Origin of the sequence: Dactylosporangium siamense, assembly GCF_016862795.1 — a bacterium.
Lineage (GTDB): Bacteria > Actinomycetota > Actinomycetes > Mycobacteriales > Micromonosporaceae > Dactylosporangium > Dactylosporangium siamense.
Genome location: NZ_BONQ01000024.1, coordinates 115,344 through 172,722, shown reverse-complemented (window position 1 = coordinate 172,722; position 57,379 = coordinate 115,344). Strand labels below are relative to the sequence as shown.

Annotated in this window: 48 protein-coding genes (2 of these 48 only partly in view); 21 read left to right on the top strand and 27 right to left on the bottom strand. The window is 72.2% G+C overall.

Features of this window, described 5'->3' with window-relative positions:
* The 4 genes in view from Dsi01nite_RS07735 to Dsi01nite_RS07720 are tightly spaced (at most 44 nt apart) and all read right to left on the bottom strand, a layout consistent with a single transcriptional unit that may run on beyond the window.
* Window positions 1-528, bottom strand: the 5' portion of a protein-coding gene (locus Dsi01nite_RS07735) for an ABC transporter permease (RefSeq protein ID WP_373318742.1). Its footprint begins 276 nt before the window's first position; the window shows 528 of its 804 coding nt (coding positions 1-528); its start codon is at window positions 526-528; its stop codon lies off the left edge, out of view.
* A gap of 2 nt (window positions 529-530) precedes the next feature.
* Window positions 531-1,385, bottom strand: coding sequence for an ABC transporter permease (locus Dsi01nite_RS07730; protein ID WP_373318738.1), 855 nt, complete (start codon window positions 1,383-1,385; stop codon window positions 531-533).
* A gap of 44 nt (window positions 1,386-1,429) precedes the next feature.
* Window positions 1,430-2,578: an ABC transporter ATP-binding protein gene (locus Dsi01nite_RS07725; RefSeq protein ID WP_203845332.1), complete on the bottom strand. Its 1,149-nt coding sequence runs from the start codon at window positions 2,576-2,578 to the stop codon at window positions 1,430-1,432.
* 3 nt (window positions 2,579-2,581) lie between these two features.
* Window positions 2,582-3,817, bottom strand: a complete 1,236-nt coding sequence (locus tag Dsi01nite_RS07720) for a polyamine ABC transporter substrate-binding protein (protein WP_239135756.1) — start codon at window positions 3,815-3,817, stop codon at window positions 2,582-2,584.
* A gap of 230 nt (window positions 3,818-4,047) precedes the next feature.
* Between Dsi01nite_RS07720 and Dsi01nite_RS07715 the strand changes: the two genes are divergently transcribed.
* Genes Dsi01nite_RS07715 through Dsi01nite_RS07700 form a run of 4 tightly spaced genes read left to right on the top strand, consistent with a single transcriptional unit; the run spans window position 4,048 to window position 7,860 of the window.
* Window positions 4,048-4,548 (top strand): Lrp/AsnC family transcriptional regulator, encoded by a 501-nt coding sequence (locus Dsi01nite_RS07715; RefSeq protein WP_203845385.1) that lies wholly within the window; start codon window positions 4,048-4,050, stop codon window positions 4,546-4,548.
* Window positions 4,545-5,924 (top strand): aspartate aminotransferase family protein, encoded by a 1,380-nt coding sequence (locus tag Dsi01nite_RS07710; protein ID WP_203845331.1) that lies wholly within the window; start codon window positions 4,545-4,547, stop codon window positions 5,922-5,924. The genes Dsi01nite_RS07715 and Dsi01nite_RS07710 overlap by 4 nt, the downstream gene beginning before the upstream one ends.
* A complete protein-coding gene (locus Dsi01nite_RS07705; protein WP_203845330.1) occupies window positions 5,909-6,517 on the top strand; it encodes a pyridoxamine 5'-phosphate oxidase family protein in 609 nt (202 codons plus the stop codon). Before Dsi01nite_RS07710 ends, Dsi01nite_RS07705 begins: the two co-directional genes overlap by 16 nt.
* Before the next feature lie 8 nt (window positions 6,518-6,525).
* Window positions 6,526-7,860, top strand: a complete 1,335-nt coding sequence (locus tag Dsi01nite_RS07700; RefSeq protein WP_203845384.1) for an NAD(P)/FAD-dependent oxidoreductase — start codon at window positions 6,526-6,528, stop codon at window positions 7,858-7,860.
* Window position 7,861: 1 nt separating this feature from the next.
* On the opposite strand, the gene Dsi01nite_RS07695 is transcribed toward Dsi01nite_RS07700, so the two are convergent.
* Window positions 7,862-8,311 (bottom strand): metallopeptidase family protein, encoded by a 450-nt coding sequence (locus Dsi01nite_RS07695; protein WP_033364641.1) that lies wholly within the window; start codon window positions 8,309-8,311, stop codon window positions 7,862-7,864.
* A 173-nt stretch (window positions 8,312-8,484) separates the two neighbouring features.
* On the opposite strand from Dsi01nite_RS07695, the gene Dsi01nite_RS07690 reads away from it, so the two are divergent.
* A complete protein-coding gene (locus tag Dsi01nite_RS07690; RefSeq protein WP_203845329.1) occupies window positions 8,485-8,841 on the top strand; it encodes a DUF3499 domain-containing protein in 357 nt (118 codons plus the stop codon).
* Window positions 8,842-8,887: 46 nt separating this feature from the next.
* Here the strand turns inward: Dsi01nite_RS07690 and Dsi01nite_RS07685 are convergent, their stop codons facing one another.
* Window positions 8,888-9,145, bottom strand: a complete 258-nt coding sequence (locus Dsi01nite_RS07685) for a WhiB family transcriptional regulator (protein WP_033364663.1) — start codon at window positions 9,143-9,145, stop codon at window positions 8,888-8,890.
* A gap of 403 nt (window positions 9,146-9,548) precedes the next feature.
* On the opposite strand from Dsi01nite_RS07685, the gene Dsi01nite_RS07680 reads away from it, so the two are divergent.
* Window positions 9,549-10,175: a signal peptidase I gene (locus Dsi01nite_RS07680; protein WP_203845328.1), complete on the top strand. Its 627-nt coding sequence runs from the start codon at window positions 9,549-9,551 to the stop codon at window positions 10,173-10,175.
* Here Dsi01nite_RS07680 and Dsi01nite_RS07675 read toward each other — a convergent pair.
* Complete coding sequence (locus Dsi01nite_RS07675) at window positions 10,148-12,628, bottom strand: bifunctional FO biosynthesis protein CofGH (protein ID WP_203845383.1); 2,481 nt, start codon at window positions 12,626-12,628, stop codon at window positions 10,148-10,150. The two genes, Dsi01nite_RS07680 and Dsi01nite_RS07675, sit on opposite strands and share 28 nt — an antisense overlap.
* 160 nt (window positions 12,629-12,788) lie before the next feature.
* Entirely contained in the window at window positions 12,789-14,579 is a 1,791-nt protein-coding gene (locus Dsi01nite_RS07670; protein WP_203845327.1) for a hypothetical protein, read from the bottom strand.
* A 130-nt stretch (window positions 14,580-14,709) separates the two neighbouring features.
* On the opposite strand from Dsi01nite_RS07670, the gene cofD reads away from it, so the two are divergent.
* The 3 genes from cofD (at window position 14,710) to Dsi01nite_RS07655 (ending at window position 17,554) form a co-directional block, all read left to right on the top strand.
* Complete coding sequence (gene cofD / locus Dsi01nite_RS07665) at window positions 14,710-15,666, top strand: 2-phospho-L-lactate transferase (protein WP_203845326.1); 957 nt, start codon at window positions 14,710-14,712, stop codon at window positions 15,664-15,666.
* 62 nt (window positions 15,667-15,728) lie between these two features.
* Window positions 15,729-17,009, top strand: a complete 1,281-nt coding sequence (locus tag Dsi01nite_RS07660; RefSeq protein WP_203845382.1) for a coenzyme F420-0:L-glutamate ligase — start codon at window positions 15,729-15,731, stop codon at window positions 17,007-17,009.
* Complete coding sequence (locus Dsi01nite_RS07655) at window positions 17,006-17,554, top strand: NUDIX hydrolase (protein ID WP_203845325.1); 549 nt, start codon at window positions 17,006-17,008, stop codon at window positions 17,552-17,554. Before Dsi01nite_RS07660 ends, Dsi01nite_RS07655 begins: the two co-directional genes overlap by 4 nt.
* A gap of 478 nt (window positions 17,555-18,032) precedes the next feature.
* Here the strand turns inward: Dsi01nite_RS07655 and Dsi01nite_RS07650 are convergent, their stop codons facing one another.
* The 3 genes from Dsi01nite_RS07650 to Dsi01nite_RS07640 all read right to left on the bottom strand — a co-directional run bounded on the left by Dsi01nite_RS07650 (window position 18,033) and on the right by Dsi01nite_RS07640 (window position 22,560).
* Entirely contained in the window at window positions 18,033-19,130 is a 1,098-nt protein-coding gene (locus Dsi01nite_RS07650; RefSeq protein ID WP_203845324.1) for a mannose-1-phosphate guanylyltransferase, read from the bottom strand.
* 101 nt (window positions 19,131-19,231) lie between these two features.
* Window positions 19,232-20,377: a glycosyltransferase family 4 protein gene (locus tag Dsi01nite_RS07645; RefSeq protein ID WP_203845323.1), complete on the bottom strand. Its 1,146-nt coding sequence runs from the start codon at window positions 20,375-20,377 to the stop codon at window positions 19,232-19,234.
* Window positions 20,378-20,565: 188 nt separating this feature from the next.
* A complete protein-coding gene (locus Dsi01nite_RS07640; protein WP_203845322.1) occupies window positions 20,566-22,560 on the bottom strand; it encodes an FG-GAP-like repeat-containing protein in 1,995 nt (664 codons plus the stop codon).
* A gap of 70 nt (window positions 22,561-22,630) precedes the next feature.
* Here Dsi01nite_RS07640 and Dsi01nite_RS07635 point away from each other — a divergent pair, with 70 nt between their 5' ends.
* Window positions 22,631-23,371 carry a TIGR03089 family protein gene (locus Dsi01nite_RS07635; RefSeq protein ID WP_203845321.1) on the top strand — a complete coding sequence of 247 codons (741 nt, stop codon included), beginning with the start codon at window positions 22,631-22,633 and terminating at the stop codon, window positions 23,369-23,371.
* Here the strand turns inward: Dsi01nite_RS07635 and Dsi01nite_RS07630 are convergent.
* The gene (locus tag Dsi01nite_RS07630; RefSeq protein ID WP_203845320.1) at window positions 23,361-25,295 is read right to left on the bottom strand and encodes an acetoacetate--CoA ligase; all 1,935 of its coding nucleotides are present in this window, start codon (window positions 25,293-25,295) and stop codon (window positions 23,361-23,363) included. The genes Dsi01nite_RS07635 and Dsi01nite_RS07630 overlap by 11 nt on opposite strands.
* Window positions 25,296-25,393: 98 nt before the next feature.
* Here Dsi01nite_RS07630 and Dsi01nite_RS07625 point away from each other — a divergent pair, with 98 nt between their 5' ends.
* Window positions 25,394-25,879 carry a TspO/MBR family protein gene (locus Dsi01nite_RS07625; RefSeq protein WP_203845319.1) on the top strand — a complete coding sequence of 162 codons (486 nt, stop codon included), beginning with the start codon at window positions 25,394-25,396 and terminating at the stop codon, window positions 25,877-25,879.
* Here the strand turns inward: Dsi01nite_RS07625 and Dsi01nite_RS07620 are convergent.
* From Dsi01nite_RS07620 to Dsi01nite_RS07610, 3 genes are read right to left on the bottom strand one after another with little or no spacing between them, the layout of a single operon-like run.
* Window positions 25,848-26,945, bottom strand: a complete 1,098-nt coding sequence (locus Dsi01nite_RS07620) for a hypothetical protein (protein ID WP_203845318.1) — start codon at window positions 26,943-26,945, stop codon at window positions 25,848-25,850. The two genes, Dsi01nite_RS07625 and Dsi01nite_RS07620, sit on opposite strands and share 32 nt — an antisense overlap.
* Window positions 26,942-27,484, bottom strand: a complete 543-nt coding sequence (locus Dsi01nite_RS07615) for an RNA polymerase sigma factor (RefSeq protein WP_203845317.1) — start codon at window positions 27,482-27,484, stop codon at window positions 26,942-26,944. The genes Dsi01nite_RS07620 and Dsi01nite_RS07615 overlap by 4 nt, the downstream gene beginning before the upstream one ends.
* Before the next feature lie 37 nt (window positions 27,485-27,521).
* Entirely contained in the window at window positions 27,522-28,022 is a 501-nt protein-coding gene (locus Dsi01nite_RS07610; protein WP_203845316.1) for an acyl-CoA thioesterase, read from the bottom strand.
* 24 nt (window positions 28,023-28,046) lie between these two features.
* Here Dsi01nite_RS07610 and Dsi01nite_RS07605 point away from each other — a divergent pair, with 24 nt between their 5' ends.
* Window positions 28,047-31,202, top strand: coding sequence for a hypothetical protein (locus Dsi01nite_RS07605; RefSeq protein ID WP_203845315.1), 3,156 nt, complete (start codon window positions 28,047-28,049; stop codon window positions 31,200-31,202).
* A gap of 193 nt (window positions 31,203-31,395) precedes the next feature.
* Entirely contained in the window at window positions 31,396-33,003 is a 1,608-nt protein-coding gene (locus tag Dsi01nite_RS07600; RefSeq protein ID WP_203845314.1) for an ABC-F family ATP-binding cassette domain-containing protein, read from the top strand.
* On the opposite strand, the gene Dsi01nite_RS07595 is transcribed toward Dsi01nite_RS07600, so the two are convergent.
* A complete protein-coding gene (locus Dsi01nite_RS07595) occupies window positions 33,004-33,816 on the bottom strand; it encodes a helix-turn-helix domain-containing protein (RefSeq protein ID WP_239135755.1) in 813 nt (270 codons plus the stop codon).
* Between the two features lie 35 nt (window positions 33,817-33,851).
* On the opposite strand from Dsi01nite_RS07595, the gene Dsi01nite_RS07590 reads away from it, so the two are divergent.
* Window positions 33,852-34,241: a nuclear transport factor 2 family protein gene (locus tag Dsi01nite_RS07590; protein ID WP_239135754.1), complete on the top strand. Its 390-nt coding sequence runs from the start codon at window positions 33,852-33,854 to the stop codon at window positions 34,239-34,241.
* 140 nt (window positions 34,242-34,381) lie between these two features.
* Here Dsi01nite_RS07590 and Dsi01nite_RS07585 read toward each other — a convergent pair whose 3' ends face one another.
* Window positions 34,382-35,185, bottom strand: a complete 804-nt coding sequence (locus Dsi01nite_RS07585) for a hypothetical protein (RefSeq protein WP_203845312.1) — start codon at window positions 35,183-35,185, stop codon at window positions 34,382-34,384.
* A 15-nt stretch (window positions 35,186-35,200) separates the two neighbouring features.
* On the opposite strand from Dsi01nite_RS07585, the gene Dsi01nite_RS07580 reads away from it, so the two are divergent.
* Window positions 35,201-35,464, top strand: a complete 264-nt coding sequence (locus Dsi01nite_RS07580; RefSeq protein ID WP_203845311.1) for a hypothetical protein — start codon at window positions 35,201-35,203, stop codon at window positions 35,462-35,464.
* On the opposite strand, the gene Dsi01nite_RS07575 is transcribed toward Dsi01nite_RS07580, so the two are convergent.
* From Dsi01nite_RS07575 to Dsi01nite_RS07555, 5 genes are all read right to left on the bottom strand, one after another.
* Window positions 35,457-37,067: a hypothetical protein gene (locus tag Dsi01nite_RS07575; protein ID WP_203845310.1), complete on the bottom strand. Its 1,611-nt coding sequence runs from the start codon at window positions 37,065-37,067 to the stop codon at window positions 35,457-35,459. The genes Dsi01nite_RS07580 and Dsi01nite_RS07575 overlap by 8 nt on opposite strands.
* Window positions 37,064-37,939, bottom strand: a complete 876-nt coding sequence (locus tag Dsi01nite_RS07570) for an ABC transporter ATP-binding protein (protein WP_203845309.1) — start codon at window positions 37,937-37,939, stop codon at window positions 37,064-37,066. Before Dsi01nite_RS07570 ends, Dsi01nite_RS07575 begins: the two co-directional genes overlap by 4 nt.
* Window positions 37,936-38,754 carry a zf-HC2 domain-containing protein gene (locus Dsi01nite_RS07565; RefSeq protein WP_203845308.1) on the bottom strand — a complete coding sequence of 273 codons (819 nt, stop codon included), beginning with the start codon at window positions 38,752-38,754 and terminating at the stop codon, window positions 37,936-37,938. Before Dsi01nite_RS07565 ends, Dsi01nite_RS07570 begins: the two co-directional genes overlap by 4 nt.
* On the bottom strand, window positions 38,751-39,290 hold the full coding sequence (locus tag Dsi01nite_RS07560; RefSeq protein WP_203845307.1) for an RNA polymerase sigma factor: 540 nt from the start codon (window positions 39,288-39,290) through the stop codon (window positions 38,751-38,753). The genes Dsi01nite_RS07565 and Dsi01nite_RS07560 overlap by 4 nt, the downstream gene beginning before the upstream one ends.
* A 61-nt stretch (window positions 39,291-39,351) precedes the next feature.
* Window positions 39,352-40,731: a glycoside hydrolase family 76 protein gene (locus tag Dsi01nite_RS07555; protein ID WP_239135753.1), complete on the bottom strand. Its 1,380-nt coding sequence runs from the start codon at window positions 40,729-40,731 to the stop codon at window positions 39,352-39,354.
* Between the two features lie 199 nt (window positions 40,732-40,930).
* On the opposite strand from Dsi01nite_RS07555, the gene Dsi01nite_RS07550 reads away from it, so the two are divergent.
* Complete coding sequence (locus Dsi01nite_RS07550) at window positions 40,931-42,595, top strand: GDSL-type esterase/lipase family protein (RefSeq protein WP_203845305.1); 1,665 nt, start codon at window positions 40,931-40,933, stop codon at window positions 42,593-42,595.
* 12 nt (window positions 42,596-42,607) lie between these two features.
* Here Dsi01nite_RS07550 and Dsi01nite_RS07545 read toward each other — a convergent pair whose 3' ends face one another.
* The 3 genes from Dsi01nite_RS07545 to Dsi01nite_RS07535 form a co-directional block, all read right to left on the bottom strand.
* Window positions 42,608-42,991: a hypothetical protein gene (locus Dsi01nite_RS07545; protein ID WP_203845304.1), complete on the bottom strand. Its 384-nt coding sequence runs from the start codon at window positions 42,989-42,991 to the stop codon at window positions 42,608-42,610.
* Window positions 42,992-43,014: 23 nt separating this feature from the next.
* On the bottom strand, window positions 43,015-48,273 hold the full coding sequence (locus Dsi01nite_RS07540; protein WP_203845303.1) for an SCO7613 C-terminal domain-containing membrane protein: 5,259 nt from the start codon (window positions 48,271-48,273) through the stop codon (window positions 43,015-43,017).
* Between the two features lie 135 nt (window positions 48,274-48,408).
* On the bottom strand, window positions 48,409-49,830 hold the full coding sequence (locus Dsi01nite_RS07535; RefSeq protein ID WP_203845302.1) for a UDP-glucose dehydrogenase family protein: 1,422 nt from the start codon (window positions 49,828-49,830) through the stop codon (window positions 48,409-48,411).
* Between the two features lie 196 nt (window positions 49,831-50,026).
* Here Dsi01nite_RS07535 and Dsi01nite_RS07530 point away from each other — a divergent pair, with 196 nt between their 5' ends.
* Window positions 50,027-51,175, top strand: coding sequence for an acyl-CoA dehydrogenase family protein (locus tag Dsi01nite_RS07530; RefSeq protein ID WP_203845301.1), 1,149 nt, complete (start codon window positions 50,027-50,029; stop codon window positions 51,173-51,175).
* Here Dsi01nite_RS07530 and Dsi01nite_RS07525 read toward each other — a convergent pair.
* Window positions 51,172-53,175: a family 43 glycosylhydrolase gene (locus tag Dsi01nite_RS07525; protein WP_203845300.1), complete on the bottom strand. Its 2,004-nt coding sequence runs from the start codon at window positions 53,173-53,175 to the stop codon at window positions 51,172-51,174. The genes Dsi01nite_RS07530 and Dsi01nite_RS07525 overlap by 4 nt on opposite strands.
* Window positions 53,176-53,417: 242 nt before the next feature.
* On the opposite strand from Dsi01nite_RS07525, the gene Dsi01nite_RS07520 reads away from it, so the two are divergent.
* From Dsi01nite_RS07520 to Dsi01nite_RS07510, 3 genes are all read left to right on the top strand, one after another.
* The gene (locus Dsi01nite_RS07520) at window positions 53,418-54,122 is read left to right on the top strand and encodes a hypothetical protein (RefSeq protein ID WP_203845299.1); all 705 of its coding nucleotides are present in this window, start codon (window positions 53,418-53,420) and stop codon (window positions 54,120-54,122) included.
* Between the two features lie 95 nt (window positions 54,123-54,217).
* Window positions 54,218-54,856 (top strand): type IV toxin-antitoxin system AbiEi family antitoxin domain-containing protein, encoded by a 639-nt coding sequence (locus Dsi01nite_RS07515; RefSeq protein ID WP_203845298.1) that lies wholly within the window; start codon window positions 54,218-54,220, stop codon window positions 54,854-54,856.
* On the top strand, window positions 54,853-55,356 hold the full coding sequence (locus Dsi01nite_RS07510; RefSeq protein ID WP_203845297.1) for a nucleotidyl transferase AbiEii/AbiGii toxin family protein: 504 nt from the start codon (window positions 54,853-54,855) through the stop codon (window positions 55,354-55,356). The genes Dsi01nite_RS07515 and Dsi01nite_RS07510 overlap by 4 nt, the downstream gene beginning before the upstream one ends.
* Window positions 55,357-55,504: 148 nt before the next feature.
* Here Dsi01nite_RS07510 and Dsi01nite_RS07505 read toward each other — a convergent pair whose 3' ends face one another.
* Window positions 55,505-55,993 carry a hypothetical protein gene (locus tag Dsi01nite_RS07505; protein ID WP_203845296.1) on the bottom strand — a complete coding sequence of 163 codons (489 nt, stop codon included), beginning with the start codon at window positions 55,991-55,993 and terminating at the stop codon, window positions 55,505-55,507.
* Between Dsi01nite_RS07505 and Dsi01nite_RS07500 the strand changes: the two genes are divergently transcribed.
* Window positions 55,970-57,379, top strand: the 5' portion of a protein-coding gene (locus Dsi01nite_RS07500; protein WP_203845295.1) for a nucleotidyl transferase AbiEii/AbiGii toxin family protein. Its footprint extends 114 nt past the window's final position; only the first 1,410 of its 1,524 coding nucleotides appear in the window; the start codon lies at window positions 55,970-55,972; the stop codon falls past the right edge of the window. The genes Dsi01nite_RS07505 and Dsi01nite_RS07500 overlap by 24 nt on opposite strands.

Below are 57,379 nucleotides of genomic sequence, written 5' to 3'. Positions count from 1 at the left end.
GTAGAGGTCCATCGCGGCCTCCTGCAGCCGCGGGTCGAGGCCGGCGAGGCGGGCCTTGACGGTGACGACCACGAACGACAGGCAGAACATGACGTGGGCGATGACGATCGTCCAGAAGCCGAGCTGCACGCCGGCGGCGACGAACAGCGCCAGCAGCGACGAGCCCATGACGATCTCCGGGGTCGCCATCGGCAGGAAGATCAGCGTGTTGGTCGCGGCCCGGCCCCGGAACGAGTGGCGGGCCAGGGCGAAGGACATCAGCGTGCCGAGGATGACGGCGCCGAGCGTGGCCAGGGCCGCGATGGCGATGCTGAGCCAGAACGCGTGCCCGATGCCGGCGGCGCCGAACGGGTCGGCCCAGTGCGCCCAGGTGAACTTGTAGTTCTCCAGGGTGTAGGGCGCGTTGCGGCCGGCGTCACGGAAGGACATCGCGGCGACGACCCCGATGGGGACGAACAGGTACAGCAGCACGATCAGGCCGATCGCCATGACCCAGCGGTCGGCGACCCAGCGGCGTAGGCGATGCAGCATCAGAGCACCTCATCCGTTCCGGCGCGCCGCACGTAGACGAAGACCAGGACCAGGATCGCCGCCATCAGCGTGAACGACAGCGCGGCGGCGTTCGGGTAGTCGCCGACCCTCAGGAACTTCGACTGGATGACGTTGCCGATCATGTACTGGCGGTTGGTGCCGAGCAGCTGCGCGTTGATGTAGTCGCCGGCCGCGGGGATGAACGTGAGCAGCGTGCCGGCGACCACGCCGGGCATCGACAGCGGCAGCGCGACCCGGGTGAAGCGGGCGACCGGCCTGGCGTAGAGGTCGCCGGCGGCCTCGAGCAGCCGCGGGTCGAGCTTCTCCAGGCTGGCGTACAGCGGCAGCACCATGAACGGCAGGAAGTTGTAGACCAGGCCGGCGATGACGGCCGGGGTGGTGGCGAGGAGCCGGCCGTCGGGCAGCGGCACGTGCAGCGCGTCCAGCGTCGTCACGACCCAGCCGTTGTCCGACAGGATGACCTTCCAGGCCAGGGTGCGGATCAGGAAGCTGGTGAAGAACGGCGCGATGACGCAGATGAGCAGCAGGTTCTTCCACCGGCCGCCCTTGAGCGCGATCGCGTAGGCGAGGGGGTAGCCCAGCAGCAGGCAGATGACGGTGGTGAGGGCCGCGTAGCCGAGCGAGCGCATGAAGTGCGGGAGGTACTCACTGGCGGCGTCGGCGTAGTTGCTGAACTGCCAGGTCATCGCGTAGCCCTCTTCGAGCGACCCGCTGGGGTCGTAGAGGCTGGTCGCGAAGAGCTGGATCGCCGGCACCGCGAAGAACAGGATCAGCCACAGCCCACCGGGCAGTAGCAGCAGGTAGGGCAGCCAGCGCTTCCTCGGCTTTTCCAATTTCGCCGGGGTACCGGTGGATCCTCCGACATGTCCCAGTGCGCTCATGCCAATGCCTCGGCGTCGACCACCGGTGCCACCGTCTGCCCTTCGGGACGCGACAGCAGGAACGCGTGCTCGGGCCGCCAGTGCACGGTCACCTCGCTGGCGACGGCGAGCGGGGCGGCGACGCCCGAGTTGGGCACGAACACGGTCAGCTCGTCGCCCCAGGCGGGCCGCACCAGGTACTGGGTGCTGACGCCGACGTAGGAGGAGTCGGTGATGATGCCGGTGACCGACTGGTGCCCCGCCGGTACCTTGTCGAGCGCGGCGGCAAGGTGCATCTTCTCGGGCCGCACGCCGAGCCACACCGAGCCGTCCGCGGCGCGGGCGCGGGTCGCCGGCAGCGAGAAGCGGGCGCCGTGCGCCTCGACGAGGACGTCGTCGCCGGAGCGGCCGGTGACGCCGCCGGCGAAGAGGTTCGACTGGCCGAGGAAGTTCGCGACGAACGCGGTGCCCGGGTAGTCGTACATCTCCACCGGGCTGCCGAGCTGTTCGATCTTGCCGGCGTTCATGACCGCGACCGTGTCGGCCATGGTCATGGCCTCTTCCTGGTCGTGGGTCACGTGCACGAAGGTGATGCCGACCTCGGTCTGGATCCGCTTGAGCTCGACCTGCATCTGCCGGCGCAGCTTGAGGTCCAGCGCGCCGAGCGGCTCGTCGAGCAGCAGCACCTGCGGGTGGTTGATCAGCGCCCGGGCGAGGGCGACCCGCTGCTGCTGGCCGCCGGAGAGCTGGGCCGGCTTGCGCTTGCCGAAGCTCTCCAGGTCGACCAGGCGGAGCATCCGCTCCACCTGGTCGGCGACGCCCTTGACGCCGCGCCGGCGCAGGCCGAACGCGACGTTGTCGGAGATGTTGAGGTGCGGGAAGAGCGCGTAGCTCTGGAACACCGTGTTGACGGGCCGCTTGTACGGCCTCAACCGGGTCACGTCCTGGTCACCGAGCAGGATACGGCCGGCCGTCGGCTCCTCGAGCCCGGCGATCATCCGCAGGGTCGTGGTCTTGCCGCAGCCGGAGGCGCCGAGGAGGGCGAAGAACGACCCCTGGGGCACCGTCAGGCTGAGATCGTCGACCGCCGTGAAGGCGCCGAACGACTTCGTCACGCCGACCAGGTTGAGGTCGGCACCGCTGTCACCGTGTCGCTGCTCGGACATGTATCAGGCCCCCGAGATCGCTTCGAACTTCGCCGAGAACTTCTTGTCCTCGTCCTCGGTCAGCGCCTTGAAGCTCTTCGTCTTGGCGAGGGTCGCCGAGTCCGGGAAGATCAGCGGGTTGCTGGCCAGGTCCGGGTCGAGCTTCTGCATCTCGTCCTGCGCGCCCTGGACCGGGCAGATGTAGTTGACGTAGGCCGCCAGCTCCGCCGCGACCTTCGGGTCGTAGTAGTAGTCGATGAGCTGCTCGACGTTGGCCTTGTGGGTCGCCGTCGACGGGATCAGGATGTTGTCCGACCACAGCATCAGGCCCGACTCGGGCGTGACGAACTTGACGTCCTCGTTCTCGGCGCTGAGCTGGATGACGTCGCCGGACCACGCGATGCAGGCCGCGATGTCGCCCTTGTTCAGGTCTTCCTTGTAGTCGTTGCCGGTGAACTTGCGGATCTGGCCCGAGTCCACCGCCTTCTTCAGCTTCTCCAGCGCGGCGTCGAACTCGGCGTCGGAGACGGTGCCGGGGTCCTTGCCCTGCGACATGAGGATCAGCCCGACGGTGTCGCGCATCTCCGACAGCACCGCCACCTTGCCCTTGAGGTCGGCGCGGGTGAGCAGCTCGTCGATGGTGCGGACCTCTTTGGTCGCCTTCGCGTTGTAGGCGATGCCGGTCAGGCCGGACTGCCACGGCGCGGCGAACTTCATGTCCTTGTCCCACGCCCGGTTCTTCAGGGTGGCGAGGGCGTTCTTGGTGAAGTTCGGGGTCTTGGTGTTGTCGAACGACTGGACCCAGCCGAGCCCGACGACGCGGGAGGCCATCCAGTCGGTGAGCACCATGATGTCGCGGTCGATCGACTGGCAGGCCTGCAGCTGGTTGCGCACCTTGCCGAAGAACTCGTTGTTGTCGTTGACGTCTTCGTTGTACGTGACGGCGATGCCGGTCTTGGCGGTGAACGCGTCGAGCGTCGGCCGCTTCTTCTCGTCCTTCTCGTCGACGTCGACATACAGGGGCCAGTTGGAGAAGTTGAGCTTCTTCTCGGTCGCGGAGACGTCGGTGGCGGTGCACGCCGCCTTCTCCGCCTCGTTCTTCTTCGCGGGCTTCGTGCCGCACGCGGCGAGGGCGCCACCCGTCGCGATGAACGCGCCACCGGCGAACAGGCCACGCATCAGGGTCCGGCGCGACAGGCCGGTGGCATTGAGGACGGCGGCCGCTTCGGGAGAGAGCGGCGGGCGAGAGGGGTTTCGCACGAGGGCTCCTACGGATCTCGGGCCGGAACCTTGGGGGGCGGTGTCCGACGACCGATCCTGACACGAGGTGCCATCACAGACAAGGGATTCCGTTGTCACGATCGAGCCGCACAACGAAAAGCGCCATATGGTCAAACTGAGGTTACGGCCGTCACCCCACGGAAATACGGCCCCAAACGACCATGGCTTCCTACGGGATCACGAATCCGCAGATCTCTCGTTACCAGGCTATGGAATTAGTTGCCAACAGCGGGGTCTTGGGCAAGAATCCACACGTGACCGAGCCCGTCCTCGACGACGTCAACAAGCGGATCATCGAGCAGCTGCAGCGCGATGGTCGCATGTCCTATGCCGCTCTGGCCAAGGTCGTCGGCCTGTCCGAGGCGGCGGTCCGGCAGCGGGTGCAGCGCCTGCTGGACACCGGCGTCATGCAGATCGTGGCCGTGACCGATCCACTGACCTTGGGTTTCGCCCGCCAGGTGATGATCGGCCTCAAGGTCGAGGGCGACCTCCGCCCGGTCGCCAAGGCGCTCGCCGCGGTGCCGGAGATCGACTACGTGGTGATCTGCGCCGGCGGTTACGACCTGCTCGTCGAGCTGGTCTGCACCGACGACGAGCACCTGCTCAACCTCCTCAACGACACGATCCGGAGCATTCCGGGCGTCACCGCCACGGAAACCTTCGTCTATCTCAAACTCGCCAAGCAGACCTATGCGTGGGGGACCCGATGACCGACCAGCAGCCCGACGCCGCGCACCTCGACCAGGCCGCGCGCGACCACCTCTGGATGCACTTCACCCGCCTGTCGGCGTACGCCGACGCCCCCGTGCCGGTGATCGTCCGCGGCGACGGCCCCTACATCTACGACAGCAACGGCAAGCGCTACCTCGACGGACTTTCCGGGCTGTTCGTGGTCCAGACCGGCCACGGCCGGCAGGAGCTCGCCGACGCGGCCGCCAAGCAGGCCTCCGAGCTGGCGTACTTCCCGCTGTGGTCCTACGGGCACCCGAAGGCGATCGAGCTGGCCGACCGGCTCGCCGACCTCACCCCCGGCGACCTGAACCGGGTCTTCTTCACCACCGGCGGGTCCGAGGCCGTCGAGAGCGCCTGGAAGCTGGCCCGCTCCTACTTCAAGCGCACCGGCAAGCCGATGAAGACCAAGGTGCTGTCCCGCTCGATCGCCTACCACGGCACGTCGATGGGCGCCCTGTCGATCACCGGCATCCCCGTGCTCAAGCAGGAGTTCGAGCCGCTCGTGCCGGGCGCGTTCCGGGTGCCCAACACCAACTTCTACCGGCGGCCCGACCAGTCGATGACGGAGGAGCAGTTCGGCGTCTGGGCCGCGGACCGCATCGCCGAGGCGATCGAGTTCGAGGGCCCGGAGACCGTCGCGGCCGTCTACCTCGAGCCCGTGCAGAACGCCGGCGGCTGCTTCCCGCCCCCGCCCGGCTACTTCCAGCGGGTCCGGGAGATCTGCGACCGGTATGACGTGCTGCTCGTCTCCGACGAGGTCATCTGCGCGTTCGGCCGGCTCGGTGAGTACTTCGGCGCCAAGCGGTTCGGCTACCAGCCGGACATCATCACCGTCGCGAAGGGCCTCACCTCCGGCTACGTGCCGCTCGGCGCGATGCTCGCCTCCGACCGGCTCGCCGAGCCGTTCCTGGAGGGCGCCAACTGGTTCGCCCACGGCATCACCTACGGCGGTCACCCCGTGGGCGCCGCGGTCGCGATGGCCAACCTCGACATCTTCGAGCGCGAGGACCTCAACGGGCACGTGCGGACCAACTCGCCGCTGTTCCGGTCCTACCTGGAGCGCCTGTACGACCTGCCGATCGTCGGCGACGTCCGCGGCGACGGCTACTTCTTCGGCATCGAGCTGGTGAAGGACAAGGCGACCAAGGAGACCTTCAACGACGAGGAGTCCGAGGCGCTGCTGCGCGGCTTCCTGTCCAAGGCGCTCTTCGACGCCGGCCTCTACTGCCGCGCCGACGACCGCGGCGACCCGGTGATCCAGCTGGCGCCGCCGCTGAACTGCGGCGAGAGCCACTTCATCGAGATCGAGCAGATCCTGCGTTCGGTGCTGACCGAGGCATGGGCGCGCCTCTGAACCCTTCCGCGGCCCGCACCAGGGTCCGACGCCTGCCTGAGCTGCAGGTCGACGACCGGGCCGTGCTGCACGGCATCCTCGACGCGGGGACGATCGGCCACGTCTCGATCGTCCATGATGGACAGCCGTATGCGATCCCCGTCGCATACGGCCGGTCCGGCTCCTCGGTGCTCTTCCACGGATCCACGGGCAGCCGCCTGTTCCGCCTGCTGGCGCAGGGCGCGCCGTGCTGCTTCACCGTGACGCTGCTGGACGGCCTGGTCCTGGCCCGCAGCGCGTTCGAGACCTCGATGCACTACCGGTCCGTGATGGTCCTCGGCTCGTGCACGGTCGTTTCCGAAAAGCTGCCGGCCCTGGAGGCCATCAGCGAACACATCATCCCGGGCCGGTGGGCTTCCGTGCGCCCGCCCTCACGCAAGGAGCTGGCCGCCACCCTGGTCCTCGCCCTGGCCCTGGACGAAGTGTCGGTCAAGGTGAGCGCCGGGCCGCCGAGCACTTCCCCCGAGGACACGGGATTCGACCCATGGGTCGGGGTAGTGCCCCTTCGCGTTGAACGCGGCGACCCGATCGAGTGCGAGGAGGAGCAATCGTGAGCTTCTGGATGTCCGTGCTCCCTCCGGTGCCGCCGCGCGCCCCGTTGCCCGGCGACGCCGATGCCGATGTCGCCATCGTCGGCGCCGGGTACACGGGACTCTGGACCGCGTACTACCTCGCCAAGGCCGACCCGTCGCTGCGGATCGTGGTCCTGGAGGCCGAGACCGCGGGATTCGGGGCCAGCGGCCGCAACGGCGGCTGGTGCTCGGCGCTGTTCCCCAGGTCGGTGCCCGCGCTCGCCCGCAGCCACGGCCTGCCCGCCGCGCTCGCGCTCAACGCCGCGATGGAGTCCACAGTGGACGAGGTCGGGCGGGTCGCGGCGCTGGAAGGCATCGACTGCGACTACGTCAAGGGCGGGACGGTCGTGCTGGCCCGGTCGGCGGTACAGCTGGAGCGGGCCAGACACGAGGTCGCCGAGGCGCAGGGTCTCGGGATCGACCTGCGGCTGCTGTCCGCGGCCGAGGCGTCCGAACGGGTCGGGGCGACCGACGTGCTCGGTGGCACGTACACGCCGCACTGCGCCGCGATCCAGCCGGCCAAGCTGGTGCGTGGCCTGGCAGCCGCGGTCGAGCGGCTCGGGGTGCGGCTGCACGAGCGGACCCCGGTCACGTCCATCACCGCCGGGCGCGCCGACACTCCACACGGGACGGTGCGGGCGCCGATCGTGGTGCGGGCCACCGAGGGGTTCACGCCCCGGCTGCCGGGGCTGCGCCGGGCGATCGCGCCCGTCTACTCGCTGATGATCGCGACCGAGCCGCTGCCGGCGTCGTTCTGGGCCTCGGCCGGGTTGGCGGGGCGCGAGACGTTCTCCGACCACCGGCACCTCATCATCTACGGGCAGCGCACCGCCGACGACCGGCTCGCGTTCGGGGGGCGGGGCGCGCCGTACCACTTCGGGTCGGCGGTCGCGCCGTCGTTCGACGCGTCGCCGCGGGTGTTCGCCGAGCTGCGGCGGGTCCTGGGTGAGCTGTTCCCGGCGCTCGGCTCCGTCGAGGTCGGTCACACGTGGGGCGGCCCGCTGGGCATCGCCCGGGACTGGATGGCGTCCGTCGGCCTCGACCCCGTCACGGGACTGGCCTGGGCGGGCGGCTACGTCGGCGACGGCGTCGGCACGTCCAACCTCGCCGGCCGTACCCTCGCCGATCTGATCCGCAAGGAGGACTCGCCGCTGGTCGGCCTGCCGTGGGTGGGGCACCGCTCGCCGAGGTGGGAGCCGGAGCCGCTGCGCTGGCTGGGCGTGAACACCAGCCTGCGGGTGATGACCGGCGCGGACGCGTCGGAGTCACGGACCGGCCGCCCGTCGCGCCGGGCCGCGCTGATGGCGAGGGTGCTCGGTGGGTGACCTACGGTTCCAGATCTTCCGGAGCCACCCCGAGCAGGTTGGCCACCTGCTCCAGGATGACGTCGTGCACGAGGTCCGCGAGGTCGTCGTGGTCGGCGGCCCGGAATTCCAGCGGGCGCCGGTAGAGCACGATGCGCGGCGGGACGCCGTGCCTGCCGGGGCGGCCCGGCAGCAGCCTGGCGAGGGGCACCTCGCCGTCCTCCAGGACGTCGGAGTCGTAGACGTTGAGGTCCGGCGGGACGTCCTCGACGGCGAACTCGACGCCGGCCAGCTCGTTGGCGAAGCGCTGCTCCAGCTGCTCGACGGAGTCCAGCACCAGGTCGTCGAACATCTCCGCACGGGTCCTGGACATCGGCAGCGAGGCGGGCACCAGCCGCCCGCGCAGCCCCCGACCGTGCCGGTCGCGGCCACGCCGTCCCGGTCCGCTGCGTCGTCGATCAGGGCTCGCCACGCTGTCAGCGTAGCGCCACAACTGACACGGCAGCGTCTCGGCGCCACGTCGCGATCGTCCATGCCACTTCGGGGGGCCGCTCGTCAACCGGAAGGGCGTGTCGGCGTGGTCACCACGGCGTGTCGTACGGCTTCGGGGTTGGGCTCAGGCCCACGGGACGATACGGTTCGGCCGTGAGGACCCCACGTCGATGCTCGCGCAACGGATGCCCCCGACAGCCCGTTGCGACGTTGACGTACATTTATGCCGAATCGACCGCAGTTGTCGGTCCGCTCGCGGCTTTCGCCGAGCCGCACTCCTATGACCTGTGCGAATCCCACGCTCGCGGCCTGACCGCGCCGCGGGGCTGGGACCTGGTCCGGCACGAAGGCGAATACGGTCCCCCGCCGCCCTCCAACGACGATCTGCTCGCGCTCGCCGAGGCGGTCCGCGAGGCCGCCCGCCCCGCGCCGCACAAGGAGGACCCCGGCAACCACCCGCACCAGCAGGGCCGCCGCGGTCACCTGCGGGTGATCCCCCCGGACGCATAAGGGGTCCCGGCCTCGCGGCCGGAACCCCTCACAAACCTGCGACCTGCTAGGCGGCGCGTCGTTTGAGCTTGCGACGCTCGCGTTCCGAGAGCCCACCCCAAATCCCGAAGCGCTCGTCGTGCCCCAGCGCGTACTCCAGGCAGTCCGCCCGGACCTCGCAGCGTGAGCAGATGCGCTTGGCCTCTCGGGTTGACCCACCCTTCTCCGGAAAGAATGCCTCCGGGTCGGTCTGCGAGCACAAAGCGCGTTCTTGCCACTCCGGAGCGTTACCCAGCAGGTCGGCCACGACTGGTCGGCCGTCCATCAGCGTGCCTCCTTCTTGCGCGCCGGCGACGATGCCGGCGCAACCCCCCACGCGGAAGGCGCATGTCCTACAAGGTTGCTGTTCCTCGGCGCGGTGTTTCTTTATGTCCGAAAGATGCCCAACTTTCGGTCATCCCCTCGAACATCCCCCGTGAAATTACACGCGTGTAATGCGTGCGTCGTCAAGCCGAACCTGATAAATAGGCCCGCTCGGGCGATCGCTTGCACCCCGTGCCGTACCCATACCGAGCAAGCCCCGCCGGAGGTAACGGGCGACACGCCGGACGCGCCGGAAGACTCTCGGCGAGTTTGCTCAAGCACCCCGATCGGCGGCCGAAATACGCCGATGTGCGGGGAAACCTGGAGTTCTGCGCTTGTCCTGGGATACCGTCGTGATCAGGCGGTTGCTGCTCGGCGCCGCGGTGAGCGTCGTCCTGTTCACGGTCGGCATCGTCGGCCTCGGCTGGAAGCCCTACGTCGTCACGTCGGAGTCGATGTCGCCGACGCTGCACGCCGGGGATCTGATCCTCGTCGATCCGACCGCGACATCCTTGGCCGTCTATGAGATCGTCACCTATACCGACCCGCGTGGGCTGGTCACGCACCGGGTTGTCGCCCAGGCAGAGGACGGCACATTCACGGTCAAGGGCGACGCGAACCAGCGCGCGGACGCCCGCCCGATCGAGCGAAGACAGGTGATCGGGCCGGTCCGCCTGATCCTGCCGCACGTCGGCTGGCCCGTCGTCCAGCTCCGCACGCACCCGTTCAAGGTCGCCGGCGGCGCGTTGATCCTGGCAATCGTCTGGCCCCGCCGGCGGCTGTTGCGGATCTTCGTGCTCGGCGGCCTTGTCGCGGTCGTGGCCATGGTGCCCACGACCGGCGCCCGTCCCACCGATGCGATTTCACCCGGTGCGTCTACTCCCGGGGTGAGGCCGGCCGGCGTCCTCACCCCTGGCGCGAATCATCCGGAGTTCACCCCCGGCGTCCTACATACTGGCCGCGTCTACGTTCTGGCGGCGACCTCGCCGTAGGTGGTGGTGCGCTGGCGCACCGGACGGCCGGCGGCCTTCCCGATCGCCTCCAGCTCCTCCCGGGTCCGCGCGGAGCCGTGCTCCGAGCCGGCCATCCGCGAGATGGTCTCCTCCATCAGGGTGCCGCCGATGTCGTTGGCGCCGCCGTTGAGCATCGCCACCGTGCCCTCGTCGCCGAGCTTCACCCAGGAGCACTGGATGTTGTCGATCCTGCCGTGCAGCAGGATCCGGGCCATCGCGTGCACGGCCCGGTTGTCGCGCCAGGTCGGCCCCGGCCGGGCGATGCCGGCGAGGTAGATCGGCGCGCTGTGATGCACGAACGGCAGCGCCACGAACTCGGTGAAGCCTCCCGTGCGGTCCTGGATGCCGGCGAGCACCCGGAAGTGGCCGAGCCAGTGGCCGGGGTGGTCGACGTGGCCGTACATCATCGTGGAGCTCGACCGGATGCCCAGCTCGTGCGCGGTCGTCACCACCTCGACCCAGGCCGACGTCGGCAGCTTGCCCTTGGTGAGCACCCAGCGGACCTCGTCGTCGAGGATCTCCGCGGCGGTGCCCGGGATCGTGTCCAGGCCCGCCTCCTTCAACTGGCTCAGCCAGTCGCGGATCGACACACCGGCCTTCGACGCGGCCGTCACGATCTCCATCGGGCTGAACGCGTGCACGTGCATGCCCGGGACCCTGGCCTTGATCGCCCGGACCAGCTCCGCGTATGCGCCGACGGGCAGCTTCGGGTCGATGCCACCCTGCATGCAGACCTCGCCGGCGCCGGCCTCCCAGGCCTCCTCGGCCCGGTCGGCGACCTCCTCGTAGGACAGCCGGTACGCGTCCGCGTCGCGCTCCCGCTGGGCGAACGCGCAGAACCGGCAGCCGACGTAGCAGACGTTGGAGAAGTTGATGTTCCGGTTGATCACGTAGGTGATGTCGTCGCCGACCGCTTCGCGGCGCAGGTCGTCGGCGATGCGCGCCAGCGCCTCCAGTCCCGCACCGTCCACATTGAACAAGGCCAGCGCCTCGGCCTCGTATCGAGGCAGCAGCAGCTTGCCGGGCTCGCTCCCGGCCAACTTCAGTCCACTGTGGACTTCACTGTCGAGATGCGTTGTCTGTTTGGTGACCACTCGAGTGGCCACCTCCTGCCAGTCACCGTAGACGGCGTCGAAGTCGCCGCGGCGGTCAGCCGTGCGTCCGTCGGTGTCGATGGTCTCGTGCAGGTCGGTGCGGCCGCTGCTCTGGATGCCGCCGTCGGGCTCCTGCCAGGGGCGTCCTACCGGCTTCGTGTCCTCCTTCGCCAGGCCGGTGTCGGGGTCCATGAGGGCCGTGACGTGGCCCGCGAGCCGCTCGTCGATCCACGGGACGCCTTTTTTGGCGTACTCCGGGTAGATGGTGAGGCGCTCTTTGAGGGTGAAGCCGTGCTGCTCGGATTTTTCGGACAAATCCTGAATTGCCGGCCAGGGGCGTTCGGGGTTGACGTGGTCGGGGGTGACCGGGGAGACGCCGCCCCAGTCGTCGATGCCGGCCCGCAGCAGCAGGCCGTGCTCGTCGTCGATGAGGTTGGGCGGGGCCTGGATCCTGGCCTTCGGGCCCAGCACGAGGCGCGCCACCGCCACCGTCGCGGCCAGCTCGTGCAGCTCCGCGTCGGGCATGCCACGCATCGCCGTGTCCGGCTTCGCGCGGAAGTTCTGGACGATGACCTCCTGGATGTGGCCGAACTCCCGCATCGCCTTGCGGATCGCGAACAGCGACTCGGCGCGCTCCTCGATCGTCTCGCCGATGCCGATCAGGATGCCGGTCGTGAACGGCACCCCGACCCGGCCCGCGTCCTCCAGGACCCGCAACCTGACCGCGGGCTCCTTGTCCGGCGAGCCGTAGTGCGCGCCGCCCGGCTCCGACCACAGCCTGGTGGCGGTCGTCTCCAGCATCATGCCCATGCTCGGCGCGACCGGCTTCAACCGCTGCAGCTCCGCCCACGACAGCACGCCGGGGTTCAGGTGCGGCAGCAGGCCCGTCTCCTCCAGCACCGCGACCGCGCAGGCCCGCAGGTAGTCCAGGGTCGAGTCGTAGCCACGCTCGTCGAGCCAGCGCTTCGCCTGGTCCCAGCGGTCCTCCGGGCGGTCGCCGAGGGTGAACAGGGCCTCCTTGCAGCCCTGCGCCGCGCCCTCTTTCGCGATCGCGAGGACCTCGTCGATCTCCAGGTACTCACTGGGCAGGCGGTGCGGCACCGTCGCGAACGTGCAGTAATGACACCGGTCCCGGCACAGCCGGGTGAGCGGGATGAAGACCTTCCTGGAATACGTGACGACGCCCGGCCTGCCGGCGTCGGCAAGACCCGCGTCGCGGACCGCGCCCGCGATGGCGAGCAGGTCGTCGAGGGCCTGGTCCCGCGCGGTGAGCAGCACGGCGGCCTCGGTCACGTCGAGGGCACGGCCGTCCGCCGCGCGGCGCAGCGCCCGGCGCATGGCGTTGCCCTCGGTACCTCTGACTACAGACGTCACGCTTTGCAGCGTAGGCCGCCGCCGGGCCGATACGCCCACGCACCCGATGTGACTGTTCTCCTTACGGCTGTGGGCACCCGCGGCGTTCTTTGCGGATGCCCACAGCTGATCGGTTCGCGGGTGCTCAGGACTTCGGCGGGATCACCTGGGTGCGCTGGGTGTCGTCGCCGTCGCCCTCATCGTCGGTGCCGGGCTGGGCGGTGTGCCCGGCGGCCGGTGCCGTGAAGGCCGTGGTCGCGTCGGGGTCGTCCTGACCGGCGGGCGCCGGGTGACCGGCCGGGGTGAACGCCGTGGTGGCGTCCGGGTCGGCCGCCGCCGGGTGCGCCTGGGTGGCGTCCGCGTCGGTGCTCTGCGCCGGCTGCTCTTCCGCTGCCGGCTGCTGTTCCGCTGCCGGCTGGTCGTCCGCTGCCGGGGCCGTTACCGGCGTGTAGGCGGCGGTGGCGTCAGGGTCGGCGTCGGCCTTCGCGATGCTGACCGGGGCCGCCTGGGTCTCCGGCTCCTGCGCCGCCGGGAACGCACCGGTCTTGCCGAACGGTGAGGCGGCGCCGTCGGTGGCGTCCTCGACCGGCTGCTGCGCCACCGGCTCGCCCGTCGCGGCACCTGAGGTCGGGTGGGTCGAGGACCCGCCCGGCCAGCCCGCCGCCGCGAAGCCACCCGGAGGCGTGGCGGTCTCGGAGGTGGCCGGCGCCGGGTTTCCGGCCGTGTTGTCGGTCGTGGTGTCGGCAGGGCTCGTCGCGGGGGGCGCCGAGACCGGCGGGGTGGCCGGCGGCGCCGACACCGGCTGGGTGACCGAGGGCGCCGTGTACGTCGCGAACGGCGAGCTCAGCGGCGGCGTCGACGCGGGAGCCGCCGACACCGGCTCGGTCGATCCGGTCGTCTCGGGCTGCGGGGCGTACACGGGCGCACCGGACGCCGGCGCCGTGAACGCCGGGGCACCGGTCGCCTGCGCGCCGGCCGCGGGAGCCGCCGGGTTGTAGGCCGCTTGCTGGTTGTAGCCGGTCGCGGCCGCCTGCTGGTTGTAGCCCGGTGCGGGTGCTCCGGACGCCTGCGCCGCGGGGTGGTTGATCGGCTGCGTGGCGTAGGCCTGCTGGGCGGCGGCGGGGACGACCTGTCCGGTGCCCGTCGTCGCCGGGTTCGTCCAGCTGCCGGTCGCCGGCTGCTGCTGGTAGGGCTGCTGCTGGTAACCCTGCTGCGGGGCGGCGCCGGGCTGCTGCTGGTAGCCGGGGTGCTGCGCGTACTGCTGCTGCGGCGGGTACTGGTAGCCCTGCTGGCCGTACGGGTACGCGGGCTGGCCGTAGACGCCCGGCGCCGGCTTCGGGGGCGCGTAGGCGCCGAGGTAGATCCGGATGACCAGGAACAGGCCCAGCCCGAGCAGGGCGAGACCCCCCAGCCGGGTCAGAAAGACGGCGAGGGCGATCCCCACCCGCACCGAATCCGGACGCAGATCGCCGATCAGGCTGGCGAGCAGCATGACCAGCCCGAACAGGGCCGCGACCGCATACTCCACGAGCGCGATCAGGACGATGGTCCTGGCCTTCGGCACCACCGGGTCGATGTGGGTCGCGATCAGCACCGCGAGGATCGGCAGCGCGATCGTCTCGATCGATACGAAGGTGCCGAACGCAATGCCCGCGTTGCTCAGGAACTCACCGGTGAGGGTCGTCAGCAGCGAGATGAGCCCGGCGAGCAGGAACGCCGCGACCACGCCGAGCAGCACGAACGCCGCCAGCTCGCGATACGGCAGGGTGAGCGCACGGGCCTTCTTCACGTCGACCGGCGCCGGGGCGGGTGCACCCTGCGGCGTGGGGGCAGCCTGCGGCTGAGGCTGCGGCTGGAACGACGAGGTGGCCGGTCCGGCGGCGTAGGCCGGGTGCGGCCCCGCCGAGGAGGTCGGATCGGGTGGCTGGGTGCTCACTGGCTCTCCCCAAGATCTAGCGGTCACGCGACAGGTCGCTCGCAGCCTAGCCCTCGAACGGAAAATCCGCGTGCGTGGTCGGTCCCGGCCGGCACCGGAACTGTCATACCCGTGGGGCAGGATGGTTGACATGCGGATCGTGGTTCTGGCCGGCGGGATCGGCGGCGCGCGCTTCCTTCTCGGAGTGCGCGCGGTGGGGCAGGAGTTGGGCGCGGAGGTCACCGCGGTGGTCAACGTCGGCGACGACGTGACCCTGCACGGGTTGCGGATCTGCCCCGACCTGGACAGCGTCATGTACACACTGGGCGGCGGCGCCGACCCGGAGCGCGGCTGGGGACGTGTCGGCGAGACGTGGACCGTCAAGGAGGAGCTCGCCGCCTACGGCGCGGAGCCCACCTGGTTCGGCCTCGGCGACAAGGACATCGCGACCCACCTGGTGCGCACCCGGATGCTCGACGCGGGCTATCCGCTGTCCGCCGTCACCGAGGCGCTCTGCGACCGCTGGCAGCCCGGCATCCGGATGCTCCCGGCCAGCGACGACCGGGTCGAGACGCACGCCGTCGTCGAGGTCGACGGCGCCAGCCGCGCGATCCATTTCCAGGAGTGGTGGATCCGTCACCGGGCGGAGATCCCGACGTCCCGGTTCGTGTTCGTCGGCGCCGAGGCCGCCAAGCCGGCCGCGGGTGTGCTGGACGCGCTCGCCGCCGCCGACGTGGTGCTGGTCGCCCCCAGCAACCCGGTCGTCTCCGTCGCGCCGATCCTGGCCGTCCCCGCGATCCGCGAGGCGGTCGCCACCGGCACCGCCCCGGTCGTCGGGGTGTCCCCCATCATCGGCACCGCCCCGGTGCGCGGCATGGCCGACAAGTGCCTCGCCGTGATGGGCGTCGAGTGCAGCCCCGCCGGCGTCGGCGGCCTGTTCGGCGCCCGCTCGTCCGGCGGCATCCTCGACGGCTGGCTGGTCGACGAGACCGACACCGGCGTCGAGGTGCCCGGCCTGACCGTCCGCGCCCGCCCCCTGTGGATGACCGACGTGCCCGCGACCTCGGCGATCGTCCGGGAGGCGCTGTCCCTGGCAGGCGTGGCATGACCGGCCCGGAGCGCAGCGGAGGTGGCGGCGTGGCCGGCCCGGAGCGCGGCGAAGGGACCGGCATGGCCGGCCCGGAGCTGGTCGGCGGGGGCGCGGCGGTGGCCGTCGGGTTCGAGGTGCGGGCGGTCACCGGCATCGGCGAGGTCCGCCCCGGCGACGACCTGGCCGCGCTGATCACGACCGCCGCGCCGTGGCTGGCCGACGGGGACATCCTCGTCGTCACCAGCAAGATCGTCAGCAAGGCCGAGGGGCAGCTGGTCGACGTGCCCCTCGACGAGCCGGCCCGCGAGACCGCCCGCGAGGCGATCCTGCGCGCCGAGACGTCCCGGGTCGTCGCCCGCCGCGGCGCGACGCAGATCGTGCAGACCCATCACGGCTTCGTGCTCGCGTCCGCCGGCATCGACGCGTCCAATGTGGAGCCGACCCGGCTCGTGCTGCTGCCCAAGGACCCCGACGCCTCGGCCCGCTGGCTGCGCGACGAGCTGCGCGACCGCTTCGACCTGCGGGTCGCCGTCGTCGTCACCGACACCATGGGCCGCCCCTGGCGCATGGGCCTGACCGACGTCGCCATCGGCGCCGCCGGCATCGACGCCGTGACCGACTACCGCGGCGTGCTCGACCCGTATGGCAACGAGCTCCAGCTGACCCAGATGGCCGTGATCGACGAGCTCGCCGGCGCCGCCGACCTGGTCAAGGGCAAGACCGGCCAGGTCCCGGTGGCGGTCGTGCGCGGCCTGCCGATCCGCGCCGACGGCCCCGGCATCGGTGCGGCCGCCCTGATCCGCGGCGCCGACGCCGACCTGTTCTCCCTCGGCACCGCCGAGGCCGTCGCCAAGGGCCTGCGCGCCGCGGCCGACATCCGCGACACCCCACCGCTCGTGTTTCCACCCGTCCCTTCCGCCGCCCTGCTCGCGGATCGTTCGGCTTCCGAACGCTTACCTTCCGACCGTTTACCTTCCGAGCGTTCGGCTTCCGAGCTTGCGTCTGCCGGCGCCACGCCGGTCTCCTCGACTCCGGCTGCCGTCGCGGAGCCGGGTGCCGTCGCGGAGCCGGGTGCCGTCGCCGTCGCCGGGCCGGGTGCCGTCGCCGGGCCGGCGACGGTTGCCGGGCCGGGCGCATTGGTTGGGGAGTCGCTGCTGGTGTGGGCGCCGGCCGGGGATCTGCGACGGGCGTTGGAGGCCGGCATGGAGGTCCAGCGGATCCGGGCCCGGCTCGCCGCCGACGGGGTGCCCTCCGGCTGGCTGGAGCTGGATCAGGTCGACCTTTCCGGGATCGATGTCCCGGAAGGTGGCGTGCCCCTCGGCGTGCTCACCATCGGTCGCGGTAGCCTGCCGTCACTATGACGACGTTGCACGATGACGCACTCGCGGTGCTGACCCAGTGGACAGCCCCCACCGAGGAGGCCGAGGCGACCCGGCGCCGGTTCATCGAGTTCGTCCTCCGGGACACCTCGACGGTGTGGCGGGAGCACCCGGGCGCCCACGTCACGGCGAGCGCCCTGGTCGTCGACTCGACCGCCGAGCGGGTCCTGTTGTGCCTGCACGGCCGGATCAAGCGCTGGGTCCAGCTCGGCGGCCACTGCGAGCCCGGCGACACGAGCATGGCCGCCGCCGCGCTGCGCGAGGCGACCGAGGAGTCGGGCATCGCCGGGCTGCGGATCAGCGAGGCCCCGATCGACCTCGACGTCCACCACGTCCAGTGCGCCGGCGTCCCGTCCCTGCACTACGACATCCGCTATGCCGCCATCGCCCCCGCCGGTGCCGTCGAAACGGTGAGCACCGAGTCCGCGGCGCTGGGCTGGTTCGCCCCGGACGACCTGCCGACCCCTCTCGCCGGCGCCACCGAGCCACTGGTGGCCCCGGCGCTCGCCTGGGCCAGACGCACCTGACCCAGGGCACCAGCCCCCGCCACGACGAGCCCCGAGCACAAGACCGCCGCAACCAGGCCCTGCAAGCACCTGGGCGGCGCGACCAGCACCGGGGTGAAGCCGCCACGGTCGGCCCGTCGCGACCGGCTCCACCGGCACAAGGGCGCCGGGACCAGCACCGCGAGCGCGAGCCCACCACGACCGGCCGCCACGACCAAACCCCACCGACGCGAGGCCACGGCGACCAGCCCAACCAGCACAAAGGCGCCGCAACCAGGACCGCGAGCCCACCACGACCGGCCCGTAAGCACAAGGCCATGGCGACCAGCGCGCCATGACCCGCCCCACCAGCACAAGGGGCGCCGCAACAAGCACTGCGGGCGCGAGCCCGCAAATCGCCCCATCCGGACATCACACACGCCGAATCGGGTGCCTCAGCCCGCCTTGACACGAGGGCTGGAGAATCTACGGCCGCGGGCGTGCACCCGAATCTGCAACGTCAGAGGAGCTCGGCCGAGCCGCGTTCCTTCAGGCTGTCGACCAGCTTCTTGACGTCCTGGGCGCGGGAGCGGGGGCAGACCAGCAGCGCGTCCGGGGTGTCGACGACGATCAGGTCGTTGACGCCGACCACGGCGACCAGGCGGCCCGACTGAGGGACGACCACGACGCGTTCGGCGTCCTGCATGATGACGCCGGTGGGGGCCGATGGGTCGAGGTTGACGACCACGTTGCCCGCGGTGTCGGTCTCGAGGAGCTCGCCGAGGGTGTGGAAGTCGCCGACGTCGTTCCAGCCGAACTGGCCGGGGACGGTGCCGACGAGGCCCGCGACGCCGGCGCCCTCCATGACGCCGAAGTCGACGGAGATCTTGGTGAGGTCGGGCCAGATCTGGGCGAGGATCTCTTCACGGTCGGGGGTGTCCCAGACCTCGGCGATGCGGGTCAGGCCGTCGTGCAGCGAGGGCTGCTGGCGGGCGAGTTCGTCGAGGAAGACGTCGACGCGCCAGACGAACATGCCGGCATTCCACAGGTATTCGCCGGAGTCGACGTAGGCCTGGGCGAGAGGAAGGGCGGGCTTCTCCTCGAAGGAGGCGACCTTGCAGACGTCACCCGAGCCGGTGGGCTCGCCGACGTGGAGGTAGCCATAGCCGGTCTCGGGGTGGGTCGGGGTGATGCCGATGGTCATCAGCAGGCCGTCCTCGGCGCCGCGGATCGCCGCCCGCAACACGGAGGTGAAGGCGGGGACGTCGCGGACCAGCTGGTCGGCGGCGAAGGCGCCCATGACGGCGTGCGGGTCGCGGCGGGCGATGACCGCCGCGGCGAGGCCGATGGCGGCGCACGAGTCGCGGGGGGTGGGCTCCACGAGGATGTTGCCCTCGGGGAGGCCGGGGAGTTGCCGGGCCACGGCCGCCGCGTGCGCCACGCCGGTCACCACGAACGTGGTCTCCGGCGTCGCGAGGTCGCTCAGCCGGCCGTAGGTCGCTTGGAGCAGCGACAACGGCGTGCCGGTGAGCGCGTGGAGGAACTTGGGATGACCGGCTCGCGACAGCGGCCAGAGCCGCGTGCCACTGCCTCCTGCAGGAATGACCGCGTAGAACACAGCCTCATCATGCCCAGGCGAGCATGCATTCCAGCAACTCGGCGGTGTCATATCCATTACCAATATCGCCTGACGGGGTTTCAGAAGGTGACGTGGGGTGCCTAACCACGCGGGGCGGCGGCCCGGGCCCAGGCCGCGAGGTGCACCTCGGCGCTCGACTCCCAGGTGAACTCCTTGGCGCGGGCGGCACCGGCCTTGGCCAGGGCGTTGCGGCGCTCGTCGTCGTCGAGGAGGGCGGTGAGGTCGCGGGCGATCTCGTCGGTGCCGGGGCCGGTGTACGCCACGGCGTCGCCGCCGACCTCGGGCAGTGACAGGCGCGGCGTGGTGAGCACCGGCGCGCCGCAGGCCATGGCCTCCAGGATCGGCAGGCCGAAGCCCTCACCGAAGGAGGGGTAGGCGGCGACGACGGCGCCGCCCAGGAAGCCGGGCAGGTCCGCGTAGCGCAGGTAACCGGGGCGCAGGAGGCGCAGGTGGCTGGGGACCTCGCCGAGGGCGCCGTCGATCTCGTCGTCGTGACCCTGGCCGCCGGCGATGACGAGGGCCGGCGGGTCGGGCCGGTCGCGGACGGCGGAGATCCAGCCGCGGATGAGGCTGGGCACGTTCTTGCGGGGCTCCTTGGCGCCGAGGAACGCGATGTACTCGGTCGTGCCGAGACCGAGGCGGGCCCGGACGCGGGCCTTCTCGTCGTCGCTCGGCGCGTGGAACGCGTCCGGGTCGACGCCGTGGTAGGCGACGTCGATGCGGGTCGGGTCGGCGTCCAGGAGGCGGATCAGCTCGTCCCGGGTGGCCTTGCTGGGCACGATCACCCGGCCGGCGCGGCGCAGCGACGTCTTGATCGCCGAACGGAAGAAGGTGCGGCGGGACTTGTCGTAGTGCTCCGGCTCGGTGAAGAAGGTGGCGTCGTGGACGGTGACCGTGACGGGGCAGCCGGCGCGCAGCGGGCACGTGTAGAACGGCGAGTGCAGCACCTGGGCGCCGACCTGCTGGGCGAGCATCGGCAGGCCGGTCTGCTCCCAGGCGAGCCGGGCCGGGCGGTGCGCCGCGGCGGCCGGCGCGGCCATGATCCGGGCACCGGACAGTAACCGTCCGTAACGCTCTGCGTCGGTGCGCTGGCAGACCACGGCAAGGTCCGCGTCGAGCGCGGCCAAGGCGCCGAGGAGCCCGTCGACGTAGCGTCCTACACCGCCTCTGTCGGCTGGGACACTCGTGGCGTCGACTAGCACGCGGGGCGGACGGCCGGGGGTCACTTGGCGTCTCCTTCGAACACTCACGAACTCGATCACTCACGGACTCGATCACTCGCGATCGCTCACGGACGCGAGCGGACGCGATACGTCAGGCAGAGCCGGACGTGATACGTCAGCCAAAGCCTACGCCCGAACCCCGGGTGATCGATGTCCACGACGCGACAAGGGCGTGTCGACGGAACCGACGTTCAACTCAACGGCATCGCGATGTCACCGGGAGCGCCGACGTCGTAGCCGCCCGCACCGCGGATGTCGAACCGGCCGTCGTGGAACACGGCCGGATCGGCCCGGCCGTCGCCGTCGTACTGCGCGGAAACGGGCTGACCGGCGGCACCGCCGAACCGGATGGCGGGCTGGCCGTCGATGGTGAACTGCTGGGTGGCCGGCGACCAGGTCGCCGCGTCGATCGTGCCGTTGCCGTCATAGTCCGCGGGGGCGACGAACTGACCCGGTCCGCCCACCTTGAACTCGCGCAGCGCCTTGATCGCCCACAGGCCGGTCGAGGGGCGCCAGATGGCGACCTCGGCCCGGCCGTCGCCGGTGTAGTCGGCCGGGACGGGCACGTCACCGGGCACGCCGAGCTGCACCTCGCCGATGCCCTTGATGTACCAGATGCCGGTCGCCGGCCGGAAGACCGCCAGCTCGGCGGTGCCGTCCCCGTCGAAGTCGGCGGGTGCGGGCACGTCACCGGGCAGGCCCCACTGGATGGTCCGGTAGCCCTCGCCGCTCAGCAGCATGGTCCAGTTGCCGGTCGTCGGTGACCAGGTCGCGACGTCGCTCCTGCCGTCGCCGTTGTAGTCGGCCGCGACCGGGATCTCGTTCGGGGCGCTGGTGAAGACGGGTTCGGGCACACCCTGCAGATGCACGGTGCCGTCGCTCGGCCGGTACACCGCGAGCAGTGTCCGCACGAGCTCCGGCTTGACGAGGTCGCCGAGCAGGGCGCCCGCGCGGTCGCGGATCCAGGGCAGCGTGGCGAGGCCCTTGGCGCCCGGGCACTCCGTCGGGTTGGTCTGCTGGTGCGGGAAGACCCGGGGCACCGTGACGGTGGTGCCGACCGGGTACTTCGACGTGGATCCGCCGCCGGTGAGGCTGACACTGCCGCGCGGGTCGATGGCCTGGTGCAGTGAAAGTTTCCAGGCGGTGTACTGCGCGGCGGCCTCCTGGACCACCTGCGGGACGGCCACGGAGCGGTAGTCACCGATCATCGCGATGCCCGCGGTGCCGGTGTTGAACCCGCCGGCCTGGGCGCCGACGACGGGTCGGGACAGCCCGCCGGAGCGGCCCTCCCAGAGCCGGCCGAAGCGGTCCACGAGCACGTTGTAGCCGATGTCGCCCCAGCCGCGGCTGACCGTCTGGTACTGGTAGATCGACCGGAGGATCTTCGGCACGTCCTCCGGGGTGTAGTCGTTGCCGGTGGCGGTGTGGTGCAGTGCGACGGCCTTCACGTACGGGGCGTACTGCGGCCGCCAGTCCATCTGCTGCTCGTTGGCGCCCCAGCTGGCCCGGCGCAGGATGGTCGGCATGGAGGGCCGCAGCCCGACGAGCTGACTCTCGGTGACCGGAGCGGCCGGCACCGTGTCGCTGGCCGCCTCGGCGGGGTCGATGAGGTCGGCGGCGATGTCGTGCGGCGCGGGTCCGCCGGTGGTGGTGACGGCCAGCTGCACGCCGTCGGCCCGGCCGGTCCAGACGAGCTCGGCGCCGCCCCGCTGGGCGCGGCCGGGCGCGGTGTCACGGTCGGCCTCGCCGGCGTCCACGGTGCGCCAGGCGCTCCACGCACCGCCGGGGACATGGTGGCGCACGGCGACTGTGACGGCGCCGATCCGGCCGGCCTCCTTCCACGTGACGCCGACCGCGCTGAACGGCGCGGTGGACTCGCGGGTGACGGAGAGCGTCCGGGCTTTCGCGCCCCGCGAGTACCGCTCAGCAACGGCCGGAGCGGCGGCAACCCCCGCGGCGGGGCGGTCGAAGCTGCCCAGCGGGATCCGCGTGACCTGCGTGGCCACCCCGGGACTGGCTTCGACCTTCGTCGGGTTGGCCCACCGGATCGGCTCGCTGAGGTCCGGGAGCGGCGGCGGCGACGGCAGGAACGGGATGCTCGGGTCGGCGACGGCGCCACCGGTGCTCAGCAGGGCGACGACGACGCCGCTGACGGCGACGTGTTTGAGCCGCCGGTATCGTCGCATTGCCCCATACCCCCATCGCGCACCACGTAGGAACCCGATTGGAGATGCTATGGGAGGATTTTCCGGACATATGGGAAATACAGTTCCTTCACTCTTTGCGGCAAATGTCGGTAGAGACCCGTCACTTCCGCTGCTGACGTTCTACGACGATGCCACCGGCGAACGGATCGAACTGTCCGGCGCGACCCTCGCCAACTGGGTCGCGAAGACGGCGAACCTGCTGGTCGACGGGTGCGGCCTGGGCCCGGGCGACACCGCCGGCGTCTGGCTCCCGCCGCACTGGCAGACCTCGGCCGTGCTGCTCGGCCTCTGGTCGGCCGGGGTCACCGTGGCCTACGGCGAGCCGACCGCGGCCGGCACCGACATCGAGTTCGCCTCGCTGCGGGCCATCGAGGCGGGCGTGCCGACCGGGCCCACCGACCGGTTCGTCCTCGGCCTCGCCCCGATGGGCCTGCCGCTGCGGGAGGTGCCGGCCGGCTGGGCGGACTACGTGATCTCGGCCCGCCAGCACGGCGACCACTTCCCCGGCGCGGCCGTCGCCGCGGACACCGGGGCGCTGCTCGAGACCGACGGCTCGCTCGACAGCCATGCCGCGCTGCTGGAGCGCGCCCGGGCCCGGGCCGCCGACCTGGGAATCACGGGCGGCCGGGTGCTCATCGACGCGGACGCCTACCCGTACCCCCTCGACTGGCTCCTGGCACCGCTGTCCGTCGGGGCGAGCGTGGTGCTCAGCGTCAACACCGACCTGTCGAAGCTGCCCGCGCGGGCCGGCTCCGAGCAGGTCGGCGTCACCGTCGGACCTACGCTCTAGCCGCCCGCACCGCCTCGAAGTAGCGCAACGACTCCGGATTGACCAGGGCGCCCTTCGCGGCGGCCTGGTCCACCGGTGTGCCGGTGAGGATCCGCTTCACCGGCACCTCCAGCTTCTTGCCCGACAGCGTCCGCGGCACCGCGTCGACCTGGAACACCTGGTCCGGCATGTGCCGCGGGGACAGGGCCGTGCGCAACTCCCGCCCGATGGCGGCGCGCAGCGCGTCGTCGAGCGTCAGTCCGGGGCGCAGCACCACGAACAGCAGCAGCTCGCCCGCTCCTCCTTCAGGATCTTCGAGGTGTACGACCACCGAGTCGACGACCTCTTCGAGGCTCTCCACCACGGAGTAGAACTCGCTGGTGCCGAGCCGGACGCCACCGCGGTTGAGCGTCGCGTCGGAGCGCCCGGTGATCACGCAGGCGCCGGTGCCGTCGATGGTGATCCAGTCGCCGTGCCGCCACACGCCGGGATAGGTGCCGAAGTACGCGTCGGCGTAGCGGGAGCCGTCCTCATCGCCCCAGAACCCGACCGGCATGCTCGGCATCGGCGCGGTGATCACGAGCTCGCCGAGCTCGCCGATGACCGGGGTGCCGTCGGCCGCATACGCCTCGACCCGGGCGCCGAGGGCCCGGCAGGCGATCTCCCCCGCGTGGACGGGCAGCAGCGGCACGCCGCCCACGAACGCCGTGCACACGTCGGTGCCCCCGGACGCGGAGGCGAGCAGCACCCGGTCCGAGACCGCCTCGTACACCCACTCGAATCCCTCGGGCGGCAACGGGGCTCCGGTCGAGCCCACGCCGCGCAGCGCGGACAGGTCGGCGAGCTCACGTGGTACCAACGCCGCTTTTCTGCACGAAAGCAGGAACGGCGCCGAGGTGCCGAAGTAGGTGGTGCGGGACTCGGCCGCGACCCGCCACAGCCAGCCCAGGTCGGGATGGGCGGGGTTGCCGTCGACGAGGACGATCGCGGCGCCGACCGCCGGGCCGGAGACCAGGTAGTTCCACATCATCCAGCCGGTGGTGGTGAACCAGAAGAACCGGTCGCCGGCGCCGAGGTCGTGGTGCAGGGCGAGCATCTTGAGGTGCTCGAGCAGGATGCCGCCGTGGCCGTGGACGATCGGTTTCGGCAGGCCCGTGGTCCCGGAGGAGTACAGCACGTAGAGCGGGTGCGCGAACGGCACCGGCGCGAAGGTCAGCTCGCCGTCGCCGGCGTCCCAGGGACTCGCGGTCCCGTGCAGGTAGGGGATCTCGATGAACGCCTCGAGCGACGGCAGCGCGGCCCGGATCGCGGCGACCTCGGACCGCCGGTCGACGGCCTTGTCGCCGTAGCGGTAGCCGTCGACGGCGACCAGGACCTTCGGCTCGATCTGCTGCCACCGGTCGACCACCGAGCGGGTGCCGAACTCGGGCGCGCAACTGGAGAAGATCGCGCCGAGGGCCGCCGTGGCGAGCATGAGGACGAACGTCTCGGGGATGTTGGGCGCGTACGCCGCGACCCGGTCACCTTCGGTGACGCCCAGCCGTCGCAGCGTCGCCTGCGCCCGGCGCACCTGCTCACGCAGCTCGGCGGCGGTGAGCGTGACCGGCTCCCTGGTCTGCGAATACGCCAGGACGATCGGCTCGTCGTCGGCGACGCCGGGCATCCGCAGCACGTGCTCGGCGTAGTTGAGGCGCGCGCCCGGGAACCAGTCGGCGCCGGGCATCCGCGCGTCGGGCAGCGCCGCGGTCGCCGGCTGGTGCGCGATGACCTCGAAGTGGTCCCAGATCGCCTGCCAGAACACCGCTGGCTGGTCGACCGACCACTGCCACAGCTGCTGGTAGTCCTCGAACTCCAGCCCCCGCTCGCTGGACAGCCACCGCAGGAACGCACCGATGCGGGTGCGGTCACGGACGTCTGCCGGGGGTCGCCACAGTTCCTTCGCCATCCGACCATCTTCCTGCACGCCCGAACGATCGCTCAGTGTGGGCCGCCGACATCTGGTTCGGCGTTTCCGTGTGGCGCGGCGGGGTAATCGATGTCGGTATGACGCTGTCGTTGCCGCACCACCACCGCCCGCAGTGGGTCGGCCTGCTCGGATTCGGTGCCGCCGCGGCGGCCGCCGCCCTGGTCGGCGGGCTCGGCGTCAGCGGGACCGCCGGTGAATACGACGCTCTGGTCCAGCCCGCGTGGGCACCGCCCTCGTGGCTGTTCGGGCCGGTCTGGACCGTCCTGTACTGCTGCATCGCCGTCTCCGGCTGGCTGGTGTGGCGGCGCTCCGGCTGGACCGCCGCCCTCACCGTTTTCGCTGTTCAGCTGCTGCTCAACGCGATCTGGACGCCGCTGTTCTTCGGCGCGGGCCTGCGCGGCCTCGCCCTGATCGACATCGCGGCGCTGTGGATTTTGATCGGTGTGAACATTGCCATGTTCCGGCGGCAGTCCCGTCCGGCCGCCTGGCTGCTGGTGCCCTACTGGGCGTGGGTCACGTTCGCCACCGCGCTCAACGCTTCGGTGTGGTGGCTGAACCGCTAGGGTGCTTCTCCTTGACCGCCGGGGCCCTTCCCGGGCCGGGGGCCGGCCGCGGCTGCACCCCAAGGTCGACAAAGACGGCGCCGCCCGGCCTGAGGACCATGTCCGACTCGGTGCCGACGTCGCCGACGTAACGGCCGTTCTCCGGGTCGAACACCGCGCAGTTCGTGCCCTGCGCCTGGTTGGAGGCGCAGACCAGGTCGTACTTCTTGCCCGCGATCGTCGCCGTGGTCGCCTTCACAGACGGCAACTCGGCGATCGCGAGGTACAGCACGCGCCGCTGCGCCGCCGTCAGCAACGGGTCGACGTAGTGGAACACCTCGTGCAGGTCCCTGAAGACCAACGCGTCGGCGTTGCGGCCCGGGTAGTCGCGCCGGGTCGCGGCCAGCCACGACTCGGCGAGAGCACCGGCGCGGGCGGGGTCGGTGGGGAACGCCGCGACGAAGGCGGCGTTGAGGTTGTGCAGGTCGGACGGGTTGCTCGCGGAGGTCGCCGTCGCCTGGTCGATCTCTGCCTGGGAGAGGCTGTCGTCGATCCGCCGCGGCCCCGCGTCGTTGCGGCGAATACGCAGCGCGACGCCGGTGGTGACGTCCACCCAGGCCTCGTGGATGTACCGGCTCTCGCCGTCGTCGAGCGTGTAGGTCTTGACATACAGGACCTGGTCCGCGCCGATCGTGAGGGGTCCGTCGGCCTGCTTCGCGGCCAGCCTGGTCAGCGTCTGGACCGCCTGCGCGTGGCTGGCGCCCGCCGTGCCGGTGACCGCCGGGTTCACCGGCGCCTTCGTGCCCCGGGTGACGGGCAGGTCGGCGGGCGACGTTTGCGGTGCGGCCGGCGGGTTGGCGATCGGAGCCTTCTGTTGCGGTCCGCTCCTCTGCAGGGTGGCCGCTCCGCCTACCACGACGGCGACTGCGACGGCGGCACCGGCGGTCGCGAGCATCCACGACCGTTTCCGGCGCGGCCGCTCCGGGGCGCCGGCCAGGTTCCAGCGGCCCTTCACCAGGGCGCCGTCGCGGGGTTCGTCGAGTTCGGCGCGGAACTCGCGCACCGCGACGAGATCATCGTTGCTCATCTGTCCTCGTCCTCCAGTGACTTGCGCAGCTTGGTCCGGGCCCGGTGCAGCGCCGACTGGACCGTGCCGACCGGCAGGTCCAGGGCCTCGGCGATCTCCGCGTAGGACAGCTCGGCGACCGCGAACAGCAAAAGCACGTCCCGCTGCCGCCGGGGCAGCTTCGCCAGCACCCGCGCGACCTTCCGGGACCGGCGGTGCGCGTCGGTGCGCTCCTCCGTGCGGGTCGCGTGGCTCTCCTGGGCCGCCGGCGCGAGCAGCGGGTCGGTGCCCGTCCTGGCCAGCGCGCGGTACCCCCGCACCTCGTCGCGGCGGTGCCGGTTGAGCACGTTCGTGGCGATGCCGAACAGCCACGGCAGCGGCGGCTGGTCCTGTGCGTAGGAGTGGCGGCGCTCGTAGGCGACGAGGAACGTCTGCGCGACGGCGTCCTCAGCCAGGTCGGGTCCGACGCGACGGGCGCAGTAGCGGTACAGCGTCCGCGCGTGCTCGTCGTAGAGGGCGGTGAAGCCGTCCGCGATCAAGAGGTTGCCTTCCGGATCCACACCTCTTCTTGTCCGGAGCTTCGGGTCGTGTTCCCCCTTATTTCTGCCGGTGCTGCTGGATCGCCTCGCGGCGGGCCAGGCGGTGCTCGCGGCGGATCTCGGCCTCCCGCCAGCGGCCCTCGTTCTCGGGCGAGTCGGGCACCACCGGCGGCACCGGCCGCGGCTTGCCCTCGGCGTCGACCGCGACGAACACCAGATACGCGGTCGCGACGACGACCGGGTCCGCCACCTCGTCCCAGCGCTGCGCCACCAGGCGCACCCCGACCTCCATGGACGTCGAACCGGTCCAGTTGACCTGCGCGTACGCGTGCACGAGATCGCCGACCCGCAGCGGCTCCAGGAACAGGATCTCGTCGATCGACGCCGTCACCGCGGTCCCGCCGGTGTGCCGCGCCGCCGCCGCACCCGCCACGTCATCGATGAACTTCATGATCACACCGCCGTGGACCGTCCCGTACAGATTCACGTCGACGGCGGTCATGATCCGGGTCAGCGTGACCCGTGAATACGCGGTCGGTCGGCCGGTGTGCTCCTGCATGACACAGACGGTACGGTGCGAACCATGCGACACGTGGGAAGCCTGATCGCGGGGATGTTGATCGCCCCGATCGCGTGGCTGCTGATCGCCCTCGGCCAGCAGAAATCCACCGAAACGGTGGCGGAGTGGGTGCAGCAGGGCGCCTTCGACAGCGCCGACCTCATCGCGCCCGCCGCGTACCTCCTCGGCGCCGGTCTCATCATCGGCCTCATCGCCACTCTGCGCGTCTCCCCCGTCGGCCCGATCGTGGCCGGCCTGGCGCTGCTCGGCCTCTACGTGAGCCTCTTCATCGACCCGCTCGGCGCCCTCAACGGCCTGCCGGCCGACTACCAGCTCGCCGGCCTCACGATCAACCTGCAGCTGCCCATCGTGAACGGCACCACCGCCGTCCTCGGCCTGGCCCTGCTGGTCGCCGCCGCGAGCGTCAAGCGCTGGCGCGCGTGGCCGTCGTCCGCCCCGGTCGCCGCCGCCGGTGGTGAGCCCGTCGACCCGCACGAGTTCCCGCTCGGTCAGGGCCCGAAGGCGCCGCCGCAGTTCGCCACCCGGACCCCGTACTCGCCGCAGACCGCGGAGTTCCCAGCAGCGGGCGCGACGTCCGTCCTCCCGCCCTACGGCACCACGGCCGCCCCCGGTGGCGGTGCCGGTGGTGCCGGCGCCACGTCGGTCCTGCCGTCGTACGGTGCGGTCGCCGGCTCGAGCGGTCCCGCCTCAAGCGGTCCGGTCTCGGGTGGTCCCGCGTTCGGGCAGGGCCTGGGCAGCGACGCGACGCAGCCGGTCGCGATGCCGCCCGCCTCGACGCCGCCGCAGGCACGGTCGGCATCCGGGTATCCGCCGCCGGTCTCGTCCGCGCCGCCTGTCTCGTCGGCGCCGCCGGTCTCCTCCGCGCCGCCCGGTTCCTTCGCGCCGCCGGTCTCGTCCGCGCCGCCGAGTTCCTTCGCGTCGCCGGTCTCGTCCGGGCAGCACGGGACGCCCGCGCAGCCTGGGTCGTTCCCGCCGCCGGGTGGCTTCGGGCAACCGCAGGCCGGGCCGGTGTCCGGTCCCGGGGCTGGATCCGGGTCGGGCGCTCAGGCACCCGCGGCCGGGCGGCCCGGTCAACAGGGCGGTCCGGCGCCGGTGTCGGCACCCGGCGGCAGCGCCGCCCCGCCGTCCTGGCTGACCCCTGACTCGACCGCCGCCCAGCCGCCTGCCGCCACGCAGCCATCTGCCGCCACGCAGCCATCTGCCGCGGCTGCACCGTCGTCGCCGCCCGGGCCGTTCCCGCCGTCACTCGGCAAGCGGGGTGGGCCGCCGGCCGCCGCCGCGACGCCGCCCGGGCCGTTCCCGCCCGGTGGGGCGCCCGCTCCGGGGTCCGGCCCGCAGTTCAGGCCGGCCGCTGGGCCGGGGGGCGGGCAGGCACCGCAGTTCGCACCGCCGGGGCCGGCGCGTCCCGCCTCTGCGCCACCCGCGCCGCAGCCCGGCCAGCCCGCGTCCGCACCTCCTGCGCCGCAACCCGGCCAGCCCGCAGTCGCACCGCCCGCGACGCACTTCGCCGGCCCGGCGTCAGCGCCGCCGGCACCGCAGTTCGCAGGCCCGACGTCCGGACCCGCGTCCGTGCCGCCGGCACCGCAGTTCGCGCCGCCCGGGTCGACCCGTCCCGCCTCGGCGCCACCCGCACCGCAGCCCGGCCAGCCCGCAGCCGCACCGCCCGCGCCGCAGTTCGCCGGACCGGCGTCCGTGCCACCGGCACCGCAGTTCACGCCGCCCGGGTCAACCCATCCCGCCTCAGCGCCACCCGCACCGCAGCCCGGCCAGCCCGCGGCCGCACCGCCCGCGACGCACTTCGCCGGCCCGGCGTCCACGCCACCCGCACCGCACCTCGCGGGACCGGCGTCCACACCGCCCGCGCCGCAGGCACCGCAGTTCGCGGGGCCCGCATCCGCACCGCCGGCACCGCCCGCGCCGCAGTTCGGGGGACCGGCCTCCGGCCCGGCGTCCACGCCGCCGGCACCGCAGTTCGGGGGACCCGCCTCCGGCCCGGCGTCCACGCCGCCGGCACCCTCGGCACCGCAGTTCGGGGGGCCGGCATCCGCGCCGCCGGCACCGTTGTTCGCCCCTCCGGCAACCAACCAGCCCGCGTCCGCACCGCCCGCGCCGCACACCGCACCACCCGCGTCCCACTCCGCGCCGGCTGCGTCGCAGTCGGGTTCGGCGGGGTTCGGCGGGGTGGGCGAAGCCGGCGGGCAGGGTGCTCCGCCGTTGCGGGCCGCTGGTGGGGCCGCGGCGGGCAGTGGAGAAACGGCGCCCGCAGGGGGCACGCCGTGGTCCGGGGTGCCCGGTGGGCTGGCTGGTGAGACCGCGGGGCAGGGCGACGCGGCCGGGAGTGAGCTGCCGACGCGGCCGCTGTCTGCGCCGACGACGCCGCCTGCGCCGTACGGTGGTGGCGGCGGGCAACCGCGTCCCGCCGCGGAGCCGGTCGTGCCCGGGATCCCGCAGACCAGGTACGGGCGGCCGAGCGTGAGCGAACCCGCCACCGAACCGTTCGGCGCCGCCCAGCAGGTGCCGCCCCCGGCCGCCACACCTCCGGCGGCGCCGATCGCCGGTGGCGGTGGCGCGTTGCCGTCCCGGGCGGCCCGCTCCGAGGTGGTGCCGGAGACGTCGATCCTCGCTGGGCCGTCGTTTGACGGGTTCAGTGCCGGGCGGCGGGGCGTGCGCGAGGAGGAGACCGAGGCGTTCCACCATCCCGCACGGCAGTCCGGGCCGCCGTCGCGACCCCGGCACGCGGCGCAGAGCGAGACGGGCGAACACCCGACGGTCGGCACCGGCGACGACGGCGCGACGAGCCGGTTCACGCCGATGCGGGCCACCGACCCCGTGCAGGGCTCCGACGCTGGGCCCGACGTCGACGCGGAGGCAACCACCCGGATCGGTCCCGTCGACCCCGACGTGACCACCCGGCTCGGCGCGCCCAGCGCGGCGGAGCAGGCCGAACGCCGGGCGGCGTTCGCGCGGGGCGAAGCGGAACGGCGCGCCAACGCGCAGGCCGAGCTCGAACGGCTCGCCGCCGAGCGAGCCGCCGGCGCCGGTACCGGCGCCGGTGCCAGTGTCAGTGACAGCCCAAGTGGCAGCGGAACTGGCAGCGGCAGCGGAGACGACGAACCCCCGACTTCACCGTGGGCCGCACCACCCCGCGACCGCACCTGAACCACAGCACCACGAAGCACCGCGAGGGCCGTCACCTGCGAAGGTGGCGGCCCTCGCGGATATCGGTGGCGGCGTCACGGCGGGCGGGAGATGATGCTGGGGTGTGATTCGAGGGACGTGCCGAACCGCCTGACCGGGGACCCCGGGCGGGCACTGTTCCCGTCCGCTCTCACACACCCGCTGCGAGGCCACCTTGCTCCGCGCTGTCTCCCTTTCCAAGCACTATGACGCCGAGCTGCTGTTCGAAGGCGTCGAACTCACCCTGAACGCCGGTGACCGGCTCGGCCTCGTCGGGCCCAACGGGGCCGGCAAGACCACGCTGCTGCGGGTCCTGACCGGCGCCGAGAAGCCGACGAGCGGCCACGTCAGCCTCGCGCCCGGCCGGAGGATCGGGTACTTCGCTCAGCAGGTACCAGATCCCGGGCTTTCCGTTCTTGCCTTTCTGTGTGACGGCGAGGTCGACCGGCTGGCCCGCCGGATGCGCGAGCTCGAGGCCCGGCTGGCCGACGACCTCACGCTCCTCGACGAATACGGGCGGGTCCAGGACCGCTGGCTGGCCTTGGAGGGCTGGTCGGCGCCGCAGCGGCGGGCCGAGGTCCGCGACCGGCTCGACATCGCGCACCTGCCCGACGACCTGCCGCTCGGCGACGTCAGCGGCGGCGAGCAGGCCCGGCTGATGCTCGCCCGGGTGCTGCTGTCGACCCCCGACGTGCTGATCCTCGACGAGCCGACGAACCATCTCGACGCGGCCGGCACGGCGTGGCTCGGCGAGTTCCTCGCGGCGTTCCGCGGTGCGGTCATGGTCGTCACGCACGACCGCGCGTTCCTCGACCGGACGGTGACCAGGATCGTCGAACTCGACGGCATCCACACCCAGCCGCAGTGGTACGAGGGCGGCTACACCGACTACCGGGCCGAGAAGACCCGCCGCTGGCAGAAGCTCCTGCTCGACCACGAGGCGCAGGAGAAGTACCGGCGCCGCCTGGAGGCCGACATCGCGACCACCGCCGAGCAGGCCCGCGGCGTCGAGCAGTCGGTGCGCTCGGGGCTCGGCTCGGACAAGATCCGCCGGTACGCGAAGAAGGTCGCCAAGAAGGCCAAGTCCCGCGAGCGGCGGCTGACCCGGCAGCTCACGTCCGCCCGGTGGATCGCCGAACCGACCACCCGTCCCCCGCTCACGCTCGCCTTCCCGTCTCCCGACCCCGACCCGGACGCCTCGGTCATGGCCGCCCGCGGCCTCACGGTGAAACTCGGCTCGCGGCGCATCCTGGACGACGTCGACCTGGACATCCACGGCCGCATCCTGGTCACCGGCCCCAACGGCGCCGGCAAGACCACCCTGCTGCGGGCGCTGTCCGGCGCGCTCCCACTGGACGCGGGGACCGTCACCACCGAACTGGACGTCGCCGTGCTCCCGCAGACCCACGACGACCTTCGCGGCGACGACCGGACCGTGCTGGGATACTTCCGTTCCAGGGTGCCGGTGTACGTCGACGAGGCCGAAGCCCTGCTCGAAGCGCACCTGTTCGGCCCGGACGAGTGGGACCGCCGGCTGCGCGACCTCAGCGCCGGCGAACTGCGCCGTCTGCTCCTCGCCGTCATCGTCAACACCGGCGCCCAGATCCTCTTCCTCGACGAACCCACCAACTACCTCGACTTCGAGGCGATCGACGTCGTCGAGGAGGCCCTCCGCGCGTACCACGGGACGATGGTGATGATCACGCACGACGCGTACTTCGCCCGCAACGTCGGCTTCGACCAGCGCTGGGAGGTCGGCGCCGGCCACGTGACCGCGGCGTGACTACGCCTCGAAGTAGGCGGCGCTCTCCGCGTCTGCCGGGTAGTAGGACTCGATCGCGATCTCGTCGACCGTGATGTCCATCGGGGTGCCGAAGGTCGTGATGGTCGAGAACAGCCGCAGCTCCCGCCCGCCGACCCGGAGCACCATCGGGATCACCACGTCGGCGTCGACCCGCCGGCCCTCCGTGTTCTCGGGCTCGTGGGTCAGCAGTTCCTCGTACAGTGCGGCAAGCTCCGGGTCGGGCGCGGCGGCGAGCTGGCGGGCGATCCGGGCGCGGAACACCGCCCGCACGTCGGCGAGGTTGACGACCATGGGAGCGAACCCGCGCGGGTCCAGGCCCAGCCGCACCAGGTTGACTGGCGGCCGCAACAGCTCGGGGGCGACCTGCGCGAGGAACGGCTCGACCGCGCGGTTGGTCATCAGGATGTTCCACCCGCGGTCGAAGACCAGCGCCGGGTAGGGCTCGTGGGCCCGGAGCACCCGGCGCACCGCGGCCAGGGCGGCCGACAGGGCGGTGTCGTCGAGTGGGCGCTCCGCGTATCGGGGCGCGAAACCGGCGGCGAGCAACAGCCGGTTGCGCTCCCGCAGCGGCACCTGGAGCTGCTCGGCGAGCCGCAAGACCATCTCCGCGCTCGGCTTGGACTTGCCGGTCTCGACCAGGCTGACGTGCCGGGCCGAGACCTCCGCGGCGATGGCCAGGTCGAGTTGGCTGACTCCCCGGCGCTTCCGCCACTGCCTCAGGAGCTCCCCGACCGTGTGCACGATCATGAGCGTACTGATCGTCCCGCCGAGCGCCATGAAATGCGAGTTCATCGACAATCGAACGGCCCGGGGAAACACTTCCGCCCATGACCATTGAGAACAAGACCATCGTGCAACGTGCGCTGGCGGGCCTGATCGCGACGGGCGACGTCGACACGCTCGCCTCGTCCCTCAGCAACGACTTCGTCCACCACCGACCAGGTGCGGCGCCGTCGACCAGGACGGAATGGCTCGCCGCCGTCCAGACCGCGCTCGGCCCCACCGCAGGCATGCAGGTCGAGATCCTGCACCTGCTCGCCGACAGCGACCACGTCGTGGTGCACTCACGCCGCCGGCTCCCCGGCACGGGCCCGGAGATCGTGGTCGTCGACGTCCTGCGCATCGACAACGGCCTGATCGCCGAAGGCTGGGAGATCATCGAACCGGTCGCCCAGGCCGCCGCGAACCTGACGTGGTGGGAAGGCACCCGGCACTGACCGCGGCAAGGTGCGGCGCCGAAGAGCCTGTTGGGAGCTGCCGGTTGCGGTTGCTGGTGAGGGTAGTCCGCTGGGAGCCCCGAGGACCGGCAGCTCCCCTACAGGCTCCCGGGGGAGAACTCCACCGACCAGCGCCCCATTCAGCCTCGGCTGCCGGCGCGGTCCGGTAAGGCGGTGTCGCCGGCGGTCGAGCGGCCACGGCTGGTGGGACGCAGGGTCGCGGCGGCGAGCGTGACGGCGAGGCAGCAGGTGAGCAACGCCGCCAGGCGGTGGTGGGCGGCGTCCCAATCGGGGCTCGTGACGGACACGAACACCGACAGCCGGCGCGGGGCGAACGCGAGCGCGGCGACGACGACCAGCACGACGGGTGCCGCGGTCGGGCTGACGATGCCGCGGGGGGTGAACCGCCAGGCGACGACCGCGGCGGCCACCGCGACCGCACCCAGGACGGAGGCCTCGAGGGTCAGGCCGGGCAATGGCAGGTGGTCGCCGGTGCCCTCCTGAGCCCCGGCGCGGGTGATGGCGATCGCCGCGGCCCACCACAGGGCCATGGCGGTGGTGGCGACGGTGGTCCGGATCGCGATGCCGTGCCAGGCGGGGGCCGGGGCCGTGGCGGTGGTCGGCTTGGCGGGGTCGTCGAACAGGAACGCCAGGCCGACGGCGGCACACGCCACGCCGAGCCGGAGCAGGGTGGCCAGGTTGTCGGGGCTGAGCGTCACGGACAGCGCCGCGGGGACGGTGACGATCGCGAGGCCGGCCGCCATCGCGCCGAGGAGCGGTGCCTGGCGGGTCGCCCGCAGCGTCGGCCACACCACTGCCAGCCGGTTCATGCCGACCCGGCCCGTCCACGCGCGGCGGCCGGGGTCGGTCGGCGCGGGGCTGACCCCGCCGGCCGGCGCACCCCTGCGCCTGCCAGGCGCCGCTCCGCCGGCCGAACCAGCCACCGGCCGGCCACCAACGTGCCGGCCGGGGCCACCAACGTGCCGGCCGGGGCCACCGACGAGACGGCCGGGGCCGCCGACGAGACGGCCGGCGGGTCGCTGACCTGGCGTGCGGCCGGGCCGGGCGCGGCCGAGCCACACGCCACCACGATGGGCGCGGCCAAACCACGCACCACCACGGCGGACGCGGCCAAACCACACACCACGGCGGACGCGGCCGAACCACACACCACCACGGCGAGCCTGGCCGAACCGTGCGGTGGTGGGAGTGGGGTCAGGTGAGGCATACGTGGCGCTCCTCGAGCGGAGGTTCCGGGGCGATCGGGACGCCGATGAGGGTGGCGAAGCGGTCCGCTGGGGTGGCCGGGGCGGTGAGCTCCGTCCAGTTGGCGGCGACCAGGGCACCGACCTCGGCGGGCGGGTGGCTCAGGGCGGCGAGGCCCGGGCCGGCGTCGCGATCGGGGACGGACAGGCCCATGGAGGTCGTGTCGTCCATGAAGGCGAGGCCGCCGGTGCTGGCAGCGTCGAGGCGGTGCAGGCCCTCGGCCGTGTCGGCGGTGGCCTGGCCGACCAGCCAGACCAGGACGGCACCGCGGGCGCCGCAGACCAGGCTGGTGGGGGTGAACGGGCTGCCGGTCAAGAGGCGGAGGGCCACGCTGGCGGCGAAGCTGGCCTCGGCGGTGCCGTTGCCCCAGGCGGTGCTGACCGGGATCGCGGCAGGGGTGCCGGCGGCCGCCGCGGCGCGCTCCCAGGCGGTGTCGCGGGCATCCTGGTCGGCGGAGAAGCTGACGTCGGCGCCGGTCGGGTAGCCGTAGGCCCAGACGCGCTGCCGGATTGCCAAGGGCTGGCCGGCGACGGTGGCGGGGACGGGGCGGCGGACGCCCTGGACCACCGCGTCCCAGCCGGCGATCCAGGGGGTGAACCCGGTGAAGGCGCAGTAGGTGACGTCGCCGCGGTGGTGGCAGGTCTGCAGGGCGGCGGGGTTGTCGGTGGCGGTGATCGCGGCGCGGCGCAGGGCGTCGTCGGTGTGGAACTGGGCGGCGCCGGCGGTCGCGGTGAGCGCCAGGGCGAGCGCCAGGGCGACGACGACCGGGCGGCGACGAGCACCGGAACGCGATCCGGCAAGGACGCCGGAGCGGGCGACGGCGGCGACGGCGACCAGGGCGATGAGGCCGGTCAGGTACGCGAGATGGCGCAGCGACGGGCGGTCGACGACGTCGGCGGGCAGTGCGAAGGGCAGGTCGCTGAACATCACCGGCAGGAGCAGCCGCAGGGCGGTGTTGCCCCTGGCCGCGGCGACCAGGGTGACGAACGAGGCGACGACGAACCCGAACATGGCGAGCGGGGCGACGACGGCGGAGCGCACCAGCCTGGCGAGCAGCACCCCGACGGCGGCGAACAGCAGCACGACGGCCGGGGTCGTGGCGAGCTCCGCCGGGTCGGGGTGGCCGACGGCGCCGGGGAGCAGGGCGAGTGCGCCGACGCGGGCCGTGACGAGGACGCCGACCGCGGCCGCGTACGGCAGTGGGGCGAGCAGGAACGCGGCGGTGCGCCACGGGGCCGGCAGGACGAGGACCGAGTAGAGCGCGTCGGTGTGGTGGCGGTGGGCGCGCAGCGTGTTGAGGTTGGCGACGACGAGAGCGCCGCCGCCGAGGACGAAGATGCCGAGCACCTGCAGGTCGACGGCCTTGTCGTGCAGCACCGGATAGCGGTCGGTGGTGCCGGTGGCCACGTCGTAGACCCATGGGGCGACGAACAGCAGCAGCGCCGCGACGGTCACCGGGTGGCGCAGGAACCGCACGGCCTCGGCCCTCGCGAGGGCGAGCATGGCTCGGCGGGGCGCCTGGGCCGGCGGCACCGTGACCGGCGTCGCGAGCGCGGTCATGGTGCACCGCCGGAGGAAAGGTCGACGAGCATCAGATAGCCGTCCTCGATGGTGGGTGGCAGCAGCTCGGCGCCGTGGGGCGGGTCGCCGACGTGGCGGTGCAGGCCGGTGCCGGTGCGCCAGGAGGCGAGGGCGCCGGGCTCGCGGGTGGCGCTGGTCCAGACCCGGCCGGCGGCGAGCGCGGCGAGGTCGGCCGGGGTGCCGCTGAAGCGGACAGTGCCCTGGTCGATGACGACGACCTGGCGGCACAGGGACATGACGTCCTCGGTCTGGTGGGTGGACAGCAGCACGGCCCGCTCCTCGCCGAGGTCGGCGAACAGCTCGCGGAAGCGCATCCGCTGCTGCGGGTCGAGGCCGACCGTCGGCTCGTCGAGGATGAGCAGATCGGGGTCGCCGACGAGGGCGGTGGCGAGGGCGACCCGCTGGCGCATGCCGCCGGACAGGGCCCGGATGCGGGTGCGGCGCTGGTCGTCGAGGCCGACGGCGGACAGGACGCGGCGGACCTCGGCGTGCCGGTCGCCGCGGTGGGTGAGCTCCTTGAGGATCGCGACGTAGTCGACGAACTCGAACGCGGTGAAGCCGGGGTGGAAGCCGGGGTCCTGGGGCAGGTAACCGAGGCGCCGGCGCACGGCGAGCCGGCCTGGTGCGGTGCGCGGGTCGTGGCCGAGGACGCGCAGCGAGCCGGCGTCGGGGTTGAGGGCGGTGGCGAGGATCCGCAGCAGTGTGGTCTTGCCGGCGCCGTTGGGCCCGAGCAGGCCGGTGACGCCGGTGCCGAGGGTGAGCGTGACCCCGTCGAGAGCGGCCTTGCGCCCATAGCGCAGGACCAGGCCGTCTGCGCGCACGGCGACGTCGATGCCGGCGTCGATACTCATCGGATCCTCCTGAAGCGGGACGTGTCGAAGGCCGAGGCCCGCCGGGCGAGGACGGCGGCGGCGAGGACGGCGGCGAGCGCGGTGCCGGACTGGCCGGCGGTGGTGAACAGGGCGCCGGTCAGGGCGGCGACCAGGCAAGCCCAGCCGACGCCCACGGCGCAGGCCGCGATGACGGTGCCGAACCTCGGGGCGAGCAGCAGGGTGAGCACGGTCAGCGCGAGCGACGGCAGGAACCAGCCGGCGGCGGCAAGACCGGCGTCGACGGCGAGGCTGGCCAGGGCGCAGAGCACCGTGTTGGCGGAGACGACCGTGACGCAGCGCAGCAGGAGCAGCCGGAAGGACTGCATCGGCGCGACGAGCGCCATCTCATACGTGGGGTCGATGCCGGGTCCGAACGACACCGCGACGCCGATGAGCGGCAGCAGCGGCGCCGCGGCGAGGAACACGATCGGGTCGGCGAGCCGGGCGATCGTGGCGGTCATCGCGAGGGTCAGCGCGACCGCGACCAGCCACGACAGGCGCAGCGCCGGGGTCGCGGCGAGCAGCCTGGCCGTGTGGTCGGGCACGCCGAGCAGCAGCAGGAGCCGCTCGACCGGGCCGGGGACGGCCGCGTCGAGGGAGGCGTCGAGGCGGGCCCAGCCGTCCTCGACGAGCTGCGGGTCGGCCTGTGCCACGCAACCGTGCAGCCGGTCGCGGCACGAGGCACACGCGCCGAGGTGGGCCTCGACCGACCAGAGCAGCGGCCCGGCGAGCCCACCGCCGGCATACGCGTGCAGGTCGGAGTCCTGGAGATGCCAGGCAGGGGAACGTCTCATGCCAGCTCCTGCCGTAGTTGCCGGCGGGCCCGCATCGCCCGCGTCTTGACCGTGCCGGGCGGGATGCCGAGCAGCACCGCGGCCTCGGCGGTGGTGAGTCCGTCCAGGACGGTGGCCTGGACGACGGCCCGCAGCTCCGGGGAGAGGCGGGCCAGGGCCCCGGCGAGGTCGCCGTGCTCGACGCCGTGCAGCACCTGCTCCTCGGCGGACGGCTCGTCGCGGCCGCGCAGGCGGGCGAGGAGACGGCCGAGCCGGTGCCCGGAGCTGTTGCGGCGCAGCGCGTCGATGAGCCGTCGCGAGCCGATCCGCCACAGCCAGCCGGCGACATCACCCTCGTCGCGATAGCGCGCGGCACCGCCGTGCCACAGGTCGAGGAACGTCTCCTGCACCACGTCGTCGACCAGGGACTCGTCGGCACATCGATACCGCAACCGCAGCGTCAACCACACGGCGTGGCGTCGATAGAACACCTCGAACGCCGCCCGGTCGCCGGCGGCAGCCAGCGCCAGCAGATCGGCGTCAGATGGAACCCTCACACCCCATCATCGGATCGAGGCCGCCGATCGGTTCATGTGCAACAGCGAAAAGCGCGAGAAACTACGGAGCGGCGTTGAGCAGATCCACCGCGCTGTGCTGGCAGCGGTGGTCCGTGGCGGTCCGCGGCCCGGCCCAGTGACTGCCGTAGGCATCCAGGGTGTCCCGGTCGTTGAGATACGCACTGTCCGCGTTGCGCTGCAGATACGAGTTGTACGCCCCGCCGACAGCCCCGTTGAGCACGCCGAGCCCGCGGATCGCCGCGCCCTTGAACGACGCCCCGTCGCCGGAGCAGGTGTTGCTCTCGTTGGGCTCGCGCAGGATCCCGCCCGGCGACAGGTAGCCGCTGCCGACCAGCGCGTCCCCGATGCGCCGCGCGGTGGCCAGGGCGGCCGCGTCGCCGGTGAGCCGGTTGAGCTGGACGAGCGCGTTGATCAGGACGCCCTGGTTGTAGGTCCAGGTGACGGAACCGTTGTTGCGGCACGTGCTGAGGCTGATCCCGTCGTTGACCAGGTTGGCGCTGTTGAGCATCCCGGTGCTCTGGAACCAGGTCCAGCCCGCCAGGGCCCGCCCGCGGTAGACGGTGTCGCCCGGGATCCGCGCGGACAGGGCCGCATTGAGCTGGATGTACAGGCTGTTCTCGATCGCGTTCTTGACCAGCCGGTCGGTCTTCCACCAGACGCCGCCACCGCAGCGGGTGTCCCAGTAGGCGAACATGTGATCGGCGCCGGCGCGGGCGGTGTTCAGGTAGCGGCTGTCACCGGTCGCGTCGTAGGCGGCCACCCAGGCCAGTGCCCACCAGCCGGTGTCGTCCAGGTATTCGTTGCGGAACTGGCCGAGTTTGGCGTTGACCTGCTTGTCGTAGGTGGTGGCGATGGCGTACCGGTAGCTGCCCATCCCCGAGCGCCGGCTGTTGTCGATGACGGCGGTGAGCGCGTTGGCCGAGGTCCACCAGTCGTTGTCGCCGAACAGGCCGGTGCCGAGGTTGTACCGCATCATCAGGGCGGTCGCCGCCGCGGTGCGCCGGTCCCACGCGTTCCAGGTGCTGCGGGTCCACGCCGTGCAGGTCAGCTCCGGCCGGTCGCCGGCCTTGCCGCAGGCGCGCAGCGCCCCGACCCCGTTCGCCGCCCAGTTGTCGACGTTGAACTGCGCGGTCCGCCGGCCGGTGGCACCGGCGGGCACGGCGCCGGCGCCGAGGCGGCTGTCGACCCAGGTGCGACCACCGTCGAAGGACCGGTCCAGCCACACCTCGTCGCCGGCCTTGCCGTTGTCGAGGCTCGCCCACGCCATGGCGTCGGTGTCGTTGACGTGCACGGTGAAGCGCCGCCCGTACAGGGTGCTGCTCACCGGCTGCCGGTCGGACGGGGCGAGCCCGGCGTCGCGGCCGTCGCAGTAACGGTTGCAGATCGTGGTGGCGGCGCCGGCGGGTGCGGGGACGGCCACAAGAAAAACCAGAACAAACACCGGCACGAAAAGCAGGCGCAGGGACACAGTTCCCTCCCAGGGAATCGTGGCCCGGACCGCCATCCGGTTTTCATCGACGATCCTCCACACAACGAGTTCTGTCAACTCTTGACACAACCGGGCGGCGCCGACACACTCGCCACAATCGTCAATGTCCGGCACCGGAGGAGCACCCGCGTTGCAAAAGCTCGCCGCCGCCCTCGTGGGCTGCCTCATCGCGATCGCCGCGGTGGCCACCCCCGCCGAGGCCGCCGTCACCACCCGGCCGATCAAGATCATGCCGCTCGGCGACTCGATCACCTGGGGCGAGGGCAGCCCGACCACCTCCAGCTACCGGGCCCCGCTCTACAACCGCCTGGTCGGCGCGGCCGGATACGCCGTGGACTTCGTCGGCTCACAACGGTCCGGCTCGCTGCCGGACACCGACAACGAGGGGCACTCCGGCTGGCGGATCGACCAGATCGCGGCGAACATCGACGGCTGGCTCGGCACGTATCAGCCCGACGTGGTGCTCCTGCACATCGGCACCAACGACATGAACCAGAACTACCAGGTGGGCACGGCACCGCAGCGGCTCGGCGGGCTCATCGACCAGATCCTCGCGGCCCGCCCCACCGCCACCGTCCTGGTCGCGAAGATCGTGCCCGCGCTCGACGCCACCATCCAGGCACGCATCAACGCCTTCAACGCGGCCGTCCCAGGCATCGTGGGCTCCCGTGGTACCAGAGCCAAGCTTGTCGATCTTTCGACGCTCGCCGCATCGGACCTCAACGACACGCTGCACCCGAACGACTCCGGCTACGCGAAGATGGCCGTGCGCTGGTACACCGCGCTGGAGGCGGTCCTCGGCGACGGCCGCGACTGGCCCCTGCTGCGCTCGTCGTTCGAGACCGGCGACACCGCACCGACCTGGCTGGACAGCGCCGGGGCGGCCATCGGCGTCGGCGGCTACTGCTGCGCGCTGACCGCGATGGAGTCCTCGCCCCGGGCCGAGTTGGCCCACAGCGGCACCAGCGCGCTGATGTACTCCGGCAGCGACAACTCCGCCACCCAGTCCTACTCCTACCAGCGGATCTTCGCCGCGGACCTGCCGATCGGGCCGTCCAGCGTGCTGTCGTACTGGATCTACCCGCAGCAGGCGACCGGCACGTTCGTCGGCGTCGACCTGCAGTTCAGCGACGGCTCGGCGCTGCGCGACTCCGGCGCCGTCGACCAGTTCGGGGTCCGCGCCCACCCGCAGCTGCAGGGCGAGGGCGGCCACCTGGTGCTCAACCAGTGGAACCTGGTCCGGGTCAACCTCGGCGCCCTGGCCGGGCGCACCGTCACCCGCGTCGACGTCGGCTTCGACCGGCCGACGGGCACCGGGCCGTTCCGCGGGTACGTCGACGACATCGCCGTCACGGACGAGGGCGGCGCGTATCCGGGCATCAACCTGGCCCGGGGCGCCGCCGTCACCGGCAGCGCCGGCTGCGTCGCCGCCGAGTCCCCGGCGAAGGCCACCGACGGCGTGACCACCGGCAACAGCAAGTGGTGCAGCGGTGCCGCCGGCGCGTCCCTGCAGGTCGACCTCGGCGCGAGCCGCACGCTGCGGAGGTTCGTGGTCCGGCACGCGTCCGCCGGCGGCGAGGCGCAGGCGCTGAACACCCGTGCCTTCTCCATCCAGGTCAGCGCCGACGCCACGACGTGGACGACCGCGGTGACCGTGACCGCCAACAGCGACGGGGTGACCAGCCACCGGGTGAACCCGACCACCGCCCGCTATGTGCGCCTGGTGGTGACCACCCCGACGCAGACGACCGATGCGGCCACTCGCATCTACGAACTCGAGATCGAGGGCGCCTGACGCCAAAAGACGTCAGGGACCGCCGTAGCCGGGACTGGTGTCGGCCTCGTCGTCGATGACGAACGACGGGCCGACCCGGTCGCACAGCACCTTCGGGTCGAGCGGCTCCCACCTGGTCCCGGCGACGGCGCGCAGGTAGGTGCAGCCGTCGCCCCACCAGCTCGGCTCGTATGCCACGACGTCGACCCGCTCGCCGACGAGCTGGAGCCGGACCTGGTCGGCGACGACCCCCGCCTCGTCGTCCAGGTCGGATCCGGCGACCGTCAGCAGGGCCAGCAGGCCGCCGTCGTCCTCGCGCCAGGCCCGCAGCCGGCCGCCGCGGCGCAGCTCGCCGCAGCCGGCCACATGGATCGTGTAGGTGAAGTCGGGCGTGTCGTACACCAGCTTTGCAACCACACCTATCGATATTACGCACGGCCTCAGCGCATGCCGCGATACACCCCACGCAGGCGGTCGAGGCGCTGGCGCTGCTCATACGTGGCGCCGAGCGCGATGAGCAGCAGGCCGGTGCCGCCGAAGAGGAGCAGCAGCATCCACACGGGCAGGCCGATGCGCAGCAGCTCGTTGACGGTGGCGATGATCGTCACCGCGGAGCCGACCGCGACCGGGGCCTTCTGCTGCCGGACCGCGCCGATCGCGACGGTGACGACCCCGCCGAGGATCAGCAGGACGCGGCGCAACTGCGGGGAGTCCTCGTTGGCGACCGCGAGGGCGAGGCTCGGCGCGAACCCGGCGACCAGCGCCGGGCCGTACGCGAGCCAGCTGCCCAGCTCCGGGCGCCGGCGGATCTCCAGCAGGCCGGTGATGAGCGCCAGGACCGCGAACGGCAGCGTGTACGCCTCGATCACGGCGACCTTGACCGTGATGAGCAGCAGCCAGATCGCGATCAGCTCGGCGACCGAGGCCGCGATGATGAGCACGACCCGTTGCTGGCCGCTGCGACCCTTGCGGGCGGCGGACAGGCCGAGGACCGCGCCCAGGGCCGTGAGGGCGGCCGCGGTGTGCGCGGCGGAGCCGAGGGTGAGCAGGACCGCGATGACCGCACCGGCGTAGCCGGCCGCCTCGATCGTCATCGCCTCCCGGTTGATGCTGTTGCCGGGCCGCAGCCTCGGCAGCGCGGCGCCGAGCACGAGCAGCATCGTCGCGACGATCAGCAGCGGAAACGCGCACTGGCGCAGCGGTAGGCCGGCGGCGAGCCCGGCGGCGAGGGCGAAGCCCTGCGCGGTCGACCCGGCCACGTGCCAGCCGAGCATCCGGCCGTTGGGCGTGCGTCCCCAGATGCCGGCGACCGCGCCGACGACGACCGAACCGGCCAGCCACGTCAGGGTCTGCTGCTTCGTGGCGAGGCTGCCCGCGCCGCCGGCACCGGCGGCCAGCACGGCGATGACGAAGACCAGCCGGCGGGCGTTGATGAGCATCCGGCCGTCGGAGCTGTCGGCCTCCGGCGGCACCGTCAGGGCCAGGCCGAGACCGGCGATCGTGGCGACCAGCAGCGCCGCGGTCGGCTGCCACGGCCACGACGCGTGCAGTGCGGCCGGGGCGATGAGCAGGGTCAGCGCACCGCTCGGCACGACGATCGCGACGGCGCGGCTGGCCACGGCCTGGCCGGTGCCGCCGAGACCGACCGCCATCAGCGCACCGGCGATGGTGAGCAGTGCGGCCGCGAGCACGTGGGTGCCGTTGCCCGCGAAGCGGCCGAGCTCGCCGAGGTCCGACGCGGTCTGCGCGGTGCCCGTCCACGGTTTCTGGATCCACTTGTACGGCCCGGCGAGCGCCGCGTACACCGACGGCGCCACGAACACCACGACGATGAGGGCGGGCACCCCGGCCGCCGCAGCGACCCCGAGGGTGTATCCGCGGGGCGCCCGGACCTGCCGCCAGCGACCGGCGGGCGCACCGGAGTTGTCGGGCCGGAACCCGGAGGACGGGACCCACTCGACGCTGCGCTGCCAGGTGACCCGCAGCAGTTCCGCGAGGACGCCGAGCAGGGCCGCCGCTGCGGCGTACACGACCGCGCCGTCCCGCTGGACGATCAGCGCGACGACGGCCGTGGTGGTCGCGCCGCCGGCGACGCCGACGGTCACGTACGGCAGGTAGCCCGGCGCCTGCTGGGCGCCGGTCGCGGCGGCGGCGAGGCCGACGGCGCTGGTCGCGAGCGCGGCGATGAGGACGGTGCTGGTCCGGTCGGGGTGCAGGCCGCCGGCGGCCGCCGCGGCGGCACCGGCCAGCGCGAACAGGGTGGCGGCGACGCCCGACCCGCCGACGAAGGTGAGCGGGCCGTCGAGGGGGTTGCCCCGGCGGATCGCGATGGCCCTGGCGAGGCCGGCCACGCACACGCCGCTGACGGCGAGCGCGACCAGGGTGCCGGCGGTCGCGCCGGGCCGGACCAGGCTCGCGCCGGCGGCGAACATGCCGGCGATGAGGGCCGCGGCGAGCCGGGTGTAGGCGGCGCGCCAGCTTCTCGCGGTCGCGGCCCAGGCGCCGATCCCGGTGGCGGCGATCCAGCCGACGACCATCGGGGTCTGCCAGCCGAGGCCGAGGCCGACGGGCGCGCCGATGGCGGCGAGGGCGGCCGCCGCGGATGCGGTGTCGTCGCCGTAGGGCTGCGGCAGCGCGATCGCGGCCGCCCCGGCGAGCAGCAGCAACGCGATCGGGACCTGCCAGCCGTACGTGGCGAGCTGCTGCGCGTTGACCAGCCAGCGCTCGTCGAGCACCGCGCGCCACGGCGGGTCGGCGGCGCGGATCACCCCGACGGCGCCGATGACGGACATGGTCCCCGCGTAGACGCCCGTGCAGGCGCCGACGGTGGCGGCGCCGGCGACCGGGCCGCGGCGCCACTCGTCGGGCAGGCTGCGGGCGGCGACCGCGACCGCGAACACCAGCAGCGCGAGGGTCACCACCTCGATGCCGTCGGAGGCGAGCGACACGGCCCTGGCCACGGCGCCGATCCCGGCGATGGTCACGGCGGCGGCCGCGGCGTCGGCGCCGGTGATGTCCGCGCCGAACGTCTGCCGGTCGTCCATCCGCGGCGCGACCCACAGCATCAGCGCGGCGATCAGCATCAGCAGGCCGATCACCAGGTCGATGGTGGTGGCGCCGCCGGAGCGCAGGACGGCGATCGCGACCGCGACGGCGCCGGCGGTCGCGCCGATCAGCAGCGGCGGGCTCTGCGCACCCCGGGCGACCTGGGTGATGGCGGCGTACCCGAGGGTCACGGCGAGCGCGAGGAAGGTCATCACCAACACGACGGTCGCGCCGCCGGGCAGGTCGCCGAAGAGGATCGCGGCACCGGCCGCGGCGGCACCGGGCAGTGCGAACAGGGCACCGCCGGCGGCGGCGTCGGACACCCTGCGGGTGACGAAGTCGCCGTTCACGTCGGTGCGGTGCGGCCGTGGCAGCAGCGCGATGCCGGCGCCGGCCGCGGAGATGACGACGAGGGTCAGGGCGGTCGCGGACGGCCGGGCGAGGCTGGCAGCGGCCGCGTAGAGGCCGAGAACCAGGGCCGCGCCGAGGCAGACCCAGGCGGTGTGGGCCTCGGGGACCCGCATCGCGAGCGCGCCGACGATGACCGCGCCGGCGACCGCGAGGGCGGGGATCATCAGCCAGCTCAGGCCGAACGCGGCGGGCGCGACGAGCAGCGTCAGGGCGGCGCCGATGACCGCGACGTCGGCCCGGAACCGCTCCGGGGGCGGCACGGTGACGACCGCGCCGGACCGGTTGGCACCGTCGCGGGTGCCGGTCGCGGCGCCGGGCCCGCCGGGCCGGTTGACCGGCGGCGGCGACTCCGGCCGGGGGTCGTCCCAGACGCCGGTGTGCGGGCCGGTCTGCGCGCCGCCCAGCGGGCCGGGCCACAGGCCGGGCGGCGGGGTGGGTCGCCGCTCGTCGGTGGCGGGCCCGCGACCGAACGCGGCGCCGAGGCGGGCACCGGGCCACGAACCGGAGCCGAGCGGCACGTCGACCGGCTCGGTGCGCCCGCTGAGCATGAGGATGCCCGCGGCGGTCAGCAGCAGCACCGCGACGACGGACTGCCAGCCGTCGGGACCGACGGCGGTGTCGACGGCCGCGCGGTACGCCGTGAGATCCGCGTTCCACACCGGCCACGCCGCCTTCAGCGGGGCGGCGAGCGCCGGCAGGACCGTGACGACCAGCTGCAGGGTGGTGGCGGCGGTCGCGACGGAGACCGCGTAGCGGGGACCCCGGCGGGCGTCGCCGGGCAGGAGCGGCACGCCGACCGCCGCGAGCGCCACGGCGAGGGCGAGGAACACCAGGGTGGAGCCGGGGAACGCGACGGCGCCCACCCTGGCGAACGCGGCGATGACGGCGATGGTGGCGATGCCGGCGGCGATGTCGGGCACGGCGCCGCGGCGCCAGTTCAGCGAGCCGGCGACACCGATCGCGGCGGCGACCAGGGTGACCGCGGCGGCGCGGACGGTCTCGCCGAGGGCCTCGGTGGTGGCGAGGGCGCCGGCGGCGCAGACCAGGGCCGCGCCGAACGTGATCGCGAACAGCACCCAGGCCGCGTCCCGCATGAGGGTGTCGGCGAACCGGTCGGTCTGCGGGGTGTGCGTCGGCTCGGCGCCGGCCGGGTGCTGCTGCCCGTCCGGCCCGATGACCGGGGTGGGCTCGCGCTGCTCGAGACGGCGTCGGACGGTCTGGCCGAGGGCGATGCCGAACGCGAGGTCGATGAGGGCGACCCCGGACAGGGCGAGGGACCAGCCGGCCGGGCCGCGGATGACGTCGTAGGCGATCAGCGGCAGGACCGGCTGCAGGGCGATGAGGGTCGCGTACCGCGAGGCGATGAGGTGGCTCTGCATGCTGTACACGGCCGCGATGCCGGCCGTGGCGGCGCAGACGATGCCCATGTACAGCGTGGTCTCGAGCCGGTCGACGCCGAGCAGCCCCTCGGAGCGCAGGACGTAGCCGTCGAGCAGGACGAGCAGCAGCGCGACCGACGCCACGGTCTCCGCGGTGGCGGTGAGGCCGCGCCGGACCAGCATCAACGGCAGTGCGAGGGCACCGGCGGTGATGAGGGCGAGCAGCACGACCCGCCCGACGGTGCCGATCGAGCCGAACGCGTCGGTGGTGAGCACGATCGCGGCGCCGGCGAGGAGCAGACCGCCGAGCGCGAGGACCGACGCCTGCATGCTGGAGGTGGTCGCCTCGGGCTCGTCGACCGGCCCGTGCGGGCCGGATCCGCCCGGCGGGCGGCGCATCTGCGGCAGCGCCCGCTGTGCCGTCCGCCGTGGCGGCGCCATCACCGGCCGGTGGTCCGGCGCGGACCCGGTCAGGGCCGGTTCCTGCTCCTGTGGCGCTCGCGGGGAGTACACCTGCTGCTCTTGCGTTCTTGGCTCTTGGGTCTGCCGCGCGGCGGGCGGGGTGCTCTCGATCTTCGGCCCGCGACCGAGCCGGGGGCGCCGGGTGCGGCCGGTCTGCTCCTGGTCGATGGACTGGCGGACCTTGCGGCGCAGCGAGTCGCGCTGCGCGGAGGCGTGGGCGAGCTGGCGGCGCAGCTTCTGGCTGTCGTCGGTCAGGTCGCGTTTCTTCTGTTCCAGTGACGCGACGGTGCGCTGGAACAGGGCGAGCGCGGCGGCGTCGGGGTCGTGCGGGCGGCCGCAATCACGGCAGCCGGTGGCCTCACTGGCCGGGCCACCGCACGCCGGGCACGGATACGTCTCCACGCGACTCCTCCCCCCGGGCCGCAGCCGGGGGTGACCGCGTGTGCGGCCACCCCCGGCTGTTCACGCCCTACTGGGAAGAATGCCTTGTTTCGACGTGTCGCGAAAGCGAAGCGCCCGTTCGGGAGATTCCGTCGTTTAAGCGACGGTGGGCTTGCCCATGCCGCGGTACTCCCAGCCGGCGGCGACCCACACGGACTGGTCGAGGCAGTTTCGCCCGTCGATGACCCGCCGGGCGGCGACGAGCTCGTTGAGCGCGTTGGGGTCCGTGTTGCGGAACTCCTCCCACTCCGTCAGCACGCAGACCAGGTCCGCGCCGCTGACGGCGTCGGTGAGGGTCTTGGCGTAGGTCACGTCGTCGACGTCGTTGCGGGCGTTGTCCATGCCCTCCGGGTCGTAGACCGTGACGTCGGCGCCGGAGCGGGACAGCTTGCGCACCACCGACAGGGCCGGCGAGTCGCGCACGTCGTCGGAGTTGGGCTTGAAGGTGGCGCCGAGCACGGTGATCCGGGTGCCGGCCAGGTCCGGGCCGGCCGGGCCGTAGCCGCGGCCGAGCAGCTCGGCGGACAGCTGCACGATCTTCTGCCGGCGGCGCTGGTTGATCAGGTCGACCTCGTGCAGGAACCGCAGCGCCTCGCCGACGCCGAGCTCCTGGGCGCGGGCCTGGAACGCGCGGATGTCCTTGGGCAGGCAGCCACCGCCGAAGCCGACGCCGGCGCGGAGGAACTTGTTGCCGATCCGGGCGTCGTAGCCGATCGACCGGGCGAGCTGCGTCACATCGGCGCCGGCGGCCTCGCAGACCTCGGCCATCGCGTTGATGAAGGAGATCTTGGTGGCGAGGAAGGCGTTGGCGGCGACCTTGACCAGCTCGGCGGTGGCGAAGTCGGTGACGACGACGGGGACCTCGCGGTCCTCGGTGAGCGCCAGGTCGAACACGCCCTTGTGGGCGGCGTAGAGCATGCCGGTGGCCCACTCGCTCTTCACGCCGAAGATGATCCGGTTAGGGCGCAGCACGTCCTCGACGGCGACGCCCTCCTGCAGGAACTCGGGGCTCCACGCGACCTCGACGCCGAGCTCGGCGGGGGTGTGGCGGCGCACCAGCTGCTCGATCCACTCGGCGGTGCCGACCGGGACGGTCGACTTGCCGGCGATCAGCGCCTTGCGCTTGAGCAGCGGCGCGAGGTTGGTGACGGCGCTCTCGACGTGGGAGAGGTCGGCGGCCATGCCGTCGGGGCGCTGCGGGGTGCCCACACAGATGAAGTGGACGTCACCGAACTCGGCGACCTCCTCCCACGAGGTGGTGAAGCGCAGCCGGCCGGCCGACAGGTTCTTCCGGAGCAGCTCGTCAAGGCCGGGTTCGTGGATCGGCACGTCACCGCCGGCCAGCTTGGCGATCTTCGCCTCGTCGACGTCGAAGCCGAGCACCTCGTAACCGAGCTCGGCGAAGCAGATGGCGTAGGTCGCGCCAAGATAGCCGGTGCCGAGAAAGGTCAGCCGCGGGCGCGGTGCGCCGGAGGGCGCGGCTGCTACGGGTGGGGTGCTCGGGTACGCGATGGTCACGCCTGTATCTCCGCTCTTCCCGTTTCCGCAAATGCCATCATTTTGGACATTTGTGGCGTATAGGGCTGGGTGTTGCCGACGTTGCTCCGGCGAGAGTAGTCCCTCCCCGCCGACCGCGCGTTCAGCTCCTTGGTTACTCGTCGGTATGCTCACCCCCTGAACGGCGGTTCAGGATCTTTTCTTCGAGGGGGCGTCGGTGTTCGAGGTCTATCAGCTGCCTGAGGAGCATGTCGCGATCCGTGAGGCGGTGCGTGCGGTGTGTGACGGCAAGGTCGCACCGAACGCCGCCGCGGCCGACGAGAACAGCGAGTTCCCGCAGGCCTCCTACGACGCGCTGCGGGCGTCCGACTTCCACGCCCCGCACATCCCCGAGGAGTACGGTGGCGCCGGCGCCGACGCCCTCGCGACCGCCATCGTCATCGAGGAGGTCGCCCGGGCCTGCGCGTCCTCGTCGCTGATCCCCGCGGTCAACAAGCTCGGCACCATGCCGCTGCTGCTGGCCGCCTCGGCCGCACTGAAGCAGCGGTATCTGCCCGCGGTGGCCGCCGGCGACGCCATGTTCTCCTACTGCCTGTCCGAGCCCGACGCCGGCAGCGACGCGGCCGGCATGAAGACCCGCGCTCAGCTGGATGGGGACACCTGGGTCCTCAACGGCGTCAAGCGCTGGATCACCAACGCCGGGGTCAGCGAGTACTACACCGTGTTCGCCGTCACCGACCCGGCCGCCCGCTCCCGCGGCATCTCCGCCTTCGTGGTCGAGCGGTCCGACGAGGGCGTCAGCTTCGGCGCGCCGGAGAAGAAGCTCGGCATCAAGGGCTCCCCCACCCGCGAGGTGTACCTCGACAACGTCCGCATCCCCGCGGACCGCATCATCGGCGAGCCGGGCACCGGCTTCGGCACCGCCATGCAGACCCTGGACCACACCCGGGTGACGATCGCCGCCCAGGCCCTCGGCATCGCCCAGGGCGCCCTGGACTTCGCCCTCGGCTACGTGCAGGAGCGCCGGCAGTTCGGCAAGGCGATCGCCGACTTCCAGGGCATCCAGTTCATGCTCGCCGAGATGGGCATGAAGCTCGAGGCCGCCCGCCAGCTCACCTACGCCGCCGCGGGCAAGTCCGAGCGCGGTGACAAGGACCTCACCTACTTCGGCGCGGCCGCGAAGTGCTTCGCCTCCGACGCCGCGATGCAGATCACCACCGACGCGGTGCAGCTGCTGGGCGGCTACGGCTACACGAAGGACTTCCCGCTCGAGCGCATGATGCGCGACGCCAAGATCACCCAGATCTACGAGGGCACGAACCAAGTGCAGCGGATCGTGATGGCAAGACAGCTGCTCAACGGCTAGTACACCTCGATCTCCGCGAACTGCATCCGGTACGTCGGGTCGTTCGGGTTCGTGTTGCGCAGGCTGGTGCCGACGACCCGGATGTAGCGGGCGCCCTGCGCGCCGAACGTGAACCGCTGCGCACCGGTGCCGGGGACCGCCAGGCCCGTACGGATCAGCGCTGGTGCCCAGGTCTGGCCGTTGGCCGACACCTCGACCCGGAGCGTGACCGGGAAGCCCTGGCCGGCGTTCCCAGCGTCGCTGCGCGCGAACAGGTCGACGCGGTTGACGGCGCGGGCGGTGCCCAGGTCGAGTTGCAGCCACTCGGCGTGGTTGACGCCGAGGTTGTTGTTCGACGACCAGCCCATCGATGTCGGTGTCGAGGTGCGCTGGCCGTCGTTCACCGCCGCCAGTGTCCAGCCCGACGCCTCGGCGCTGCTGCTCGCGGAGCGGGCGGCCGGGCCGGCGAGGTTGGTCGCGCCGATGGTGGTCTCGAACTTGGACGTCCGGTTGGTCTCCGGGATCCAGGTGACGCCGTCGGTGCTGTACGACTCGCCGCCGCTCGGGTACGGGGCCGCATCGTTGTAGGTGAGGCCGTAGCAGCCGGTCGTGGTGGCCGAGGTGACGCGGATGCCGTACCGGGTACCGGCGGTCACCGCCACGTCCGGTGAGATGGTGACGTTGCGCGGTGCCCAGCCGATGTCCGATGCGGGGACCGTGGTGGTGTACAACGGGCTGCCGCTCGCCGTCACGATGCTGATGGTCAGGCCGGCGTTGACCGGGCCGCGTTGGAAGGTGGTGTACGAGGCACTCGTCAGCGTTCCGGTGCGGGTGGCCACGAAACTCTGTGTCCGGCGCAGCAGCGAGGCCGAGATGTCGCACCAGGTGCGGTAACCGTCCACTCCTCCGGTGGAGTCACGGTCCGCTGGTACCAGCTGCGCACCGGCCGCGCCCGTCGTCAGCGTCAGGGTCACGCTGTTGCTGCAGGCGAAGGGGGAGATCGAGCCGTCGCCGGCGAAGCTCAGCGGTGCCCAGTGGAAGTTGGCGAGCGCCTCGTTGTTCTGGCCGTTCCACAGGTCGCTGCCGTAGAGGTACTCGGTGCCGGTGCTGGTGGGGATCGCCGCCACGAACGACGGCTGGCCGCCGCAGGAGTTGGCGTTGATGCTCATCGGCGCGGTCCAGGTGCCCAGCGGTGCGGTGGCGCGCTTGTACCAGGTCTGCGTGCCGGTGCAGTACGCGCAGGTCGGTCCGTAGACGTAGTAGTAGACGCCACCGCGCTTGAACAGTGACGGCGCTTCGGTGTGCGTCGACCCCAGTCGGGTGTAGGCGCCGGTCCCGGTCGTGTACGTGGCGTCGAGCCGCTCGATGATCTGGTCGTGGCTGCCGGCGCCGGCGCCGCGGATGTCGGTGTAGGCGATGTACCCGGTGCCGTCGTCGTCGACGAACAGGTCATGGTCGCCGTTGTTGAACCCGGCGCCGGTGCCCTGCACGGCGAGCGTCGGCTCGGCGACCTCCGTGAACGGCCCGGCCGGGTCGGTGGAGGTGAGGACGCGGTAGCCGCTCGGGTTGTCGTAGCCGTTGACCCACAGCACGTACTGCCCGGTCGCCGCGTTGCGCACCACGTGTGGCCGGTAGCAGCCGAAGCGCGGCGGCGCGCACCGGCCCTGCCACAGCGCGGTCGAGGCGTCGAACAGCGGCCCGCGATCGGTCCAGTGCACCAGGTCCGGCGAGCTGTACACCTTGAACCCGCAGAACGGTGTGCCGTTGGTGTTGAGCGCGTAGCCGCAGTCGTATGAGGTGCCGTACAGGTAGTACACGCCGCCGAACAGCGCCAGGTCACCGTCGTGCGCGTCGACGGCGTTGCCTGCCGTGTCGTACCGGGTGACCTGGTTGCCGTTGCTGTCGAAGTTGACGATCGTCGTGGTGTGCGCGGCCAGCGCGGGCGACGGCAGGGCGAGGGCGGCACCGGACAGGACTAGGACGCCGGCGGCTATGGCCAGGGCGAAGCGGCGAACGGACATGGAAACCTCCACGGTGGCGGCCGGGATCATTCGCTGGGTTGAATCGTTTCAAGAACGCTCGATGCGTCAACGCTAAGGAATCGTCGCCACCCCGTCAATGTCCCGCAGGGGTACGCGCCGAGCGGCGGGGAAGAAACGGCCGGGCTGGCCGCGGGTCCGTGGTCGGAGGACGGAGCTCCACTCGGCAACCGGGTCTTCGTCAGCGTCACCGACAAGTCCCACACCAACAAAGAAGCCGAAGGGTGCGACGAAGCTCGGCCCGCACCCGGCCAGCGTCGAATCCGCAATATCTTGAGCTTGTTGTCCTTGGGCGCCTGTCCACGCGATCTCACGCCGAACCGGTCCGACGGTTCTACCAGCTGCGTTGTTCCCGCTACGCTGCGGGCGTGGAAACCATCTCGGCGACCCTGGCTCACGGCGCGGACGACGGATGGACCATCGACGTGCCGAAGGTCGGGCAGGCGACGGTCGCCGATCCGCGGCTGGCCGACTTCGAATGCCGCCAGTTGCTGCAGCGGAAGCTGGGGATCGACTGGTTTACCGCCGAAGAACTTGACGTCCGCCTGGTGAACGGTGCGGGTGCGCCGCTGTATGTCTTCGACCTGCTGTGCACCGGGCCTGTCGAATCCGGCCGGGTCGCCGCGCTGGCGGCGGCACCACCTGACGGGTGCCGGTTCGCCGACCTCGGTGGGATGCCGGCGCTACGGTGTGTGCGGTCAGGTCCGAGCCGGCTCGCCGCCGTTGCGGCACTGGTCGCGCAACTCCGTGATGAGCACGGCATCGAGGCGGACGACTTGGGCTTCGAGCAGTTGTGGGAGTGGGCAGGCAGCCTGGAGCAGCGGGAGCGGATGGTCGCGCACCTCCTGCTCATGGCCACCCACCGGGCCCGCCTGATCGGCCTGTCCACCGACGACGTGGTGGCGTTCGTTCACACAACGATGGGCTGACCAGCCGCGCGAGAGCGGTAACGGTGGCACTCCCTAAACCTCAGCCCATCGATCACCTTGACTGCAATAAGCGCCATATTTGATACACTTTGCAGATGTCCTCCGTTGAAGTTTTGGCCCGGCTGGCCACCGAGATCGCCGAGGATCAATGGGGGCTGGTAACCCGTGCCCAAGCTCTCGCGGCGGGGGCACCTCGGGCGACCTTCGCTCGCCTGGTGGCGGCTGGGGCGCTGGTGCGCGTGGCGCACGGTGTGTATCGGGTCGCCGGGGGACCGGATGCGGGTCATCTTGATCTGCGGGCTGCGTGGCTACAGCTCGATCCGCTCACGCCGGCGTGGCAGCGGGTGCAGTCCGACCGGGTGGCGGTTGTGTCGCATCGGTCCGCGGCAGAGCTGTACGGCCTCGGGGACCTGATCGCCGACATTCACGAGTTCGCCGTTCCGGTACGAACCCAGACGCGACGGCAGGACGTAAAGCTGTATCTGCGTCAGGTTCCGCCGGAGGACCGGGACCTGGTGGGCGGGTTGCCGGTGACCCGGGCGCATCGGATCGTGGCGGACCTGTTGGACGGGTACGAGGACGGGAGCGCGGTGACCACCATCGCGGTGGAGGCGGTCCGACGCGGGCTGACGACCGTGGACAAGATCGCCGAGTCGGTGGCACCACTCGCCCGCAGATATCAGGCGGACGACGGCCCGGCGCTGGCAAACCAGCTGTTGGGTGATGTCGCATGACGGAGCCATTCCCATACGGGTCGCCCGCAGCGTTGCGCGCCGGCCTGACGGATCGACTGAAGAAGTTGGCAAGCGAATCCGCGTTCACGGTGACCGACCTGCAGCGCCAGTTCGCATACGACCGGCTGTTGGCCCGGGTCTTCAGCGCGCCAGATGCTGATCGATGGGTGCTCAAGGGTGCCGCCGCGCTGCTGGCACGCCTGGAGGTGGCTCGGCACAGCAAGGACATCGACTTGTCCTGGCAATCCACCACCGGGCTCGACGAGGCGGAGCAGGCACTCCGGGCCTGCGCCAGGCGCAACGTGGGCGACTTCCTCAGTTTCGAGATCAAGCCGCCGACCCCGCTCGTCGGCGACAAGGGTCGACGGTTCGCGTGCGTGGCCGATCTGGGTGGGCGGCCGTTCGCGTCGTTTTCGGTGGATCTGGTCGCTGGGCATTCGATGACTCACCCGCCGGAGGTCGTGCCAGCCGTTACAAGGATCTCGTCGACCTGGTTCTGATCGCTCGCACTCAGCAGCCCATCGCTGCCGACCTGCGGCGCGCGTTGCTGTCGGAAACCGCGCGGCGCGGGGTCGGGCTGCCTGCGGACTTCATGGTGCCGGGACCGCTGTGGCCGGCCGGATACGAGGCGAAAGCCACCGAACTACCTCAGTTGATGGAGTTGGGACGGTTCCCGGCGGCGTTGGCCTTGGTGAAGGCAATGCTCGACCCGGTGTTGGCCGGAGTGGCCGCCGGGCGGTGGGATCCGGCGCGGGCAACCTGGGTTGCGTAGGACGAACCACGCGAGCCGATCGATGCACACGCCGTCATCGACCTCGCGCTACTGGCCGGGACCGCCGAGGTCGTCGAATCCATCGGCAAGTGCTTCGGGAAGGACTGCGGTCCCAGCGAGACGCGAAGGGTAGCGATCGACAGGTCACCACCAAGGCTGATTGGCATGTGCCACTGCGCATCCTGGTGGTGGTCGACCATCCTCAGCGAACCGGTCGAGACGGCGCCGGACCTGGCCCGGCAACTCCTCCAGGACTGAACCATCGCATTCCCACTGAGCAGCAGGACGAAACCGCGCTTCTGATGCGCGTGCGGAGCGGGCAGGATGGCGTGGTGCTGCAGATGTCGGGGGACTTCGAGATTCACATCACCGTCAGCGGCTGGGGCGCCGAGCGGCTCGGTGCATTCGCCGCGGAGCACGGCGTGAAGTACGTGCAGATCGAGCTGGATCGCGGCACGAACGCAGTGCAGCCGATGCTCACCTTGCACGCCGACGGCACCCTCACGGAGGTGCGGCAGATCGCGGCGTCGTGGGAGGCCCGGCTGCGCCAGGAGCGCCTGATGCCGAGCCGGGTCAAGATCGAGGCGGCGCCGTGGAACGAGGGGGTGCCGCAGACCGACGCGGAAGCGTTCGGCGACCCGCTGGAGCGGTACTTCGAACATCACGTCAAGCTGCGCCTGCCCGGCGACACCGGGCGGCAGCTGTCGGCGCTGACCAAGCTCGCCGGCACGCACGACGCACGGCTGTCGCGCAACGCGCGCCGGCGGCACGAGGACGGCACGCACGAGCGGTTCGTCACCCAGCGCTGCCGGCGGGTCGGCCTCGCCACCGCACGGCAACGGCTCGACGCACTGGTCGACGACCTGCGCGCGGCCGGCCACGAGGTGCTCGACGTCGAGCAGGAGTACGTGGCTGCCGACAACAACCTAGCCCTCGACCAGGGATGGCTCGACCTGCCCCGCGACCCGTGGACCGACTGGCGGCGGTCGGCGCCGGCGGGGCGGGAGGGCTACCCTGCCACATACCGCCCGCTGGAGCCGGGTCCCGGGATGCGCCAGTCGGCGGCGTTCGACCCGGCGATGAAGCACCACCCGCACGGCTACCGGGCCGGAGAGCCCGAGTTCCTGGACGCGGACGCCGGGGCGGCCTGGCGGGCGGCCCGGTGGGCGGCGATCGAGCACCTGATCGGCCTCGTCGCGCAGGGGCCGTGGGCCGGCGACCTCGTCATGCGGGGCAGCGTGCCGTTGCGGATCCAGCTGGGTGCGGGCGCCCGCGAGCCCGGCGACCTCGACTACGTCGTGCCGCACGGCCACGACGTAGGCGACCCCCGCGCCGGGGCGCCGCTGCAGTCGCTGATCGACGCGGTCCGGGACCGGCCCGGCGCCGGCCTGACCGCCGAAGGCGTCACCGTCGAGGAGATCTGGACCTACGACCGGGTTCCCGGCCGCCGGCTCGCCTTCCCGTTCCGGGTGCCCGGCGTGCCGGCCGGCACGATCCAGGTCGACCTCGTGTTTGGCGAACACCTGCCGGTGCCGCCAGTGCCGCTGCGGGTCGGGCCGTTCGAGGTTCCCGCGGCGCCGCCCGAGCTGGCGCTGGCGTGGAAGCTGCTGTGGCTGGAGACCGACGCCTACCCGCAAGGCAAGGACCTCTACGACGCCGTGCTGCTCGCCGAGCACGGCCCGGTCGACCTGGATCTCATCCGTGCCGTGCTGCGGGAGGACCTCGGCCCCTCGGCGGACGGGTACGGCGCG

Coding starts and splice junctions, on each gene's coding strand:
- Dsi01nite_RS07700 (WP_203845384.1), top strand. CDS start 6,526: ATGTCCGTGCTCCCTCCGGTGCCGCCGCGCGCCCCGTTGCCCGGCGAC.
- Dsi01nite_RS07660 (WP_203845382.1), top strand. CDS start 15,729: ATGGCCGGCCCGGAGCTGGTCGGCGGGGGCGCGGCGGTGGCCGTCGGG.
- Dsi01nite_RS07570 (WP_203845309.1), bottom strand. CDS start 37,939: ATGAGTATCGACGCCGGCATCGACGTCGCCGTGCGCGCAGACGGCCTG.
- Dsi01nite_RS07635 (WP_203845321.1), top strand. CDS start 22,631: ATGGGAAATACAGTTCCTTCACTCTTTGCGGCAAATGTCGGTAGAGAC.
- Dsi01nite_RS07725 (WP_203845332.1), bottom strand. CDS start 2,578: ATGTCCGAGCAGCGACACGGTGACAGCGGTGCCGACCTCAACCTGGTC.
- Dsi01nite_RS07575 (WP_203845310.1), bottom strand. CDS start 37,067: ATGACCGCGCTCGCGACGCCGGTCACGGTGCCGCCGGCCCAGGCGCCC.
- Dsi01nite_RS07510 (WP_203845297.1), top strand. CDS start 54,853: ATGACGGAGCCATTCCCATACGGGTCGCCCGCAGCGTTGCGCGCCGGC.
- Dsi01nite_RS07620 (WP_203845318.1), bottom strand. CDS start 26,945: ATGAGCAACGATGATCTCGTCGCGGTGCGCGAGTTCCGCGCCGAACTC.
- Dsi01nite_RS07610 (WP_203845316.1), bottom strand. CDS start 28,022: ATGCAGGAGCACACCGGCCGACCGACCGCGTATTCACGGGTCACGCTG.
- cofD (WP_203845326.1), top strand. CDS start 14,710: ATGCGGATCGTGGTTCTGGCCGGCGGGATCGGCGGCGCGCGCTTCCTT.
- Dsi01nite_RS07625 (WP_203845319.1), top strand. CDS start 25,394: ATGACGCTGTCGTTGCCGCACCACCACCGCCCGCAGTGGGTCGGCCTG.
- Dsi01nite_RS07675 (WP_203845383.1), bottom strand. CDS start 12,628: ATGCGCCGGGCGCTGCGCCGCGCGGCGGACGGCCGTGCCCTCGACGTG.
- Dsi01nite_RS07640 (WP_203845322.1), bottom strand. CDS start 22,560: ATGCGACGATACCGGCGGCTCAAACACGTCGCCGTCAGCGGCGTCGTC.
- Dsi01nite_RS07605 (WP_203845315.1), top strand. CDS start 28,047: ATGCGACACGTGGGAAGCCTGATCGCGGGGATGTTGATCGCCCCGATC.
- Dsi01nite_RS07525 (WP_203845300.1), bottom strand. CDS start 53,175: ATGTCCGTTCGCCGCTTCGCCCTGGCCATAGCCGCCGGCGTCCTAGTC.
- Dsi01nite_RS07590 (WP_239135754.1), top strand. CDS start 33,852: ATGACCATTGAGAACAAGACCATCGTGCAACGTGCGCTGGCGGGCCTG.
- Dsi01nite_RS07595 (WP_239135755.1), bottom strand. CDS start 33,816: ATGAACTCGCATTTCATGGCGCTCGGCGGGACGATCAGTACGCTCATG.
- Dsi01nite_RS07705 (WP_203845330.1), top strand. CDS start 5,909: ATGGGCGCGCCTCTGAACCCTTCCGCGGCCCGCACCAGGGTCCGACGC.
- Dsi01nite_RS07630 (WP_203845320.1), bottom strand. CDS start 25,295: ATGGCGAAGGAACTGTGGCGACCCCCGGCAGACGTCCGTGACCGCACC.
- Dsi01nite_RS07655 (WP_203845325.1), top strand. CDS start 17,006: ATGACGACGTTGCACGATGACGCACTCGCGGTGCTGACCCAGTGGACA.
- Dsi01nite_RS07685 (WP_033364663.1), bottom strand. CDS start 9,145: ATGGACGGCCGACCAGTCGTGGCCGACCTGCTGGGTAACGCTCCGGAG.
- Dsi01nite_RS07515 (WP_203845298.1), top strand. CDS start 54,218: ATGTCCTCCGTTGAAGTTTTGGCCCGGCTGGCCACCGAGATCGCCGAG.
- Dsi01nite_RS07715 (WP_203845385.1), top strand. CDS start 4,048: ATGGAATTAGTTGCCAACAGCGGGGTCTTGGGCAAGAATCCACACGTG.
- Dsi01nite_RS07710 (WP_203845331.1), top strand. CDS start 4,545: ATGACCGACCAGCAGCCCGACGCCGCGCACCTCGACCAGGCCGCGCGC.
- Dsi01nite_RS07565 (WP_203845308.1), bottom strand. CDS start 38,754: ATGAGACGTTCCCCTGCCTGGCATCTCCAGGACTCCGACCTGCACGCG.